This window comes from Microcoleus sp. T3_B1, from assembly GCF_036700445.1.
Lineage (GTDB): Bacteria > Cyanobacteriota > Cyanobacteriia > Cyanobacteriales > Microcoleaceae > Microcoleus.
Map to the genome: position 1 here is coordinate 1 of NZ_JAUBOX010000034.1, position 57671 is coordinate 57671.

General features: G+C 45.2%; 53 protein-coding genes and 1 pseudogene (1 of these 54 running past the window's edge). 18 read left to right on the forward strand and 36 right to left on the reverse strand.

The features are described from left to right. Both QT990_RS18935 and QT990_RS18940 read right to left on the reverse strand, forming a co-directional pair. Positions 1-1459, reverse strand: a pseudogene (locus tag QT990_RS18935) (IS5 family transposase); the annotation flags it as partial. Between the two features lie 257 nt (positions 1460-1716). Then, entirely contained in the window at positions 1717-2961 is a 1245-nt protein-coding gene (locus QT990_RS18940; protein ID WP_333142920.1) for an ATP-binding protein, read from the reverse strand. A 99-nt stretch (positions 2962-3060) separates the two neighbouring features. On the opposite strand from QT990_RS18940, the gene QT990_RS18945 reads away from it, so the two are divergent. Then, positions 3061-4605: a glycosyltransferase gene (locus QT990_RS18945; protein ID WP_333142921.1), complete on the forward strand. Its 1545-nt coding sequence runs from the start codon at positions 3061-3063 to the stop codon at positions 4603-4605. Positions 4606-4678: 73 nt separating this feature from the next. Here QT990_RS18945 and QT990_RS18950 read toward each other — a convergent pair whose 3' ends face one another. The 5 genes from QT990_RS18950 to QT990_RS18970 all read right to left on the reverse strand — a co-directional run bounded on the left by QT990_RS18950 (position 4679) and on the right by QT990_RS18970 (position 9471). Beyond that, a complete protein-coding gene (locus QT990_RS18950) occupies positions 4679-6655 on the reverse strand; it encodes a TerD family protein (protein WP_333300564.1) in 1977 nt (658 codons plus the stop codon). 173 nt (positions 6656-6828) lie between these two features. Then, positions 6829-7032, reverse strand: a complete 204-nt coding sequence (locus QT990_RS18955; RefSeq protein WP_333142923.1) for a hypothetical protein — start codon at positions 7030-7032, stop codon at positions 6829-6831. Positions 7033-7065: 33 nt separating this feature from the next. After that, positions 7066-7626 (reverse strand): TerD family protein, encoded by a 561-nt coding sequence (locus QT990_RS18960; RefSeq protein WP_333300566.1) that lies wholly within the window; start codon positions 7624-7626, stop codon positions 7066-7068. A gap of 233 nt (positions 7627-7859) precedes the next feature. Further along, positions 7860-8285: a DUF4359 domain-containing protein gene (locus QT990_RS18965; protein WP_333142925.1), complete on the reverse strand. Its 426-nt coding sequence runs from the start codon at positions 8283-8285 to the stop codon at positions 7860-7862. A gap of 220 nt (positions 8286-8505) precedes the next feature. Then, positions 8506-9471, reverse strand: a complete 966-nt coding sequence (locus tag QT990_RS18970; RefSeq protein ID WP_333142926.1) for a M48 family metallopeptidase — start codon at positions 9469-9471, stop codon at positions 8506-8508. A 226-nt stretch (positions 9472-9697) separates the two neighbouring features. Here QT990_RS18970 and QT990_RS18975 point away from each other — a divergent pair, with 226 nt between their 5' ends. The 3 genes from QT990_RS18975 to QT990_RS18985 are packed head-to-tail and all read left to right on the forward strand — an operon-like array spanning position 9698 to position 10994. Then, positions 9698-10249: an acireductone dioxygenase gene (locus QT990_RS18975; protein ID WP_333142980.1), complete on the forward strand. Its 552-nt coding sequence runs from the start codon at positions 9698-9700 to the stop codon at positions 10247-10249. Positions 10250-10251: 2 nt separating this feature from the next. Next, entirely contained in the window at positions 10252-10668 is a 417-nt protein-coding gene (locus tag QT990_RS18980) for a XisH family protein (protein WP_333142927.1), read from the forward strand. Next, positions 10656-10994 carry a XisI protein gene (locus QT990_RS18985; RefSeq protein ID WP_333142928.1) on the forward strand — a complete coding sequence of 113 codons (339 nt, stop codon included), beginning with the start codon at positions 10656-10658 and terminating at the stop codon, positions 10992-10994. The genes QT990_RS18980 and QT990_RS18985 overlap by 13 nt, the downstream gene beginning before the upstream one ends. Before the next feature lie 7 nt (positions 10995-11001). Here QT990_RS18985 and QT990_RS18990 read toward each other — a convergent pair whose 3' ends face one another. Further along, a complete protein-coding gene (locus QT990_RS18990; RefSeq protein WP_333307781.1) occupies positions 11002-12621 on the reverse strand; it encodes an NAD(P)/FAD-dependent oxidoreductase in 1620 nt (539 codons plus the stop codon). A gap of 210 nt (positions 12622-12831) precedes the next feature. Between QT990_RS18990 and QT990_RS18995 the strand changes: the two genes are divergently transcribed. Further along, positions 12832-13437, forward strand: coding sequence for a chorismate lyase (locus QT990_RS18995; RefSeq protein WP_333142930.1), 606 nt, complete (start codon positions 12832-12834; stop codon positions 13435-13437). Positions 13438-13668: 231 nt separating this feature from the next. Here the strand turns inward: QT990_RS18995 and QT990_RS19000 are convergent, their stop codons facing one another. From QT990_RS19000 to QT990_RS19065, 14 genes are all read right to left on the reverse strand, one after another. Next, positions 13669-14967: a cytochrome P450 gene (locus tag QT990_RS19000; protein ID WP_333465628.1), complete on the reverse strand. Its 1299-nt coding sequence runs from the start codon at positions 14965-14967 to the stop codon at positions 13669-13671. Between the two features lie 201 nt (positions 14968-15168). Continuing rightward, a complete protein-coding gene (locus QT990_RS19005; protein ID WP_333412180.1) occupies positions 15169-19872 on the reverse strand; it encodes a PAS domain S-box protein in 4704 nt (1567 codons plus the stop codon). A 634-nt stretch (positions 19873-20506) separates the two neighbouring features. Next, positions 20507-22531, reverse strand: a complete 2025-nt coding sequence (locus QT990_RS19010; RefSeq protein ID WP_333465629.1) for an ABC transporter ATP-binding protein — start codon at positions 22529-22531, stop codon at positions 20507-20509. A 271-nt stretch (positions 22532-22802) separates the two neighbouring features. Next, positions 22803-23315, reverse strand: a complete 513-nt coding sequence (locus tag QT990_RS19015; protein ID WP_333142934.1) for a hypothetical protein — start codon at positions 23313-23315, stop codon at positions 22803-22805. A 330-nt stretch (positions 23316-23645) separates the two neighbouring features. Beyond that, positions 23646-23849: a hypothetical protein gene (locus QT990_RS19020; RefSeq protein WP_333142935.1), complete on the reverse strand. Its 204-nt coding sequence runs from the start codon at positions 23847-23849 to the stop codon at positions 23646-23648. Between the two features lie 162 nt (positions 23850-24011). Next, complete coding sequence (locus tag QT990_RS19025) at positions 24012-24449, reverse strand: DUF3574 domain-containing protein (RefSeq protein ID WP_333142936.1); 438 nt, start codon at positions 24447-24449, stop codon at positions 24012-24014. Positions 24450-25020: 571 nt separating this feature from the next. Continuing rightward, positions 25021-25371, reverse strand: a complete 351-nt coding sequence (locus QT990_RS19030; protein ID WP_333300568.1) for a hypothetical protein — start codon at positions 25369-25371, stop codon at positions 25021-25023. A 333-nt stretch (positions 25372-25704) separates the two neighbouring features. Then, positions 25705-26787: an ABC transporter ATP-binding protein gene (locus QT990_RS19035; RefSeq protein WP_333465630.1), complete on the reverse strand. Its 1083-nt coding sequence runs from the start codon at positions 26785-26787 to the stop codon at positions 25705-25707. Positions 26788-26998: 211 nt separating this feature from the next. Further along, positions 26999-27862 (reverse strand): carbohydrate ABC transporter permease, encoded by an 864-nt coding sequence (locus QT990_RS19040; protein WP_333465631.1) that lies wholly within the window; start codon positions 27860-27862, stop codon positions 26999-27001. A 239-nt stretch (positions 27863-28101) separates the two neighbouring features. Then, a complete protein-coding gene (locus QT990_RS19045; RefSeq protein ID WP_333142981.1) occupies positions 28102-29001 on the reverse strand; it encodes a sugar ABC transporter permease in 900 nt (299 codons plus the stop codon). A 226-nt stretch (positions 29002-29227) separates the two neighbouring features. Next, the gene (locus QT990_RS19050) at positions 29228-30544 is read right to left on the reverse strand and encodes an ABC transporter substrate-binding protein (RefSeq protein ID WP_333465632.1); all 1317 of its coding nucleotides are present in this window, start codon (positions 30542-30544) and stop codon (positions 29228-29230) included. Between the two features lie 323 nt (positions 30545-30867). Continuing rightward, positions 30868-30990: a hypothetical protein gene (locus QT990_RS19055; RefSeq protein WP_333142941.1), complete on the reverse strand. Its 123-nt coding sequence runs from the start codon at positions 30988-30990 to the stop codon at positions 30868-30870. A gap of 164 nt (positions 30991-31154) precedes the next feature. Further along, a complete protein-coding gene (locus QT990_RS19060) occupies positions 31155-32549 on the reverse strand; it encodes a DUF4912 domain-containing protein (protein ID WP_333465633.1) in 1395 nt (464 codons plus the stop codon). A gap of 32 nt (positions 32550-32581) precedes the next feature. After that, positions 32582-32851, reverse strand: coding sequence for a hypothetical protein (locus QT990_RS19065; protein ID WP_333142943.1), 270 nt, complete (start codon positions 32849-32851; stop codon positions 32582-32584). A 444-nt stretch (positions 32852-33295) separates the two neighbouring features. On the opposite strand from QT990_RS19065, the gene QT990_RS19070 reads away from it, so the two are divergent. After that, positions 33296-33505 carry a ribbon-helix-helix domain-containing protein gene (locus tag QT990_RS19070; RefSeq protein WP_333142945.1) on the forward strand — a complete coding sequence of 70 codons (210 nt, stop codon included), beginning with the start codon at positions 33296-33298 and terminating at the stop codon, positions 33503-33505. Further along, positions 33495-33683: a hypothetical protein gene (locus tag QT990_RS19075; RefSeq protein WP_333142946.1), complete on the forward strand. Its 189-nt coding sequence runs from the start codon at positions 33495-33497 to the stop codon at positions 33681-33683. Before QT990_RS19070 ends, QT990_RS19075 begins: the two co-directional genes overlap by 11 nt. 20 nt (positions 33684-33703) lie before the next feature. Here QT990_RS19075 and QT990_RS19080 read toward each other — a convergent pair whose 3' ends face one another. Beyond that, entirely contained in the window at positions 33704-34912 is a 1209-nt protein-coding gene (locus QT990_RS19080; RefSeq protein WP_333142947.1) for an ISL3 family transposase, read from the reverse strand. A 29-nt stretch (positions 34913-34941) separates the two neighbouring features. On the opposite strand from QT990_RS19080, the gene QT990_RS19085 reads away from it, so the two are divergent. After that, a complete protein-coding gene (locus tag QT990_RS19085; protein ID WP_333142948.1) occupies positions 34942-35319 on the forward strand; it encodes a hypothetical protein in 378 nt (125 codons plus the stop codon). 142 nt (positions 35320-35461) lie between these two features. After that, positions 35462-35830, forward strand: a complete 369-nt coding sequence (locus tag QT990_RS19090) for a hypothetical protein (protein ID WP_333142949.1) — start codon at positions 35462-35464, stop codon at positions 35828-35830. Here the strand turns inward: QT990_RS19090 and QT990_RS19095 are convergent. The 4 genes from QT990_RS19095 to QT990_RS19110 form a co-directional block, all read right to left on the reverse strand. Next, complete coding sequence (locus QT990_RS19095) at positions 35827-38988, reverse strand: CHAT domain-containing tetratricopeptide repeat protein (protein WP_333465634.1); 3162 nt, start codon at positions 38986-38988, stop codon at positions 35827-35829. The genes QT990_RS19090 and QT990_RS19095 overlap by 4 nt on opposite strands. A 170-nt stretch (positions 38989-39158) precedes the next feature. Further along, complete coding sequence (locus tag QT990_RS19100) at positions 39159-39602, reverse strand: Imm30 family immunity protein (RefSeq protein WP_333142951.1); 444 nt, start codon at positions 39600-39602, stop codon at positions 39159-39161. Further along, on the reverse strand, positions 39602-39940 hold the full coding sequence (locus QT990_RS19105) for a type II toxin-antitoxin system RelE/ParE family toxin (RefSeq protein ID WP_333142952.1): 339 nt from the start codon (positions 39938-39940) through the stop codon (positions 39602-39604). The genes QT990_RS19100 and QT990_RS19105 overlap by 1 nt, the downstream gene beginning before the upstream one ends. After that, positions 39937-40227 (reverse strand): type II toxin-antitoxin system Phd/YefM family antitoxin, encoded by a 291-nt coding sequence (locus QT990_RS19110; RefSeq protein ID WP_333142953.1) that lies wholly within the window; start codon positions 40225-40227, stop codon positions 39937-39939. Before QT990_RS19110 ends, QT990_RS19105 begins: the two co-directional genes overlap by 4 nt. Before the next feature lie 127 nt (positions 40228-40354). Here QT990_RS19110 and QT990_RS19115 point away from each other — a divergent pair, with 127 nt between their 5' ends. Both QT990_RS19115 and cysS read left to right on the forward strand, forming a co-directional pair. Continuing rightward, positions 40355-40930: a Uma2 family endonuclease gene (locus QT990_RS19115; RefSeq protein WP_333142954.1), complete on the forward strand. Its 576-nt coding sequence runs from the start codon at positions 40355-40357 to the stop codon at positions 40928-40930. A 71-nt stretch (positions 40931-41001) separates the two neighbouring features. After that, the gene (gene cysS / locus QT990_RS19120) at positions 41002-42651 is read left to right on the forward strand and encodes a cysteine--tRNA ligase (protein WP_333465635.1); all 1650 of its coding nucleotides are present in this window, start codon (positions 41002-41004) and stop codon (positions 42649-42651) included. A 50-nt stretch (positions 42652-42701) separates the two neighbouring features. On the opposite strand, the gene QT990_RS19125 is transcribed toward cysS, so the two are convergent. Beyond that, entirely contained in the window at positions 42702-42890 is a 189-nt protein-coding gene (locus QT990_RS19125; protein ID WP_333142956.1) for a DUF433 domain-containing protein, read from the reverse strand. A gap of 112 nt (positions 42891-43002) precedes the next feature. On the opposite strand from QT990_RS19125, the gene QT990_RS19130 reads away from it, so the two are divergent. Then, on the forward strand, positions 43003-43230 hold the full coding sequence (locus QT990_RS19130; protein ID WP_333307774.1) for a hypothetical protein: 228 nt from the start codon (positions 43003-43005) through the stop codon (positions 43228-43230). Between the two features lie 226 nt (positions 43231-43456). Then, the gene (locus QT990_RS19135; protein ID WP_333307772.1) at positions 43457-43639 is read left to right on the forward strand and encodes a plasmid stabilization protein; all 183 of its coding nucleotides are present in this window, start codon (positions 43457-43459) and stop codon (positions 43637-43639) included. Between the two features lie 40 nt (positions 43640-43679). Here QT990_RS19135 and QT990_RS19140 read toward each other — a convergent pair whose 3' ends face one another. Genes QT990_RS19140 through QT990_RS19150 form a run of 3 tightly spaced genes read right to left on the reverse strand, consistent with a single transcriptional unit; the run spans position 43680 to position 45330 of the window. Further along, positions 43680-44636 (reverse strand): alpha/beta hydrolase, encoded by a 957-nt coding sequence (locus QT990_RS19140; RefSeq protein ID WP_333465636.1) that lies wholly within the window; start codon positions 44634-44636, stop codon positions 43680-43682. A 33-nt stretch (positions 44637-44669) separates the two neighbouring features. After that, positions 44670-44999 carry a helix-turn-helix transcriptional regulator gene (locus tag QT990_RS19145; protein WP_333142960.1) on the reverse strand — a complete coding sequence of 110 codons (330 nt, stop codon included), beginning with the start codon at positions 44997-44999 and terminating at the stop codon, positions 44670-44672. After that, complete coding sequence (locus QT990_RS19150; RefSeq protein WP_445305444.1) at positions 44992-45330, reverse strand: type II toxin-antitoxin system RelE/ParE family toxin; 339 nt, start codon at positions 45328-45330, stop codon at positions 44992-44994. Before QT990_RS19150 ends, QT990_RS19145 begins: the two co-directional genes overlap by 8 nt. A gap of 147 nt (positions 45331-45477) precedes the next feature. Between QT990_RS19150 and QT990_RS19155 the strand changes: the two genes are divergently transcribed. Further along, positions 45478-46587 (forward strand): AI-2E family transporter, encoded by a 1110-nt coding sequence (locus QT990_RS19155; protein WP_333142962.1) that lies wholly within the window; start codon positions 45478-45480, stop codon positions 46585-46587. 393 nt (positions 46588-46980) lie between these two features. Here the strand turns inward: QT990_RS19155 and QT990_RS19160 are convergent, their stop codons facing one another. After that, positions 46981-47916: an OmpA family protein gene (locus QT990_RS19160; protein WP_333465637.1), complete on the reverse strand. Its 936-nt coding sequence runs from the start codon at positions 47914-47916 to the stop codon at positions 46981-46983. Between the two features lie 240 nt (positions 47917-48156). Here QT990_RS19160 and QT990_RS19165 point away from each other — a divergent pair, with 240 nt between their 5' ends. From QT990_RS19165 to QT990_RS19175, 3 genes are all read left to right on the forward strand, one after another. Then, positions 48157-48828: a hypothetical protein gene (locus QT990_RS19165; RefSeq protein WP_333108427.1), complete on the forward strand. Its 672-nt coding sequence runs from the start codon at positions 48157-48159 to the stop codon at positions 48826-48828. A gap of 44 nt (positions 48829-48872) precedes the next feature. After that, a complete protein-coding gene (locus QT990_RS19170) occupies positions 48873-50912 on the forward strand; it encodes an abortive infection protein (protein ID WP_333465638.1) in 2040 nt (679 codons plus the stop codon). 138 nt (positions 50913-51050) lie between these two features. After that, the gene (locus tag QT990_RS19175; protein WP_333465639.1) at positions 51051-51191 is read left to right on the forward strand and encodes a hypothetical protein; all 141 of its coding nucleotides are present in this window, start codon (positions 51051-51053) and stop codon (positions 51189-51191) included. 24 nt (positions 51192-51215) lie between these two features. Here QT990_RS19175 and QT990_RS19180 read toward each other — a convergent pair whose 3' ends face one another. The 4 genes from QT990_RS19180 to QT990_RS19195 all read right to left on the reverse strand — a co-directional run bounded on the left by QT990_RS19180 (position 51216) and on the right by QT990_RS19195 (position 56467). After that, positions 51216-52388 (reverse strand): DUF4335 domain-containing protein, encoded by a 1173-nt coding sequence (locus QT990_RS19180; RefSeq protein ID WP_333307767.1) that lies wholly within the window; start codon positions 52386-52388, stop codon positions 51216-51218. Between the two features lie 3 nt (positions 52389-52391). Next, complete coding sequence (locus tag QT990_RS19185; RefSeq protein WP_333142966.1) at positions 52392-53018, reverse strand: DUF3038 domain-containing protein; 627 nt, start codon at positions 53016-53018, stop codon at positions 52392-52394. A 421-nt stretch (positions 53019-53439) separates the two neighbouring features. Beyond that, entirely contained in the window at positions 53440-54102 is a 663-nt protein-coding gene (locus QT990_RS19190; RefSeq protein WP_333142967.1) for a hypothetical protein, read from the reverse strand. Positions 54103-54262: 160 nt separating this feature from the next. Next, positions 54263-56467: a cation:proton antiporter domain-containing protein gene (locus tag QT990_RS19195; RefSeq protein ID WP_333307765.1), complete on the reverse strand. Its 2205-nt coding sequence runs from the start codon at positions 56465-56467 to the stop codon at positions 54263-54265. A gap of 560 nt (positions 56468-57027) precedes the next feature. Here QT990_RS19195 and rpsB point away from each other — a divergent pair. Further along, on the forward strand, positions 57028-57671 hold the 5' portion of the coding sequence (rpsB, locus tag QT990_RS19200) for a 30S ribosomal protein S2 (protein ID WP_333307763.1). 187 nt of this gene lie beyond the right edge of the window; the window shows 644 of its 831 coding nt (coding positions 1-644); it begins with the start codon at positions 57028-57030; the stop codon falls past the right edge of the window.

A 57671-nucleotide genomic window follows, 5' to 3' on the forward strand; every position in this document is an offset into this window, starting at 1 on the left:
ACCCCAATGATAATTGTAGATTATCTTCAACCAAAAAACAGGCCTTCTTTTTCCAAATAGACATAAAAACACACAAAAAACCCGGCGCCACCAGGTAGCAAGGTTCATAACTAGAAAAGTAATTGCAATAACTGTACCAGATGTATTATCGAGTTTAGCCATCACTCGATTCAGACCGAATCTTCGTTTACCTTGCCCGAACTTGCCCTCAATCGCATTGCGAATTCTCTCATCTTCCAACGCTTGCTTTTTTTTTGATTTACTGACGTTTGCTGGCGGTCTTCCTAGAGGCGGCCCACTAATTCTAATTCCTCTTTCTTTGCACCAAGCTCGGTTCTAAGAGTGTACGGTAAATTCGATCGGCATGAACCGACTCTGGATAGTATCCCGTGAATCTATAATAAGCTTCTAAAGAGTGCTTTTAAGTCCCCTGATTCGTTAAAATTATCCCAGCTCATCCGGTCTAAAAACACATATCCTTCAAAACAACTGGCTGATAGTTTGGCTCCAAACTCTACGCTTTTCCCTGCTTTCCCTCGCGACGTTGGGACGGATGTGGGGTTGACTTAAACTTACTATTCTATCCTGAATACTCTGTTTATCGTTGTCAAACAACCACTGTTGGAAAGCGAGCGACTTCTGTGAGGACTAGCAAGGTTTTATATTGCTTTTTATTCAAACCTTCTAGGGTGGCACCTAAATCAATTAGCTGTTCAATATGACCTAGGTTTCTTTTGATATATTGGAGTTGTTTTTTAATTGCCTGTCTTCTTTTGTTGCGTGTGGGTCGTCTTTGTTTCGCTACTGCTAAGTAGTCTTTTCTAGCCTTATTACGGTAGGTTCTTGGTTTTTTAGGGGTTTTTTCTTTGATTTGTTTATACAGGATGTCTAGGATTTTTTCTGTATGAACTCTGGCTCTGTTTAATAGTCCTAAGTCTGTCGGATAACTAATGTCGGCTGGGGCGCAGGTTGCATCTATGATTAGTTTACCGCGATTGGGGGACTCATTTTTGCCGTCCGAATCCTTTTTTTTTTCGGGTGTGACTGCCGTGATTTCTCGCATTTTTTCAACCATCCGTTCGTTCACTTTATTAATTAGGTTCGGACTAATTCTTTGCCGAAAGTGTACTAATAGGGATGGATCAAATGCGACTTCATTGCTGTAGTTTGATTGACCGATAAAGTATTGTAGATAGGGGTTTTCACGGATTTGTTCTACCGTTTCGCGATCGCTAATTCCCAGCTTTTCTTTAATAATTAACGCCCCCAATGCCATCCGAAAGGATTTGGCTGGTGCGCCCTTTTCTGTGGGGAAGTTTTCAGCATATTCTGATTCAAATTCTGACCACGGGATTAGTTCGGCCATTTTCACCCAACGGTTGTCTGATGACAACCTTCCTCCAAAGGGTAGTTCAAACTCGGATGGGGGACTTGGAGCAAGCTCAGCTTTTCTGTACACAATCGCAGGTGGTGATGCACGACTTTTGATCTATTTTAGCCGTTTTTCTTGCACACTTCTCTCGATCGCCCGCTCGAATAATCCAGGTCCGTCAGCTTTTGGCGCTTATTCAGCAAGCCCTAATTACATTTGTGTCTACCGGGAAACTTCTAAAATAGTCGGGTTCTGTTTTCTCACCTTCGCACACGATTAAAAACCATCTTCTACTTTTATCTTTTCGATTGTAGTAATCAATCTTGCTTCTAGACGAACTTTTTTTACTCATGAAGTTCACCTATTAGTTCTTTAAAATTACCAATAAAAGGGATAGCGCCATACTTGCCGATAATGTAATCGCGCTCGAATGAGGCATCTTTTCCGACTTTATACTCTACCAAAGAGTACAAATCAGTAGCGCCCTTGTTATCTTTTTCGGTAAACCATATTTGATCTTTGCGAAAACTTTTACTACTGAGCAAGTTTGTGTCGTGTGTAGTGAATATAAGCTGTGCGTTGTGCGGATTAGTCTCGTTAGAATTGAATAAGCAGATTAATTCGCGAGTAATCAGCGGATGCAGTCTGGCATCAAGTTCATCAATTAATAAAATTTTTCCTGTTCTTAAAGTATCCAGGAGAATGCCTGCTAATGCAAATAGTTTGTTGGTTCCCTCGGATTCGTGCGTTTCGATATCAAATAATTCTATAGCAGCCTGTTTCCCATCAGCATCATATTTCCGGTGAACTGTTTTCACGCCTACTTCATATATACCGAACATAGCGGTTTTCTGGGAAATATACTTGTTGATTTGAATATCAGCAATCCCTAAGTCTAATTTCTTGATAAATTCAATAATATCATGTCTGTGGCGATCGTTCTCAAAAGACTCTAAAGTTGCCTCGCGGTATTGTGTATCTTGCAAGCCTGATATCAATTGCAAAGTTTTACTGAACCACAGCAATATTTTGCCAGAAATTTTACCATTAAATTGTGCGACTACAGAAAGAAATAAAGCATTAATTCGGGTTTTATCGCTAATGCCTTGTCCCTCTGGGAAATCATCTAATATATAATTATCAAAATCCCGTTCAAAAATCATTTTTTCTTCACTGTCATCGGCTTGAAATAGCCACTCAGAAACAACTTCCCGCGCGTTCACCTCAAAACCGTACCTAAAAGTTTTGTCTTCTAGTAGAAAAACGATTTCAAAGAAAGACGGCTCTTTTTCTGTCTCCGTACTTAGCCTGAATGCTTCAATATCGATCGCGTCTGAAACTTGCGTTTCTTTGGATGAGTTGAGGACAAACCATTTCATAAAGTAAATTGCAGCAACAATGTTGCTCTTACCACTGGCGTTAGCTCCATAAATAGCAGCACTTTTGAGTAAGCTTAACTTATCATTAATGGGGAATACATTATTTTCGTCCAGCTCTTTCTCTTCCTCAGTAATTGACGAAGCTACCATGCTGAGGGTGACAGTTTCTTTAAAAGATTTGTAGTTGCCGACGCTGAATCCAATCAGCATAACTTGCCTCCGATCGCCTAAATTAGTATAACGTGCAAATTTTGCAATTCTTTCTATAATAACACAACCAGCTACCTCAGCTAACACCAAGTGCTAACCATGCGAATTCTCCAAATTATCCCCTCAATTTCCCTCGTCTACGGCGGGCCGAGTCAAATGGTACTCGGACTGTCTGCGGCCCTCGCGGCAAAAAACATTGATGTGACGATTATCACCACAGATTCTAACGGAGATATCGGTCAACTTCCCTTAGATGTTCCTCTAAATCAACCAATACAACAAAACGGCTATCAGATTATTTATTTCCGCTGTTCTCCGTTTCGTAGATATAAGTTTTCTCTCTCGTTATTGCAGTGGTTGAATCAAAATGCGCGACAATTTGACCTCGCTCACATTCACGCTCTTTTCTCGCCAGTAACTACCCTCGCTGCTACAATTGCTAGATATCACAAGTTGCCATATATTATGCGTCCCTGCGGTATGCTTGACCCCGCCGACTTGCAGAAAAAAAAGCGCTTGAAACAGATTTATGCCACGCTTTTAGAACGCCCTAATTTAGCAGGGGCAGCAGCAATTCACTTCACAAGTAAAGAAGAGGCTAAAATCTCAGAAAGATTTGGTTTGGGTAGCACAGGCAAGATGCCTGTGCCACGGGATTTGGACTTCACAGGCAAGATGCCTGTGCCACGGGCTTTGGACTTCACAGGCAAGATGCCTGTGCCACGGGATTTGGACTTCACAGGCAAGATGCCTGTGCCACTGGATTTGGACTCCACAGGCAAGATGCCTGTGCCACGGGATTTGGACTGCACAGGCATCTTGCCTGTGCCACTGGATTTGGACTCCACAGGCAAGATGCCTGTGCCACGGGATTTGGACTCCACAGGCAAGATGCCTGTGCCACTGGATTTGGACTCCACAGGCAAGATGCCTGTGCCACGGGATTTGGACTTCACAGGCAAGATGCCTGTGCCACTGGATTTGGTGATTCCATTGGGGGTGACAGCAGGTTTGTTTCCTAAGAGATTGCGGGAATCTGAAGTGCCAATCATCTTATTTATGTCGCGAATTGAACCGAAAAAAGGGCTGGATTTGTTAATTCCAGCATTAGAAAGTATTTTGGCATCGGGCATGGAGTTTCACTTTATTTTAGCTGGTTCAAATCCCCAAGATGCTGATTATGAAACACAAATTAAAGTACAAATTCATAATTCACGCTTAGCAAAATACACAACAATAACTGGCTTTGTGAGCGGTGATTTAAAAGTTGAACTATTGACAAAAGCCGACTTATTTGTATTGCCTTCTTATTACGAAAACTTTGGCATTGCTGTAGCAGAAGCGATGGCAGCCGGTGTACCTGTCGCGATTTCCGATCGCATACATATTGCGGAAGACATACAGCAAGCAGAAGCTGGTTGGGTGGGGCCTTTGGAAGTAGGGGCGATCGCCAATTCAATCAAATCAGCACTTCTCAATCCACAGGAATGCCAACGCCGGGGATTGAACGGCCAAGAGTATGCCAAAAAGCATTATAACTGGGAGGCGATCGCCCAACAAACCATCGATGCTTACCAGCAGATTTTGTCATCTATAGCAGAAGGAAGAAGCAAGAAGGAAAAAGCAAGAAGGAAGAAGCAATAAAATCCATCATTTCAGCCATTAACAACGTCCTAACCGTCTTGGCGGTTCCTATATTGACTAATGCAACAGCCATTTACCTTTTACTTCTTCTCCTGCTGCGAGTTCTTGTGCTGCTGCTATCAGAATATGCAGGCAATATTTTTTCAACGCTGCTATTGCTTTTAACATCAGTAGACTCAGAGTTTGAGGTAGCAGTCGGGGATTTTCTTCTAATTATAATCGGAACATTAACAGAGCGACCGCAGGGTCTGCCGAAGGAGTCTATGTTCCTTCGATAATCGCATATTGCAGACTCTGCACTCGGTTCTTGACAATCATTAATAAAGCTTTGCGCTAATTTGTAATTATTTCCGTCTCCCTGCTTTAAGAAAAGTTCTCCCGCTTGTTGAAAATCTGATACGGCTGGCGATTTTGTTCCCAACATACAGCGAATAGCACCTCGTTCCAAATAAGCCAAAGCATAATTAGGATTAACGCGAATAGCTTGTTCGTAATCCCCGAGCGCCTGTTGCTTGTTTCCCAATTCATAGTATGCTTGAGCGCGACCGAAATAAGCTTCTGCCAAGTTAGGATTAAATTGCAGCGCTCGCTCGTAATTGTAAATTGCCTGCTGCTTGTTTCCCTGTTTTGACGTAGCAATCCCCAATCCGAGGTAAGCTTGAGGTATGTTGGGATTCAGCGTTAAAGCTTGAGTAAAATTTGCGATCGCCCCCGGAACATCTCCCTTTTGAACTTTCAAAGAACCTTGGTTGCTAAAATTTGCAGCTTTTTGAGAGATCGCAACTCTTTGACTGATCACAGCGTGATTGGCTCGGTAATTAGATAACTTATTTTGAGCTAGATTATAAACAGGTGTACGTGAATCTATCGCTTCTAAAAGTGCGATCGCCTGTTGCCATTTACTTTGCGACTGCTGCCAAACTTCGATCGGATGAGGCGGTTTTTGCACAACCACAGCAGCTTCCATCGCCAATTTTTGAGCCGTTGCTAGACTTTCTGCCGCCTGTAAGTTTTGCTGTACAGGAACCAAACTCGGGCGCAGTTTAAGCAAATCAGCTCTAGCTTGTTGATATCCAAAGCCGGGAAAGTTAGGAATTTTCTCTAAATTCGCGATCGTTTCTTTAAGTCGTTTATCGAAACTTCTGAGCAGATTTACATCGGTGGCTTTCCCTGCATTCTGCGTTTCCACTGCCAGTATTTTCGCTTGCTTCAGCGTTTCATTTCCCGATCGCATAAACGCGATCGTCCCTACACTTGTTCCCAACACCAAAACCCCTAAACCTGCTAATAAAGCTGCGGGTATTTTGCGACTTCGCGAATTATTATTAACTTGATTGTTAATTCGTGATGGCTGTACCCTTCGAGTCTGACGAGAGTGTTCCGCTTCCGGTTCTGAATCCACCTCCAAATCCCAAGCCGGCAACTGCAAATCATCTGCTGCTGTTCCCGCTGTCAACTCGCTACTCATGGGAGAAATATTATTGCTATTTCCGCTGTAATACTTGTCCACCAAACTCTGCAATCCTGCCTGATATCCTTCTCCTACCGCCTGAAATCTCCACTGTCCATTCTTTTTATACAAACGACCAAACTCTACAGCACTCTCTCGCGAAAAATTCTCTTTTAATTCATACCGAACCAGTTCGCTTCCCGTATCCAAATTGGTAATTTTGATAAAAGCATTTTTGATCTCGCTAAAATTGGCTTTAATTTTATCTGCTTCATGAATAGTGACCGCAAAAGTTATTTCCTCAATTTCAGGATTAATTTTCTCTAAAATAATGCCGTAAATAGTCTTCTTTTCTTGACCTCGGTTATTTTTGTCAGGAATCGATTGCAGCACCGAACCGTCACAGGATTGCAGATTATTGTAAAAGATAAAATATTTATCGTTAGGTATTTTGCCGTCAGCACCTAGCATAAAAGCAGAGACATCAATCTCGTAGCTTTGTCCTGCCTCTGTCACCTGCCAACCGAGGGCGATCGCCATTTTTTTTAAACCGGGCGCTTCTTTAGAGATATTAAATCTCTCACCCTTACTTAATTGCATTGCCATCTGCTTATTTGTTTAAGATAAAAATTTATACTACTCATCTTAAGGTTAAGTGGCATAAGAAGTTCTTTAATTAATGAAATTTAACAGAGTTTCTCTAATCGCAGGCTTGATTAAAAATATCTGGTGTCTGTATCTGAATTTATTGAGATTTACTTAGAGAGAATTACCTAAGTGAAAACCGGGCTTTCTTCCCAAGCGGTTTCTACAATTGAACTTAATTTGACATTGGTTTGGAGCATTTTCAAAACAAGGTAGCAAGTTAACAAAGTTACCAAATGCTCCAGACGAGACTGTTCCGCTTCCGGTTCTGGCTTCACCTCCAACTCCCCAGCCGGGAACTGCAAATCATCTGCTGCTGTGACCGCTGCCAACTCGTGATTAATTGGAGCAATATTATTACTACTTTAGCTGCAATACTTGTCAACAAAACTCTGCAATCCTGCCTGATATCCTGCTCCTACCGCCTGAAATCTCCACTCTCCATTCTTTCTATACAAACGACCAAATTCTACAGCAGTCTCTCGCGAAAAATTCTCTTTTAATTCATACCGAACCAGTTCGCTTCCCGTATCCAAATTGATAATTTTGATAAAAGCATTTTTGATATTGCTAAAATTTGCCTGGATTTTCTCTGCTTCGTGAATAGTGACAACAAAAGTTATTTCCTCAATTTCAGGATTAACTCTTTCTAAGATAACGCCGTAAATAGTCTTATTCTCTTGACTTCGGTTGTTTTTCTCAGGAATCGATTGCAGTACCGAACTGTCAAAGGATTGCAGATTATTGTAAAAGATAAAATATTTATCGTTAGGTATTTTGCCGTCAGCACCTAGCATAAAGGCAGAGACATCTATCTCGTAGCTTTGTCCTGCCTCTGTCACCTGCCAACCGAGGGCGATCGCCATTTTTTTTATACCGGGCGCTTCTTTAGAAATATTAAATCTCTCACCCTTACTTAATTGCATTGCCATCTGCTTATTTGTTAAACATCAAACTTTATAGCGTTAATGTTAATATTAAGTGGGACAATAAGTTTTCTTCTTTAAGAAAACTTAATATTTTGTCTCTAATAGTTGGCATAATTAAAAATATGTGCTATTGCTCTCCGAATTTATTGAGATTTACTGAGAGAGAATTACGTAAGCAAAAACCGGGCTTTCTAAAAAACCCGGTTTCGGCAATTGAACTTAATTTGACTCTAATTTTGAGCATTTTCAGAACTAGGTGGCAGCGTCACAAAATTACCAAAAGCTCCAACCGTTTGATAGCTTTTTTTGCCCAGTTCAGTTGTATAAATGCTGACAACGCCTAAATTCTGACGCTGCGTTGTATTGTCGAGCAAGCTTTCGATCGTGCCCCGCTGCGAAGTCAGCAAATTCTTGCAACTGCCGATCAAAGTATCTGTAATGCCGCCCAAAGCTTTCGGCACGCGAGAATCTTTGCACACAGTGTTTTCCAACTCGGTTTGGAGTACGCCGGAAGCATAAGTTAGGTATTGATCTCTCCCAGGATTTGTAAATGCCATGCCGGCAGCCAGAAGAGTCAGGGCGATCGCGACTTTTCCCACATTGCCGAAAAAATTAGAAGTTGGCTTCTTAGTATTCATTGCGTTATCAATAATCATTTTTTTTAGCCCCGTTGATTTATAAGCTTCTCTTGATTTAAACTACACCTCCCCAGATACAGATTTCCGAAAGGAGGGGACAGTTTTTAGATTGGAGGCGAGTTGCGAGTAAGTCTCTCACTGGTTTACCTTCCTTTTACGTTTCCCCCTCCCTCAAATCCGGTAAATTTTCAACAAAACATTTAGCTGGTTCCCAAGCAGAGCCTGGGGACGACGAAACTTAGTTTCGCTTTGATTTTTGCCGATCGATCTCCCGCTGCAACTCTTCAATCTGACGGCGCAAAGCCTCCGTCTCACTGTTAGGCGTTTGGGACTTCACATCAACCGCACCCTCAGCTACAGCCCGCTTGTAGTTCCCCAGCTTAATTTGGCGGTATTCTTCGGAACTTGCCCAGTCTCGCAAATACCGCAGGCGTTCCACGGGGAAAGGGTGACTCAGCATCACACCTTGACCGCCGTTGTAAAGTAAAAACTTATACACTTGGTTGAGATTGTCTCGATCGAGCTCTTGATAGTTGTCAGACTGGCGGATAAATTCTTGCAAACTGCATTGGTCAGCATATTTACTGCTAACTCCCGCAAGTTGCATCATCGTCTTCATCACACTGTTCAAGTCATCCGTCACCAACAAAGCCGCCCGATCCGCCGACAATTCTGCCTTGCGCCGCCACTCGTAAAAAGCGAAAATTAAACCGCTACCGACCATATTTCCCAGCCCGAAAGTCATCTCGCCAATTGTCGATGCCACGCTCATCGCCCACATCGCCATTTGATTTAAAGTTGGATGACCGCATTTAATGTGTCCCAACTCGTGAGCCAATACTACCCTAATTTCTGACTCTTCTAATAAGTCTAAAAGACCAGTGTTTAATACTACATAAGGTTGGTTTTTTCCCAGGGCATAGCTGTTAACTGAGGGATTCTGAGAAACAAACAAACCTGGTTCTGGAAAAACATCTAAAGCCTGCACGCACTCGCGAAATATATGATAAATGCTGGCATATTGGCGTGGGCCGACTTGAATGCTATTTCCCATTAGGTAAACGAATTGCGGTCGTTCGTAGATAAATTCTACAAATTTGCTGGCAATTAAGTCAAATCCAGGCACGCTTCGCAGCGCTTCCTCAGCTTGGCGATCGAGGGGATGCTGAAATGCTTCGCTAGAAATTCCCGTATAAGTAGGCATAGTTGTTGCAAAAGTTACATTTAAGATATCAGTAATGCCATCGCTGCGGGTGCTAGCTGGCGCCTGACTTATCAATCTTATCTTGACAAATATTCAACTGTTGTGGAACAGGGTGGAAAGCCTGTTCAAATTAGCGTTAAAATTGTGGTTCTGGTACAGGCGCGATCGACAAACATCTTTCACAGTGCCTGTGTATCGCCTCACCCCAAAATTGGAACGTGCAAAAATGGCTATCCTGCAACTCGAAAACGGTACAACCTACACTCAACAAAGCGACATTACCCGAGAACTCGCTTCCTTAAACATTCAACTCAACCGCTGGCCCGTGGGTGACAGCGCTGAAATTCAAAATTTGTTAGCTAAAGATGCTCTTGACGACAATCAAAAAGAGCAAGTGCTGCAAGGCCTCGACGGCTACTTTCAACAACTCAAGGAAACGGCAGGCTATCAATCGCGAGACTTAATTGTACTGCACCCAGACATTCCCAACCTCGACACCTTGCTGTCCAAATTCAACAAGTGCCACATCCACGCCGATGATGAAGTCCGCTATATCGTAGCAGGCGAGGGCATTTTCGGCTTCGTGCGGCCCGACGGTAGCCAAGTCGAACTCACTGTGCAGCCGGAAGAATTTATCAACGTGCCGGCGAATACAGAACACTGGTTTTATTTGACAGCAGCCCGGAAAATTAAAGCGGTGCGCTATTTTACCACGCAAGAAGGCTGGACGCCGGAGTATACCGATACGGAAATTCGATCGGGCTTAGCCATCGTTTAAATATGCCAGCTAAAGATAAGTTTCATGAACTCGTCAAGACTGCCCTCCAAAATCAGGATTGGACAATTACTCATGATCCTTATCATATCGATCTGGGATTTGTTGATTTTTATATCGATCTGGGTGCAGAACAGTTATTAGCAGCGACAAAGGATAATGAAAAAATTGCGGTTGAAATCAAAACGTTTTTGGCACCCTCGACGATTTCAGAATTTCATACCGCAGTGGGACAATTTATTAACTATCGGATTGCATTAGAAGATGACGATCCCGATAGAACTCTTTACTTGGCAATTCCATTAGATATTTACAAAAGATTTTTCAAATACTCATTTATTCAAAGGGTGATTGAACGCAATCAAATTCCGCTTTTAGTTTACGATACCGAAAAAGAGGAGATTTCTCAATGGATAAAGTAAGTTTGTATCGTCAATATATTCAGGAGTTGCTAACTGAGCGATCCCAGCGACGATCGCCTAGCGATCCAGTTTCCAGCGAGACGATTTTCGATCTGGTAAAGGATCGCTATCAACTTGTAAATGTGGGTTGGAAAAACGGTAGCACTCGGATTTATGGCTGTGTGATTCATGTAGATATTAAAGATGGGAAAATTTGGGTGCAGCATGACGGGACTGAAGAAGCGATCGCCGATCAGTTAGTAGCACGAGGTGTCCCATCCCAGGAAATTGTGCTAGCCTATCATGCACCTCATGTCCGACAATACACCGAATTTGCAGTTGGTTGATCCAGCCTCAAACTTTGTGATTTACAGATCGCAATATGCTCAAAGCAACCGCCTCCGCCACCTTAATCCCATCAATCCCCGCCGACAGGATTCCACCCGCATATCCTGCACCTTCCCCAGCAGGATAAAGGCCTTCTGTATTCAAACTCTGATAATCTTCCTTGCGTTTAATCCGAATTGGTGAAGAAGTGCGCGTTTCCACCCCAGTCAAAACCGCATCATCCATCGCAAATCCTTTAATCTGTTTGTCAAAAGCCGGAAGTGCTTCGCGGATAGCTGCGATCGCATAATCTGGCAAACTTTCGCTCAAATCAGTCATCACAACTCCCGGCGTATAAGACGGCTGCACACTGCCTAGCGCCGTGGAAGGGCGATTCGCCAAAAAATCACCCACAAGCTGCCCAGGGGCGTTGTAAGTGCCACCTCCTAACTCAAATGCCCGTTCTTCTAGGCGACGCTGAAACTCAATTCCTGCTAAGGGATGACCGGGATAATCCTCCGGCGTGATACCCACCACAATCCCGCTGTTAGCATTGCGTTCATTGCGAGAATATTGACTCATCCCATTAGTAACAAGTCGCCCCGGTTCTGACGCAGCCGCCACTACCAAACCACCGGGACACATACAGAAACTATACACAGAACGATTGTTTTGGCAATGGTGAACCAGTTTGTAATCGGCGGCACCCAAAAGCTTATGGCCCGCGCGATCGCCAAAACGACAGCGATCGATCGTAGTCTGCGGATGTTCCACCCGAAAACCAATGGAAAAAGGTTTAGCCTCGATGTAAACCCCGCGCGAAAACAACATTTCAAAAGTATCGCGGGCGCTGTGCCCCACCGCCAGAACTATATAATTACTAGCAATATATTCTCCACTGGCGAGGGTAAGTCCCTGCACTTTTCCATTTTCGATGTGGATATCTTCTACACGAGTTTGAAACCGAATTTCTCCGCCTAATGATTCAATTTGGGCGCGAATGCTTTGGACAATTCCCACCAGTTTGAACGTGCCAATATGCGGTTTGTTAATATATAAAATTTCCGGTGAAGCTCCCGCATTCACAAGTTCCGTCAGCACCTTGCGTCCATAATGCTGAGGATCTTTAACTTGGCTGTAGAGTTTGCCATCGGAAAAAGTACCCGCACCACCTTCGCCAAACTGGGCGTTAGATTCTGGGTTGAATTCTGCTTTTTTCTTCCAAAATCCAAACGTGTCAACCGTGCGATCGCGGACTGCTTTTCCGCGTTCTAAAAGGATAGGGCGAAACCCCATTTGTGCCAGCATCAGACCTGCAAACATACCGCACGGCCCTGTACCAATCACAATGGGGCGAATCGTCAAATTGCTGGGGGCTTTGGCTACCAAGCGATAACTCGTATCTGGCGTCACCATCACATGAGGATCTTTTTTGAAGCGTTGGAGAAGTTGCTTTTCCTGTGTCGTCTCTACATCCACAATATAGACAAGGAGGATTTCTGCTTTTTTACGAGCATCGTAGCTGCGCTTGAAGATGGAATAGCCGAGTAATTCTTCGGGGGGAATTTGCAGCTTTTTGAGAAGGGCACTGGCGATCGCATCTTGAGGATGATCTAAGGGGAGTTTTATTTCAGTTATTCTTAACATATAGTGGAAGGAAGAAGGAAGAAGGAAGAAGGAAGAAGGAAAGAGGAAGAAGGAAGGAAGAAAGAAGAATAAAAATCCCGAACAGAAGTATTATAACTATTTAACCGGAGATCCTACGGGCGATCGTCCTCGGTCGAGCAATTTTTGATTTTTGAGTGGATAATTGCAGAAGCGTTATAATAAATAAAAAATTAAGTTTTGTAAAGACCCTTGACTGCAACATTTACACCCAAAAACAGCCGCACCTGGCACGCTCTCAACCCCCTGTGGCAAGGAGCCGAAGACGCAGTACAGAAGGGTTTGCCCCACACCAAGCTCGCACCGGCGTGGCAAATACTGCTCCTGGGCGACGGTTCTCCCACCCGTCACCTGCAACTGCTGACAGGGGAACCCACAGAAGTAGATGTGATCGATATGTCTTTAGTGGGTGAAGACGCAGACGGCGCACCAGAGCAAATTGTCGCGGTTCCGGGGCCGCGCCTGCGGCGACAAGTGTGGCTGCGGACTGCTTCGGGACAGCGCTTGGCCTATGCTACTTCTTGGTGGGAAGCGAGCCACGTAGACGAATATTTACAAAATAAATCTTTGCCAATTTGGGCTAGTTTAGCGAGGCTGCGGACAGAATTGTATCGCGATGTGCAGGGCATTTATTGCGGTAATTCCGTGGCTTTGGAGTCAGCTTTTGAACAGTCGGGGCCTTTTTGGGGGCGACACTATTTGTTTTGGCATCATGGTAAGCCCTTGACGCTGATTTATGAGGTGTTTTCTCCTTATTTAACTAAGTATTTGGGGCCGATGCAATTGGATGTTGATTGAGACTGAGATATTGCACCATTATCAAGAACAGGCAAGATGCCTGTTCCACAAGAAAATTCACTCTTTGTGGAACAGGCATCTTGCCTGTTCATAAAAAGCTTATTGAGAATGGTGCAAGATTTCAGTCTCAACTGAGATATTGCACCATTCTCAATAAGGCTTTCAGGGCGGGCTAGAAGCAACGGCCCACAAGAAAATTTACCGATTGTGGAACAGGCATCTTGCCTGTTCTTAAGAATTGTTCCGCCGAAATTTCACTCGCAAACCGTCGCGGGGATGCGGAGTCGGTACTCGGATTAAATTCAAATCTTGATCCGGTAAAAGCTCCCATTCAAACTCCCGAACAATCTTTGCCGCAAACAACTTCATCTCTAACCGGGCAAATTCTTTGCCCAAACATTCTCGCAAACCGCCACCAAATGGCACGTAACTGAACGGTTTAGCCGATCGATCCGAGCTAAATCGATCGGGGTCGAATCGATCGGGTTCGGGATAAACGGCGCTATCCTGATGCGTCTGATTGATTTGATAAAGTACCATCCAACCCTTGGGAATTTCGTAGCCGCCGAACTCGCAAGCATTAATTACCTGCCGAAAGCCGCCTCCCACTGGCGGAACCAACCGCAGCACTTCTCGCATAACCTGCTCTAAATAAGTCATTTCTTTGAGCTGTTCCAATGTTAGCGGTTCCGTAGCGGGGAACTGCTGCTGTTCGGCGCGGACTTTTGCCATCACATCGGGATGTTGAGCTAGGAGAAGACAAAAAGAGGCGATCGCCGAAGTTAAAGTTTCGTGTCCCGCAAACAACAGCAACAGCACTTGATCTTTCAACTCCTCCAAACTCAAACTATTTCCCTCGTCATCGCGAGCCGAAATCAGCAAACTCAAAGCATCCTTGTCGCTAGGGGTTCCTTGCTGGCGATCTATAATAATCTTTTCAAGTTCTGCCAACAGCAGCTTTCGGCACTTTTTCGCCTTGCCAAACTGACTCCAAGGCACATCTAAAGGAATCGAAAATAAACCATTGCACCACGTTTCAAAATAATGTCCTAGCGCCGTTTCCGAACCATTATCAATCCCTACTAACAACTTACCCGCAACATCAAAAGTATAATTCCTCAGTTCGGGATACCAAGTCATGGTTTCCATTCTGGCCCATTTTTCAAAATAGCGCTGAGTGATATCTTCCATCTCGCCGATGTAGCCTGCCAGAGCTCGCGGCTGAAACGCTTGGTACAACAACTTGCGGCGATTTTGGTGGTTAGCACCCGTTTGCAACGCCAAGGAAAGTGGCCCTAAAAGCGCTTTCGTGCTGGCAGGCCAAGTCACAGCAAAATATTGGTTTTCATTGCTTAAAACAAACAAATTAGCCTCTTGGCCACACACAAACACGGTAGGCTGTCCGAAAATGCTGGTTTTGAAAAGGGGCCCGTACTGCTGGTGGCGTTTTTTGGCAAATTGGGAATCTTGCAAAAAGTTGATAGTATCGCCAATTAGGGGTAAACCAAAACTGCCGGGAGGTAATGCCATTTTAGATTTTAGATTTTAGATTTTAGATTTTTAATATCATATCAATTTTAGTTGGAGGGTGGGCAATACGCAGCAGACAAATTTCTGGTAAAATAACTTTTCTCTGTGTGTAGCCTGTAGGGTGCGTCAGTCTTAAGGTTACTACAAAAATTTGTGGTTTTTCCAATTGACGCAACTTAGTAAGTTTGCCGATAAACCCATTTAAGTTTCTGTCCTTTTAATCGGAATTTCGATTGTAAATTCAGTGCCTTTTCCCACCACCGAGAAACACTTAATTTCACCTTTATGTTTTTCGACAATAATTGAATGGGAAATCGCTAAACCCATCCCCGTTCCCGAACCGACCCGTTTTGTAGTATAGAACGGGTCAAATATCCGCTGCTTGACTTGAGCGGTCATACCTGCACCGTTATCAGAAATCCTAATCACAGCGAGACTACCTTTTACCTCTGTACGAATGCGGATAATTCCCGGATTTTCAAGCGATTCTTGTAAAACGTCAATAGCGTTAGCGATAATATTCATAAACACCTGATTCAACAGTCCAGCGTAGCACTCCACCAGTGGCAATTGTCCGTATTCTTTAACGAGTTGAATTGCGGGGCGATCTGGCTGAACTTTCAGACGGTGTTCTAAAATCATCAATGTGCTGTCGATGCCTTCGTGAATGTTAACCTTTTTCATGTCAGATTCATCAAGGCGAGAGAAATTCCGCAAACTCCGCACGATATCCCGGATGCGAGTAGCTCCCACCTGCATAGAAGACAGCATTTTGGGCAAGTCCTCTAGCACAAAATCCAGCTCTAAAACTTCTATTTCTTCCTGAATCGCTGGAGAAGGTTCCGGGTATTCATCTCGATACATTTGCAGCAGTTTCATCAGGCTCCTGGTGTATTCTTCTGTGTAGGTAAGATTGCCGAAGATAAAGCTGACCGGGTTATTGATTTCGTGGGCAATTCCTGCTACCATCTGACCGAGACTCGACATTTTTTCGGCCTGCACGAGCTGAGTTTGAGCAAGCTTAAGTTCGCACAGAGTTACTTCGAGTTTGGCTGCTTGTTCTTGCGCTATCCGGGCTGAATCAACGCTTTTAGTGTAGAGTTCCGCTTGACTGATGGCGATCGACAATTGATCGCAAATTGCCGATAGCAACTCCACTTCGTCTTTGGTCCACCTGTGCACCTCGCGGCAAGAAGTGCAGCCAACAACTCCAGTTAAACCCCCTGCACTCTTAACCGGAAAATCCAAGACAGACTTGTAACCCACCTGCAAAAAGAATTCCCTTTCTACTGGATCGCTGAAAGTTGCCACATCATCTATTTGATACATTTCCAAATTAGCTATCTTTTGCGCCAGCGTCCCCGTTACCTCAGCAGGGTAATAACCCAAAAGCGAGAGCAAGTCATCATTTTTAGCTTCATGGACGATATCCCAAGCGGGCGTCTCGGCATCGGGCGTATACCACATAAACAGGCAGCGATCGAGTTGCAGCAAGTCGCGAATTTGCCGCACAGTTGTTGCCAAGATAGTATCTAAATCTAGAGAAGCGCGGATTTGACTGCCTAGCTGGTTGAGCAATTTTTGCTGCATTGCTGCTGCTTTTGATTCGGCGGCGGCGAGGCGAGATTTTTCGTAAAGTTCGGCTTGATTAATGGCGATCGCCAATTGAGTTCCTACTGCCATTAACAGTTCCACTTCTTCGTCTCTCCACAGCCGCACCCCGCTGCAAGCACCGCAGAGGATCGCGCCAATTTGACCCGACTGTGTTTGAAGGGGAATGTCCAGCAGAGAATTGAGCCCTACAGACATTAAAAATTCCCGTTCGGCTGGATCGGTTAATGCCTCAACATCGTCGATCTGAATTATTTCTAAATTGCTAATCCGCTCAGCGATAGAAGCAGTTGGCTCGACAGGATATAAACCCAAACGCGAGGGCAAATCGGCATTCTTTGCCTCGTATCTCACATTCCAAACCGGCGGCGAAGCGTCGGGTAAATACCAGATAAACTGACAGCGATCGAGCAGGAGCAAGTCGCGAATTTGCTGCACAGTTGTCGCCAAAATAGTATCTAAATCCAGAGATTGGCGGATATTGCTAGCTAGCTGGTTCAGCAGCGCTTCCTGCTCAGCTAATTTGCGGAATCTCGCTTCCGACTTTTGCAACTGTCTTTGAGCTTCTTTTTGTTTTGTAACGTCCAAACCCAAACCGATTAAGCCGATCGCGTTACCACAATCATCTTTGACCTTAGTTTTAATTGTCTCCAAATAATGTTCTTTACCATCAGCAAGCTGTATCACTTCTTCAGTATAACATGGAATATTTTGGCTCCACGCTTGCACGTCAGATTTCATGCACTTAGCCGATGCTTCTAATCCCAAAACTTCGGAATAGTGAGACGCTGCTAAAAATCTTGATTCAGGTATAGCCACATCTTCGCAGAAAGTTTTGTTAATTAATAACATCCGCCCGCTAGCATTGGTCAGCCATACCCAGATCGGAGCGTTGTCAATAATTGCCCTCAAAGTTTGCTTTTGTGTGGCGAGAGCTTCTTCTGTTTGTTTGCGCTTAATCCCCAGGGCGATCGCATCGGCACTTGAGGCCAAAGCAATCAGCGTTGATTCGTTCAACTCCTGGCGAGCAAACATCGCGATTACTCCCAGCAACTGATTGTCAACAATTAGCGGATATCCAGCAAAAGCCACCATTCCTTCTCGGGCCGCCCATTTTTTGTCCTTAATGCGAGGATCTTCTTGCACAGAATTAGTGATGTGAGGTTGTCGCTCCAGGGCGATTAAACCAATCTTGAACTCGCCGACAGGAATGCGGCTGTGAGCGCCGTCAATGTGAGTATATATCCCCGCGCTTGCTTGCAGTTGCAATACATTTTCCTCTTCATTCAACGTCCAAATCCGAGCAAAGGCAACATCCAAATGGCGCACAACTGCATCGGCGCAATATTGCAAAGTTGCAAGCAAAGTCTGGTTTTGAGTTAGACCAATTCCCACATCTGCTGTGAATAAAGAAAGTTTTAATTGTTCTGCTAAAGCTTGTTCTGCTATTTTGCGCTCTGTAATGTCGGTAGCAGCACCGAGACGCTGCTTAATTTTTCCCACCTCTGTTCTGCTAAACACAATTTCCCGGCTGACTAGCCAGCGCCAACAGCCATTTTTGTCGCGCACCCGGTATTCGTACTCACCAACTTCGCCGTCGGGAGCAGTTTCCAATTGCTGCAAATATTCGGGAAATTTAGCTAAATCATCAGGGTGGATAATGGTCGGCAACAGACTGCTGCCCATTTTTTGAACTTCTTCGACGGTATAGCCCAGCGCGACAGTGATTTCGCGGTTGTTGTACACATTTCGCTGCTCGATCTCGTCGTATAGATAGAGAATATTCGGAGTAGCATTGGCAATTTGTTCGATAAAACGCTGGCTTTCTTGCAGCGCTGCTTCTGCTTTTTTGCGATCGCTAATATCGCGAGCAACTCCCACTACACCCGTGATGTTTCCAGCTCGATCGCGCAAAGGACTTTTGGTAGAAAGAACTCTCAGGATGTTGCCCTCGCTATCTTTTACTACTTCCTCGCTCGTTTCCTCAATACCAGATTGCAATATCCGGCGGTCATTTTCCACCAGCATATCTGCAATCTCCGGCGGAAATAATTCTGCATCTTTTTTGCCAATAATTTCTGATTTTGGCAAGCCAATAATGCCCGCAGCCGTAGAATTGAGCAATAGGTACCGACTCTGAGTATCTTTGACAAAAATGCTGTCGCCTGTACTTTCGATTACGTTTTCAAACAGGATGTTGCTCTCTAGTACCGCTGCTTCTATTTCTTTGCGATCGCTGATGTCGCGAGATACGCCAACTACGCCGATAATATTTCCTTCGGCGTCTTTCCAAGGGCATTTTGTTGTTAGTAGCGTCCGATCTTTGCCATTTTTGGGTACAATTTCTTCATAATTTAAATATTCTCCCGCTGTCACGATCCTGCGGTCTGCTTCGATAATTTGCTGGGCTATTTCTGGGGGAAATAAATTTGTATCGTCGCTGCCGATCATTGCCTCCACCGATGTTGAGAGCCAGTCAGCAGCAACGGAGTTAGCGATCGTGTAGCGACCTTGAATGTCCTTGACAAAAATGACATCCGGCGTACTTTCAATCACCGATCGCAAAATAGAATTGCTTTGCTGGAGGGACTGTTGGGCGAGTTTGGGATCGGTAATTTCGCGGCCGATACCATACATCAATTCTTCCTCGCAGAAAGGGCTAACTGTCCAGGCTACCCACTTGTAAGACCCGTTTCGACACTGCCAGCGATTTTCAAACCCAACGGTATTATTCCCGGCAGCAATACTTTCAGCTTGTTTTATAGTAGCTTCGCGATCGTCTGGATGCACGAATTCAATGAAGAGTTGGCCAATCATTTCGGCTTCGGAATAGCCGAGGATTTTTTCTGCTGCTGGGTTGATGCGTTTTACATAACCATCAAAACCAATGACGCACAGCATATCTAGCGAGAGGCTAAAAAAGCGATCGCCCCCGTTGGGTTCGCTGGATGGACGATCGTTTTGGGCTGCGACAGCAGAAGCTTTTGAGCGCCCCGATACCCCCAAAAAGACAATATTGGCTATTCCCAAAAATCCCAGGGCGAGTGGGCTATCGTAGAAATTATCAGCGCTGCCAGCTACGAGCCACCCGTTTAAGACAAGCAGTACAATTATCAAAATTGAGAATACACTGCCAGGGGCGATCGTCGCTAGGCTAATTTTTTTTTCATACTCCTTGCTGCCTTCTGCCTTTTCTATTCTGGTGACTGCTGCCGTAATTTTTGTCCACAACACGTGCAGTAAGTTCGAGAATTTAGTGCTTTTTGATTCTTCGATACGAACAGAAGATTTCATTTTTTTACTTTTGATCCCGTTTTACGTGTGGTGAGCCAAAATTACAATAAAGCTGTTTAAATATTGTTAAACTTTCCTAGCTTGCGAAATCTAGCGTTTTAAAATTTGCGTAAATCTACGCAAACCGACCATATAATTAAGTGTATTTACGGAATTAGCGAGCAATCTCTTTTTAGCTGGGGTGGGCATTTTCTAATTTTTCCGACTCATAGAGAGAGTTTATCTATAATACTACGCTACATATTGCTGTTAGTCATTGGACATTTGGCCTAATCTAGCTAATCCTGGACGCAGAACCTAATTATGTAGGGTTCTGCTGAAGCAGCTTACCGCGTTAGAGTAGCGTGTTATACCACTTTTATCGTCCAGGAATGACCGGGTTTGATGTAGGAAAATACTGCGTGGAGCGCGCTGGCTGTGGGTTGAACAACCCGGAATATTAGTCAAGTTCAAGCAGGTTGAATTTGACAATAAATTATGAAGTTAAAATAAAGATAAACTGCGGATTTCTGAAGATAAAATGACAAAAATATTGGTAGCATTTTTTCGTTGCACTCCTATTTTCGCGCGTAAGGGCTAATTAGTAATTGGTAACGGCCAATTGGTAATTGATACGAGTTTAAAACACTAGATATCAATTTTGTTGTGATTCATCAGCAGGCGATGGGGGCCAAGGCGCCACAGCACCCAAAGCAGATTTGCGGCCTAATTGCTGTTGCCGAATTCGCTCCAAATTCCCCGCAGGAATAGAAGCTATGAGTTGCCGCGTGTAAGCTTGCTGGGGTTGGCGGTAAATGCGCTCAGCAGTGCCAATTTCCTCGATTTTACCTTTGTTCATGACGATCGCGCGATCGCTCATAAACTTGACCACGCTCAAATCGTGAGAAATAAAAATATAAGTCAGTCCAAACTCTGTTTGCAACTCCTTCAGCAAATTTAAAACTTGCGCCTGCACCGACACATCTAATGCCGAAACCGACTCATCGCAAATAATAAACTTAGGATTCAAAGCCAAAGCTCTAGCAATACAAATTCGCTGCCGCTGTCCGCCCGAAAACTCGTGAGGGTAGCGCCGCATAAAATCGGGATTTAAACCCACTCTCTCCAACAAATAAGCCGCGCGATCGCGCTGTTCTTTGTGGTTCTTACCAAAGCGGTGAATTACCATCGGTTCCATCACCGCATCCCCAACATTTAGGCGCGGATCGAGAGAACTAAAAGGGTCTTGAAAAATAATTTGCAGATCCCGCCGCAGCCACCGCAATTTGCGATCGTACTCTTTTTTCATCCGATAATTAGCCATCCACTGCGATGCCGAGCTACTTCTCGCAGGAGGCGTAATTTCTTGACCTTCAAAAAACACTTTACCACTGGCCACCGGAATTAATTGCAGCAAAGCCCTAGCCAAAGTTGATTTGCCGCAGCCAGACTCGCCCACCAAACCCAAAGTCTCGCCCGGGTAAACCTCAAAAGAAATATCGTTTACCGCCATAAACAAGCGTTTAGTTTCGCCAAACATTCCCTGCACGGGAAAACCGACGCGCAAGTTATTAACAGCTAGCAAAGGGCCCGAAATATGCGGCAACCGAGGCGGTTTTCCTGTTGCAAAAGCGGAATTTCCCCCGCTGTTGTCGCCGTCTAAATCGGCATTTTTTTCGACAATTACTAATTCGCCGCTAGCATTTGTGGTGACATCCATAAAATCGGAAACTGTCGGCAAGCGGCGCCTTTGCCGATCGAGAGTTGGGCGGCAAGCTAACAGACCTTTTGTGTAAGGATGTTGGGGATTGCTGAAAATTTGTTCGATCGCACCGCACTCAACAATCTTGCCTCGGTACATCACCGCCACCGTATCGCCAATTTCAGCAATGACGCCCAAATCGTGGGTAATAAAAATCATTGCCATGCCTCTAGAGTCGCGCAACTCCCGCAGCAAAGCTAAGATTGTTGCCTGCACGGTTACGTCCAAAGCCGTGGTAGGTTCATCAGCAATTAATAAAGTTGGATTGCAAGAAATGGCCATTGCAATCATCACGCGCTGGATTTGACCGCCTGAGAGTTCGTGGGGATAGCGATCGAGCATAGCTTGTTTTTGGCCGTTGACGAGCTGCATCAAATCGCGATCGTCCTCCCGAACCGCTTCTTGCCGCAAAGCCAAACACCGCTGCCTGAGCTCATCGTCGCCCGGTAGCAGCTTCACCTCTTGCAGCAGAGAAGCAGCTTGGCGCCGCGCTTCTGTCTGCGACACCTGTTGGTGCAAACAAATGGCTTCTGTGAGTTGAAATCCGATCGTATAAACGGGATTTAGCGAACTCATCGGCTCTTGAAAAATCGTCGCAATCTGGCTGCCCCGGTATGTTTGTTTTTCCCTGTCCGGCATTTCCAGCAGATTCACAGGCCCATTGCTAGCGCCGTCTTTTGTCGGAGAAAACCAAATTTCGCCATCGATTTTGGTTGACGAACTCGACAGCAAACCCATAACAGCCAGGGATGTTACCGATTTTCCCGATCCCGACTCTCCCACGATGCCCAGAGTTTGCCCTCGCTTGACCTCAAAGGAAATGCCGTCAACCGCTTTGACGGTTGCAGACGCATCGCCTGCGTCTGTAGATTGAAATTGAACCCGCAGGTTGCGAACTTCTAGGACGGTTTCACTCATGGAGGTCTATGGCAGTTAAATGGAGATTAAGTGGATTGTAGCAGGGCCTGTGGAAGGCAGAAGGCCCGGGGAAAGTTTTAAGATTGCTTCGATCCTCGCGAAGCGTGGCAATCTGAAAACTCAGGGCTAGTTATAGCGGCTCTCAATCAGGTGAGGTACTCGCCGGCTTTCTTACCAATTCCCCAATCGAAAATCGAAAATCGAAAATCCCAATCAGTACCTGACTCAATAATTGACAATTGCGATAAGTGCCTTCTGCCTGCAATTTTCCTCAAAAACCGATGATTTGAGTGTCAGCAGGCAGTGCAGTGGCCTCGGAGACCTTTTTAAACACGGTTGCCTGCTCGTTTAAGGAATTAGGTCTGGCCTGTCCGGGATTAGTGCCTTGCAACTGAAGCCGCATTTGACCTTCGGGAGTCAATTCAAAAACAGTCTGAACGGTTTCTGTGCTGCTGAGGCCGACATCAATGTGCATCGGTTTTTCACCGAGATTAACTTTGTACCTCATTTCTTTGGCGCGGGCGGCTCCGTCGGGGCCTTTCGCCATGAGAAACAATTTGCCTTCTGGGGCAAAGACGAAGGTGAAAGACTGACCGGAGGCGACTGTGCCTTGCCATTGGCCTAGGAGTTGCTGGTCGATGCTGCTAGCGGCCGGGGCTGCTGTTTCTTGGGCAATTATTGGTGCTGCTGCGGATGCGGGGCCGTGTGAAGCGGTGAAGCTGGCGAGGATGCCGAAGCAAAGGCCACCTGCGATCGCTTTACCAATCATTTTTGAATTAGACATGAGACCGATCTAAAAATTGGTTATTTGTTTTGTACACTGTAGCGGTAAAACCGTACTTTATTTAGTTTAAATCCCTTTTAAGGATAGATATAGGTTGCGGTTCCAACCTGCAACGCAGTTGTCATCCCCCGACTAAAGCTTTTCCTGAGCTTGTTGAAGCGTCACGGGGCTTTCAGTTTTTTTTATTGTAAAATCCAATACAAATTCGGCTTAAGCTGCACAGTTCGCTGTTCTGAGTAGATTGTTCTTCACTCAAAACAGCTAATTGACTATTGCGTTCGATCGCACTCCCAGATAGTTTGGCAAATCGATCGCATTAATAGTCTTTCATTAATTTTTTTCAGTATCGGGTTCGACTTGTTCTGTCGGAGATTCCGGCGCGGCTTCCTGTGGATTTCGCGATCGTTTCATTCGCTCCAATGCCTCTGCGTAAGACCAAGCCATGCTCACAATAAAAGCTTTCGCCATGCCGGACAAATTTTGTGCATCCTCGCTTTCAGGCGCTTCAGCTTTTTGGTTGCCGTCGTTCATCATGTTTTTGTTTTCTCCCGGGCAGGTTTTTCTAGCGATTTTTTGCAGTGTGCGATCGATACCCAAAAATTATGATTTTGCTTGCACCCGCACCCTACTTATCTTTGAGGGTATGACCTTGATTACCACAAATAATATCATAAATACGCTGATTCGATGACCGGATCAGAAAGAAACCTTAACTTCGCTGGTTGCCCGCAGCACTGACTCTTGCTGGAAAGTGCGCTTGTAAATTTCGATAATTTCATGAATAGCTTGATTCTTGGCCGGACTACTTTCATAAATTAAAATAACTATTTTAGAGTTTTCTCTAATCAGAATTCCAGAACTGTTGAGAAACTGCCCGGAGCCCTCTAATACGGTTAGCCCTTCCCGAAAGCGAGGGGTAATAACCGCCTTGACAAACTCCTGCCATTCGGATTCAGAAATGGTCTCGCCTCCAGGTTTTGTTAAGCCAAAATACAGTTCATCTTTGAGGAGATTTGTTTGCTTGGCATTAGTATCCGAAGTTTCGGGAATTTGAGCGTGGGCAATTGTGGCCGGACAAACAGGCAGGATGAACAGCAGGCCGGTCAAGCAAAGACTGTTAAGATGTTTATTCATCAGGAATTACGCGGAACTTCTATATTGTGGGCCGTTGTTTCTAGCGTGCCCTTGAAATGCTGATAGAGAATAAGCTGTTGGGCATCTAAATTGTATTTTTTGGGCGGGCGAGACGCCCACCCCACAAGACTTTTCTTAAATTTGACTCTACAATTTAAATGCACTTCAGCTTACTGCAATATCTCAGTTTTAACCACCGAGTCTGATCAACGGGTTTTTAACGCAAATTTGATTTAATTTAACATAAAAGACTTCCAACTCAAAAACCCAGTTTCACCTGAGAAACTGGGTTTTTGAGCGTCTGTTCTAGTTTATTTATGATCGCCTACTTGATTGCGTCTGTCGTATTAAGCTGCTACGCATCTAAATTGAATACAGAGACGGGCAGGATGCCCGTCCCACAATAATTGTAGAAAAATTGACTGTCAAATTAGATGCACAGCAGCTTAACTAGCTCAACCTATTTTAAACGTCAAACTTTTCAGGTGTTCAGAAACCCGGAAGGGCGAGAACTCTTGGCTGCGCCCTTAAAGCAATCAGGTTTCTCAGTGTTATATTTTTTTAGGTGGAGCTAGTTATCCTTTAATTCGCGGACACTTCTCTTAGCAGTGTCTTGGTACATCTCCCCCATTTCTTTCACGGCTGCTCCTGCCTCTTGCCCAATCTTCTGAACTCGTTCGCCCGGAGAGTCTGAGGTTTCGCGAGCTTCTTGCCTCCATTCCCGTGTTGTTTGGGGTCTTTCAGGATTGTTTAGATCAGCCTTTGAGCTGGCTTGCGCGCCAAAACCTTTGTTACTGCTTCCGGAATCAACATTTGTTGTTAGCAGCAGAAAACCGACTAGGACAACACTCAAAAAACTCTTGATTTGAAAGCCCTTAAGCAGGGAACTGATGCGAGCAATGGCTGTGGAAATCAAATTCATCTGGGTCATACTCCCTAAGTTTATTGGTGATATTTTTGAACATTTTTTCATCTAATAGACTGGCTCCAAAATCAGCAGCTAACGCGAGGGGAAGCCAATTTAGCTTCAACTTGCTATTAACCAGATAAATAGAGTTATAGGTTAGCGATTAAATCTGGTAAACACGCCACCTATGTGTCAGCCAATTAGTTTTTTCACACATGATTATCACGTTAACAGCAGCCAAAGAGTTCTACCTCTAACTAAAGTCATAACTTAGTTAGAAGTAAAAACAATATTTTTCAGCACAGGGTTAGAGAATTTTTAATCAATCATGCTCTGCAGCGCAAATTCTTATTGCAAGCGATCGCCCGTTTTCACGTCAAACCAGTGCAGCAACTGAGGCGGAAAAACCAGCTCTACAATTTCAGAATTCCAGTGGCGGTCATTTGGCAGCAAAGCCCGCACCGTTACTGACTCCACACCTTTAACTCGGACGCTAACTAAATTTTGCATCCCCAAGTTTTCCACTAAAAAAACCTCACCTTTAATTGCCTCTGGGGCCGACATCTTGCCGGCCTCTACATCTGCAAAGCCGACGTGTTCCGGGCGAATTCCTAAGACAATTTCTGGCGGCACAGTCGGCATATCTGGTAGTCGAACTCGAAAATCGCCCAACTGAGCAAAATTTCCCTGGCATTTAAGCACTAGCAAATTCATTTGCGGACTGCCCACAAAACCCGCTACAAACTGATTTGCAGGACGGGTATAAATTAAGTGTGGCGGATCTAGCTGCTGCACGTTGCCGCTGTTGAGAACTGCGACTTTTGTTGAAAGCGTCATTGCTTCGGTTTGGTCGTGAGTGACGTAAACTACAGGAGCTTTTTGAGAGGAAAACAATTGTTTGAGTTCAGCCCTAACTTTTTCTCGTAATAATGCGTCGAGATTGCTCAAAGGTTCGTCGAGCAAAAATACTTCCGGTTGGCGCACTAATGCGCGGCCAAGGGCGACTCGCTGCCGCTGTCCGCCTGATAGTTTTCCGGGTTTGCGATCGATTAATTCCGTCAATCCTAGGGATGTTGCAACTTCTGTCACTAACCGGTTGATTTCGCTGGAGGAGATTTTGCGAAGTTTGAGGCTCGATGCCATATTCTCGTATACTGTCATGTGCGGATAAAGGGCGTAACTTTGAAAAACCATTGCAATATCGCGATCGCCCGGTCTGAGATAAGTGACATCGCGATCGCCAATTCTAATCTCGCCCCTAGTTGGCTGTTCCAACCCTGCAATTAATCGCAGCGTCGTAGATTTGCCACACCCCGACGGCCCCAGCAAAGTCAGAAATTCTCCTTCGCTGACATCCAAACTAATGTCTTTCACGGGAACTACTTTAGGGCTGTAGGTTTTATTGAGGTTTTTGAGTTGCAATTTTGCCATGATTTTTAAAGTGTTGACTGTTGACTGTTGACTGTTGATTGTTGACTGTTGACTGTTGACTGTTGATTGTTGACTGTTGATTGTTTACTCGTTACCAGGCTCTGCTTGGTCACGCATATCCGGAGGCTCTGCCTCCAATTTTCCTGTTTAAAAAGCGAGGCAGAGCCTCTAGATATCGGTTCCCAGGCAGAGCCTAGGAACGAGTTCTAAACTATCCTTTTACCGCCCCGGCTGTTAAACCCTGAACAATGCGCCGCTGGAACACCAAAACCAGCAAAACCAAGGGCAAAGTTCCCAAAACGGTAGCTGCGGCGATCGGTCCGTAAGGAATCTCAAAGACTGACGCGCCGCTGAGTTGAGCCGTGGCAACGGGGATTGTTTTTAGAGATTCGCGAGTCATAAATGTTAGTGCAAATATAAACTCGTTCCAAGCTGAAATAAATGTCAAAATTCCCGTTGTGACTAAAGCTGGAAATGTCATCGGTAGCACGATTTGCCACAGCATTTGAAAAGTGTTGTATCCGTCAACTTTAGCCGCATCTTCCAAATCTTTTGGCAACTGTTGAAAGAAACTCCGCATCACCAAAATTGTCAGCGGCAGATTTATCGCAGTGTAAGGAATAATTAATGCTAAATAATTATTCCCTAAATTCAAAGCTTTGACAATTTCCAGCAGTCCCAAAAATAGCAGCACCGCCGGAAATAGCGTTACAATCGTCACCGTTGCCAGGATGATTCTCTCGCCCCACAGCCGCAACCGGGCTAAAGCGTAAGCTGCGGGAGCGCCTACTGCTAAACACAGCAATGTTGAAGTAATGGAAACAAAAGCGCTATTTAATATGTAAAGTGCAAACGGGCGACGCTGGAACAGCGACAGGTAATGCTCGAAAGTAATTCGTTTGGGAATGTAGACGTTGGGAATTGCAGAAATATCTGCATTTACTTTGAAAGAAGTTAGCACCTGCCAGATAATAGGTGCGAGGAAATATGCGACGACTAATATCGCTGAGATTGGCAAGATTAATTTCCGGATATCAAAGGTTTTTTTGGTGGGTTGTTCGCGGGCGCTCGACATAATTTATACCAATTAAAGGAACGTGCTAAGTTGTTCTGCATTTAGATTTAACTTTCTGGGCGGGCTTTCCTGGACACCCCACAAGAGTTTCAAGAAATAGGATTGTGCGGCGAGAAACCGGGTTTCTATGAGTTTTGTGAACAGTCACGAGAAATTTACGAATAAACCCGGTTTCTGGGCTCTGTGTGCGATCGCAAACTAACTTAACCAGTACCAATCTAAAATCTAAAATCCCAAATCTAAAATTGACTGGCGCGGGCTCTCGATAACAGGTAAGCGGCGATCGCAACTGCTGCCACTAACAGCAAAAAAGTACACACCACCAAAGCAGCCCCATACCCAAAGTCTAAATACCTCATTACCGTGCTGTAAATGTAGATAGAAACCGTCTCAGTTGCCCCCGCCGGCCCCCCTCCCGTCATCACCTGAATCAAGTCAAAAATGCCGAAAGCTTGGGCAAATCGAAACAGCATAGCAATCACAATTTGGGGCATCAACAGGGGCACAGTAACTTGACGGAAACTCTGCCAGCTACTAGCGCCGTCAATCGCGTGTGCTTCGTATAAATCACCGGGAATCGATTGCAATCCCGCTAGCAAAAGCAAGCTGACAAAGGGCGTAGTTTTCCACACATCCGCTGTAATCACTGCCATCATTGCCAAAGTCGGATCTCCCAGCCAGCTAATGCTATTTTGAATCAATCCCAAACGCATCAAAACATCGTTAATTACGCCGTATTGATCGTTAAAAATCCACGCCCAAGCTACTCCCATCAATGCAGTCGGCAGCGCCCAAGGTAGCAGGGAGATTGTGCGAACAATGCCGCGCCCTGCGAAGGATTGATTTAAGACTAAGGCAATGCCCATACCGAGAATTAATTCCAGCACAACAGAGGCGACAGTAAATACTGTGGTGTTGCCTAAAGTTTGCCAGAAACGCCCGTCACCTAACATTCGACTGTAGTTAGCAAAACCGGAAAAAACCAGTTTTAATTCTGTACCGAGGTTTTGGGTGAATAAACTCAGCCAAAAAGCGCGCAATATTGGGTAAGCAAATACTAGCATCAGAATTATCAAAGCTGGTGCTACTAATATCCACCCGGTTTTTTGTTCGCGCTGTCGCATCTTGTCTAATTGCATATTGTTCACCTTTAATTTATTTTTGGGCGGGCTAGAAGCCCAACCCCTACTCCCCACAATAAAAAAATTAACTCTTTGTGGAACAGGCATCTTGCCTGTTTCTAACTCTTTGTGGAACAGGCATCTTGCCTGTTTCTAACTCTTTGTGGAACAGGCATCTTGCCTGTTTCTAACTCTTTGTGGAACAGGCATCTTGCCTGTTTCTAACAGAGGCAAGATGTCAAATTTACGAAGCTTGGGGTTGTTTCAAACCGCCTAATAAATTACGAGTTTCGCTAGCTGCTGCTTTCATTGCTTGTTCTGCACTCATTCTCCCGGTAAAAGCTGAGCTCAAATAACGCTGCAAAATATCAGAAGCTTGAGCGTATTGTGCCAGGGGCGGGCGCAAAGCTGATCGTTCCACTACTTTTAGCAGTTGCGGGTAGTGGGGATATTTGGCGACTATTTCTTTGTTGGTAAATAGGGATTTGTAACTGGGAACTAAACCGGTTTGTATAATAAATTTGCGCTGGGTTTCCTCGCTGGTAAGGTATTTAATTGCTTTCCACGCTTGTTCTGGATGTTTTGAGGTTTTGGCAATTCCCCAGCCCCAGCCGCCCAAGCAGGAACCGCCTGTTTTACCGGTACTGCTGAGCATTGGCTCGATCGCAATTTTGCCTCTAACATTCGATCCTTCGGCATTTGCCAGCTTCCAAACATACGGCCAGTTTCGCAAAAACAGCGCTTTACCGTTTTGGAACAAAAGCCGGGTTTCTTCTTCGCCGTAGGTGGTGACACCCGGAGGAGAAATGCCAGAGGCGATCGTATTTTTGAGAAATTCCACTGCTTTAATTGCCTCCGGTTTATCTAGCCCAACTTCAAAAGTTTGCGGGTTTGCCCAAAAGCCGCCGAAACCGGAGAGCACTTCGACAAACATCGCAGATACTCCCTCGTATTGTTTACCTTGCCACAAATAACCCCAAGTTGCTTTTCCCTGTTTCTGCAAGTTTTGAGAGATTTTTACCATCTCTTCAAAGGTTTTCGGGGCTGGAATTTTCGCTTGTTCTAAAATGTCTTTGCGGTAATAAAGCATTCCGGCATCGGAAGCGTGGGGAATTCGGTAAAGTTTGCCCCGATACCGCCCGCCTTCGACGTTACCTTGGATGAATTTTGATAGTTGTTCGGGGGGAATTCTGTCTGTCAAATCGCTTACCCAACCTGCGGCTGCAAATTTGGGAACCCAGACAATATCCATGTTGATGATGTCGTAGGGCGATTCGCCTAAAAGAAAGGCAGATGTGTAAAGATTTTCTATGAGGTTGCTGTCAAAAGGTCCTTCTATGAGGTTGATGCGAATGTCGGGGTTTTTCTGTTCAAATTCTTTGACAAAGGGTTTCCAGTTAACAAGGTCTTGACCTTGCATTAACATGGTAATCACGACTGGCTGTTGAGTCAGTGCCGGCAGAATAAATAAAAGCAAGACGGCGGCTAATGTGGCAGCGAATAAGGCTAAAAGACGGGGACGCTTCTGGCTTCGTTGCAGCAGGGAATTTATTTTTTGCATTTGCTTTTGAGAAATGGCGGTGCGATCGCCTTCTTTCTCTCATAACTCGCTTTCTTTTGTTTCGCTGGATTTACCGAGTTTGTGCAATAAAAGTTTAAGTAAACTTTAGCTTACTTAATAATCCTTGAGTGAAGAGTACAAATTTTGATTAAACTGATTAGATGGCGAGTTAAATCAACATCTATCTACAGATAGATATTAAACCTATTACAAAAATCATCAACTATCTTGAGATTATCTGCGTTTATCTGTGTTTATCTGCCTGTAATCTGCGGTTAATCCTTCTATCAAAGATTTATGCAATTCAAGTCTATTGAGAACATTTAAATAAATAATTCTTCCTTCTTCCTTCTTCCTTCTTCCTTCTTCCTTCTATCCTTTACATCCGTTACATCCGTTACATCCGTTACACAATCCGTTGCCGAACTTCTTCCTTCTAAATACAAAAAACACCGCTCCTCAAAACAGGAGAACGGTGTATAGGGGGTGTTATGGGTTGTTGTCTGGGATTAACCTTAACAAATCAGGGTCGGCTGAGGCTATGCCTTGTGATGGTTAAAAAATTGGCACAAACCTGCATTATCACCCATTGATCGATCGACCTTTGCAATTAGCCCAACCATTCAACAACAGCATCCTGCTTGGTATTGGTGCGCCGTTCTGGGGTTTCGCGGTTGAATTTCAAGTGGATGGCGCGGTTTTGTTCGCCGTCTGCAGCTACTGCAAAAATCGGATAGTCGATTAAGCCGTCTTGGAAGGACATCTGGAAGCGGAAAGTGCCGTCAGCATTGAGTTTAATCGGCTGTCCGCCTACGTAGACGGTAGCGTCGGGCTCGGTGGCGCCGTAGACGATCAGTTCGGCATCAGCAACTAACCAGAACTGGCGGGGGCGCATCGGGGCGGCGAAGCCAACTCCCGACATACCGACACCGGACATACCGAAACCTGACATGGTGAGACCGGACATACCGACACCCGACATGGTGAGACCGGACATACCGACACCCGACATGGTGAGGCCGGACATACCGACACCCGACGCGGTGAGGCCGGACATACCGACACCCGACGTGGTGAGACCGGACATGGTGGGAGCAGCCCACATTCCGACGCCGGAGGGGAACACGTAGGAACTGAGAGCTTGTTCGTGGATGCCGACTTGCTGGACAGAACCGGCGACGTGCTGCATGGAACCGAAGACAGAACCCGCTACGCGCAGGGCTTCTGCAGATTCTGCCATGCCGAAGATTTGTTCGTAGATGGCGTTGCTGGTGCTGTAACCACCGCCATTGACTGCTTTTGCGAGTTTCTTGGCCGGAGGAACCAGTTCCGCGAAGGTTTTGCCCTGCAATTCTTCTTCCCAGTCGAGGGTGATGAATTGATCTTCAATCCAGTCGCTGGGATAGACGGGAGGAACCCGGACTTCGGCCGATCGAGCTAATACCAGCCAGCGGCCATCTGCACAGCGGTAGCCGATGTCGATCGCGTAGTCCCGATCGCTCACGGGGATTGGCACGTACCATTCCCGCGCCAGTTCGTCGCAGGGATATTCTTGAATGCTGTGCGGGCTTTGAATGTCGAGGTTAACATCTGTAACGTCGTAGATCCGCAGGGCGAGTTGCTGTCCTCCTTGGCGACGCAATTCTTCTTTGCGATCGTTAGGAATATCCCAGTAAGTGTATGCCCATTCTGGGTCGCGGGGCATTAAAACAACCCGGCTTTCGCCGTAGCCGTTGGGCAAATCTGCTAAACCTTCATCTACAGATGACAAAGAACCGCCGGTTCTATCTTCTTGACCGAGTTCAAACTTTGCTGCTTCCACTGCTTCTTGTGCCTCTAGTTTGCGAGATGGACTGTATGAAAATTTGGTGCGCTGAATTTCTTGAATTGATGCCAGAAGTTGCGATTTCCGCATCCGGCTGTAGCGAGAGACTCCACATTCGCTAGCAACTCTGCGGAGTTGTCGCAAAGTCATCTCTTCTAATGGTGGGCGTTCTTTTGCCATGAGTTTGTTCTCCACTAATTTAGGATGGCGGGTTAGATTTTTCGTTTCAACACAAATGTGTTGACTTTTTGAGTTAGAAACTCTTTTAAATGCAAATATGATCGAGCTTCCAAATCTCTCCAACCTTTGAAGCCTTGATTGTTTTTAGCTTGTCTTTTCCCCAATGCGATCGAGGGTTGTGACTTCTTGGCTTCTGCGCGCACCGTCCGATCTAAATAAAACTTTTCTGTCGATTCTTGATTGACAAGATCGATTTTGTGAGTGCGATCGGTGCTGCTAGCAACGCTGTGCTGGCAGCACACGCGCTATTCGACTCCCAGTGCTGCTTAATCGAAGCATTTCTTTGGGATCGGTTTGTCATGACTTAATGTTGCAGACAAGTTGCGATCGGGTCAAGGGGTCTTTTGCCTCAATCCTGGGTAGTTATACGCATTTTCGTGATTTTGGGGATCACTTTGTCAGGGAATCTTGACATATTAGAGGTTTGGGGGATCAGTGTTGAAGCGAATGTCAGGATTTGATGACAAATGGGGATAGGGGGCTTTTGATGGGTTTGGAGGGTGGGGGCGATCCGTATGCAATATCTATATCTTTAGGAATTCGATCGCACTTCCAGCCAACTATTCTCCCGATGCTTTTCTCTCCATCACTTCCTGTCACCAAGGGATTAAATTTTTGTTGGCGCGCTCATACTATATGCTACTATAGCATATAGTAGCAAAGTAAAATCCAAGATAGAAGATACAATGTCTATAGAATTAAAAGAAAAAGAACTCGTGGGTGGAAAACGCAAGCGGGAGTTGATAGCGGTATACATCCCCAAAGAAAAGAAAGTCGCTTTAGAGGCGTGGGCAGCCTCAGAAGAGCGATCGGTTTCTTGGATAGTCGCCAAGCTGATCGATCAAGCACTTTGCTCCCGTCAACAGCAGCAGGAAGGTTTGGACAATGACAACTAACCCACGGGGCTATCTCGAAGATCCTGAAGATGAAATCCAGCGTATGGGGAGTCCTCAAACCGAATCCGTTGTAGCAGGAACCAGAAAAAAAGCAGTTGAACGTTGCTTAGAAGAAGCAAAAGGACGGAAGTTACTCGCCGTTCAACACTTTCAGAAAAACATTTGGCGGCTCTCCTGAACTTGTGGTTATAATTTTATCTAATCAGAGAAGCAAGCTAATACGCGATTCCTGAAATTATTAAAATTAGAAAAGCCATATCCTTGGCGCATTATCAACTTAATTCGATTGTTGATTCCCTCCATAACTCCACTTGTTGTGCGATTAAGAAAGTAGTTGCAAATACCCTCAAAATGATTTTCACTCGTTGATGCAGATTCTCTAAAAAATACTTGTGCATGATTTAGCCATTCTTTAATTTTTGCCTGCCCTTCTTTGACGGTCAAATTAGTCTCATATATTTTTCTAAATTTTTCTTTCATCTCATACGCAATTCTCAAGCATTCTGATTTACCTAGTGCCATCTCTAATTTATCAATCTGAAGAGGATTCAAGTTTATTCGATTACTTAACAATAAATATTTACTTTTCCTATCTGTTATTCCGGCTGCTCTGCGTAATTTATTCAAATCTTTATTAACTACTTTCATCACATGAAAACGATCGATAATAATTTTGGCGTTGGGAAATACTTTTTTGATAACTTTAGGAAACCCTCCCCACATATCAACACTCACTTCCTCAACTTGCTCTCGAACCTCAATTGCTTGTTGCATAAGGACTTCAATGATTTCTTCACAGCGATGAGAATCAATCATCTCAATTAAATTACCTTCGGAAATGTCCCCAACAACAGTCACAAAATTTCCTTGACCTTTCCGCATACTTATTTCGTCGAGACAAATTCGTTTAACCTGTTCCCAATTCGGTTTTTTTTTCTGCTTATTTGTCTGCTCAAATATTCCTTTTATTTCGTCATAACTCAGTCCTTCTTCTCGTCCAATTTGCTCCATGCTCGATTGTTTGACACGCTCATAAATATTTTGTTCGTATCGTTGAGTATGCCGTCTTTTAATGTCCAAAAAATCTACTTTTTCTGTGGGATATCGTTGGCAATTAGGACAGTAAAACTGCCGTCGCGGGACTTTTAAATACACAGGACGACCAAACACTGGCAAATCTCTTACTAAGATTGGTCGATTCTGATGCAATTGTTCGGTATAATTTTGACAGTGATGACAAACCATACTTTCTCCTACAATTCTCAGTCCTAATAAAATTTTTCCATCAATTTGAGTACAACTTTCAACCTTCACTCCAGGCAAGTCTAATATATAATCCAAATAAAAGTCCATGAGAATAAATGTATTGTTTGTTACATTATACACCATAAAGTCAGGAGAGCCCATTTGGCAGTGTATTTTCCCAGGAGGCGAAGATGAAGACTAAAGATACAATTGTTTGGGACTATAAACAGGGTTGGACTTCTCCAGAACTAGAAGTTCCGGCAACAGGTAAAATTGCTATTTTTGTCGATTACCCAGATGACGACTTAAGTATGCCCATCATTGAACCCGAAGTAGAAGAACTTTTGTCAAGTTTAGGCTATGTTGGTGAGGGTCGCTACATTGGAGAAAACGATCGCCTCAAACCCTGCGATACAAAAACTGTCACTTATGTAGAAACATTCTCTATTGAAGAGTTGAGCCATCATCTCAGAATACTGAATCAAACTATCATTCCGAGGGAATGGTTTTATATCTTAAATTCCGAGGGAAATATTATCCATCTTCAAGAGGCGATCGTTCCAGCATAACCGCTCGATTTAAAAATTAGCGATCGCTTGAGAATAGATATATTTGTCTTTGGGAATATGACAAACTGGAAAACTTCCGGCAGTAGCTGGTGGAGGAGTGAAGGTAAAAAGCATTAATCACATTTTACGGAGTCAGCCTCAAATGACCATACTTACATCAGAACAAATTGCACAATATCGCTCTGAATTGGCGAGCGATCCAGAGGCATTAGCTGCACTTGACGAAGTTGAAGCTTGTGATAACAGTTTAGAAGATGCAGCAGAAGTGTTAGCAATTGAGTCGGGATACACAAAATCCACTCTGGCAGAGTCAGACCAAAGTTATTTAGACAAGTTAACCGAGAAAGCACGAAAAGTTATCTGTAGCAAATACACAGGTGATTTACTAGAATTATTCAAGGATTTGAGAGATTTTATGCCGTTTCCTGCTAATTTAGCAACCTTAGTTGCTATCAACGTGACTAAAATAGGTGTTAATAAGTTTTGCGAGTCGTCAGAGTCTGAAGCTTAGATTCCTGTAGCTGTAAAGGCTGCCCAATCGGAAGGGTGAGCAAAGGGATATGCTTGAGATAGGCGATATGTTATTGAGGCCTCAGCTTTCCTACGCTCTACTTTTGGCAGTTTACTAAGGATTTCATCAATTAGAGGCTTGTATTTAATCAGGCTTTTTTTAAATTCGTCCACAGTTAAATCCCGTAGCCGTTTCTGTGCTAGGTTGAGGGCGATCGCAATATCTCCCTCTTCTAACTGTTTATATTTTCTCAGGTTTTCATAAAACTCAATCATCAGAAAAGCAGCAGACAGTTGATCAACCTCCCAAAGGGTACTGACGACGCTAGGACTACCTGCAAACAGAAAACCACTTGGTAAACCGATATACTCATCGCTGATGCTGTTAAAATCTGTCATGCCAGTTTCACAAGCTGAGAGGATAACCAGGCGACATTGATTTAAGTCTAGAGCAAAGATTTCTCCCAGCGTCAGGTGTCCATCCGCCAAAATTAGAGCTGATTTTTCAAAGTTAAATGTAGCATGACCGAAGAAGTGGAAGCAGTGGGCAGAGCGTAGTTGTTCTGATTGAATGAGGCTAGCTTTTATTGCTTTGTCTCCAGGGAGAACATAGTCATTCGGCTGAAAATAAGGACGGATAGCTTCAACTCCAAAATCAACATAGGGACGGTCTTTAGTAGGATTTTGAACAGCAAATAGGTGGGTAAAGTCGGGGCGTTGTCGTTTTTGTGCTTGTAGTAATAGCTGACAACTCGGTGCATAGCTGACACCTTTGGGGAAAATATCGAGGAGGCACAATTCACCGACTGGTAAAGCATGAAGGGGGAAAAGATGTAAGGCCAGATGGGGGATGAGGATTAGCTGCTGACAATCTTTGGGAAGATGGGAAAGAATCTCATCCAAGTGCAATATCTTTGCTAATTCCTTGAGTCGCGGAGTTAGCTGAGTCATCCAGTTGTCTTTTTGCTCGTAGTAATCATCTATATAAGCATTAGCCCAATATACCAAAGCATTTCGGTCATCGATGGTGGCAGACAAAACGAAGGGTTGCGGGCTGTGGTGGGTAAAGATAAATGTATGGAAGCTTTCACGAGTGATATACCACTCGATAATTGCAGTGTGGTCATCTAAAGTTGCCTGAAAGTGGTCAAAGTTGAAGCCAGAACCGATGGGTAGATAGCGGTTTTGTAAGTCGTTGCGCTGCTGTCGTAACTGCACAAGATGTAGCGCTATAGTTTCTGGGTTATCGGTTTTACCAGTCTGGATTTTGTTCTGATTAGTAGCAATTTCGTCTCGAAGTTGTTCTAGTTCTGTGACAGCTTCTGGGGGGAAAATGTTATGTAAATCACGGGTGAGGATTTGTTCAACTAGGTTACGATTTTTGCTGCGTTCGGCATATTCAATCGCTGCGGTGTAATTGCCCATCTCTAGGCACACTTCCACCAGAGATTGATAGCTTTTGTTCCATTCCTCAGCTAGTTTTTGCTTAGATTCATCTCCAGAGACTATCTCGCTACGCAGAAATTCCACTGTTTCAATAGCAGTGGCAAAGGCATCATAGGCAAGAGGCTGCTGGTTTATTTGTTGGTAGGCAAGTCCAAGGTTAAATAAGGTTTCGGTATAATCTTGGGGCAAAGCATCACGGGTGTAAACTTCAAGTGCTGCTTGGTAATAGCGAATTGCCACTTCTAAATTTTCTGCCTTGTCTCCTGTGATTCTGTTAAAGTAAGCAGCAGCCAGATTATGTTGAGTCATTGCCCAATCTAGGGGAAATACTTCGCGATTGAAAACTGATAGTACGGCTTGGCAATAGCCAATAGCCACTTCTAAGTTTCCTGCCTTATCTCCTGTAATTCTGTATAAGTAGGCAATACCCAGGTTGTTGTGAGTCAATGCCCAATTTTGAGGAAAAGCATCGCGGTTGTAAACAGAAAGTGCTGCTTGGCAATAGCCAATTGTGGCTTCTAAATTCTCTGCCTTGTCTCCTATGATTCTATCACGGTAGGCATTAGCCAGATTATGTTGAATCAATGCCCATTTGTTGGGAAAAGCCTCACAAGTGTAAACCGAAAGTGCGGCTTGATAATAGCCAATTGCGAGTTCTAAATTCTCAGACTTGTCTCCTTTAATTCTCTCATAGTAGGCATTAGCAAGATTATTTTGAGTCGCTGCCCAACTTTGAGTAAAAGCTTCGCCTGCGTAAACAGAAAGTGCAGCTTGGCAATGATTAATTGCAACTTCTAAATTCTCAGACTTGTCTCCTTTAATTCTCTCATAGTAGGCATAGCCAAGATTATTTTGAGTCATTGCCCAATATTGGGGAAAGCCATCGCAGGTGTGAACCTCAAGTGCAGCTTGATAATAGCCAATTGCGACTTCTAAATTCTCTGCCCTGTTTTCTTTGATTCTGTATGAGTAGGCATTGCCAAGATTATGTTGAGTCATTGCCCAATCTTCGGGAAGGGCTTCGCGGGTGTGAACCTCAAGTGTGAATTGATAATAGCTAATTGCCACTTCTAAATTCTCTGCCCTGTCTCCTTTGATTCGGTCTGAGTAGGCATTAGCCAGATTATTTTGAGTTGCTGCCCAACCTTGAGGAGAGGCTTCGCGAGTAAAGACAATAGCCACAACTTCATGACCTGCGATCGCAATCTCCAAATTGTTAGCTACACTCCCCAGAGGGAACTCATAAATCCAGTTGCTAAAAGTACCAATAATCGCCGCAATGTATTGTGCTTCTTCTGATTTCACCTCTGACAGTTTCGCTGTTGTCCAATCTCGCAATGCAGAGGCAAAGTCATCATCCAATTTATCTAGGTTATCTTGCAGCAGTTGGTACACCACCTGCTGGTTTCCCTTGCTATCTTGAGTTGCCTGCAATACCTCCATCAAGAAATCAAAATACACCTCTAGGGATGTTGCCGCTGAAGAGTTGGCAATCATCTCACCCAAATGAGAAGCCCAATTTCGCAACCAAGTAGCGTTATTCTCATCCCCCTGCTGTGCCAGATAGTCAGCAACTTGTAGCATCATTTGCACTAACCCATCATCAACCAACTCTGAGTTAGCATTCAAAATCTCTGTTGCTTCATCTTCAGTCGGACAATTTAATAACAAATAGATCAGATGCAGATAGGCTTGACGGTGGCTTTCATCCATTGTGGGCGATATTCGGAGTAGTGATGTTATTTTCTACATCAGGATTTGCACTTTTTCGGGATGCAAAATAATATTCCCTACAGGGGGCCTTAGTTGCTGCTACTACGCATCCAAAAACCCGAATTCTGGCAAAAGTCGGGTTTCTCAGAAATCCTGTATAATAATCGATCTTACCTAGCTAACTCTAATTTTGCCGCCCGCTTGTTTAAATGGTAACTAGCGCTTTCTTCGAGCAATTGACGAGCAAAACTAGGTTGTTGGGAGTTCAATAAATGCAAAATATCTCGATACAAACGACAAGCCTCATCATCATTTAAAATGCGGCTGTGGAGGATTCTAGTCCATTCCGAAGCAACGAGCATTAATTGCGGTACAACTGTAACAAACGCTTGAATCTGTGCTGACACATCAAAAGATTCTAGAAAATGAATCAAACCAAACATGACTTCTGGCTGTTCGCAGCGATCGTCTAAAATCAGATGTAAATCTGGCAAATCTTTATCTTGAGGACGCTCGGCAAGTGAGGCTAAAGCATTTTCAAAAGCTATAACTTCATCAGCCGAGCGCATCAATTTCTTCGCTTCTAAAATACTAATCCAGATTTTTTTTTTCATCAACTATTACCTTCCTCGTCTGATTCACCTATTATCGGTTTTTGAGCAGCGTGTCGCACAAAAATAATCTGAACGCTATCATCAACAATCGTAAACAGAATCCGATAGGCATTTCGTCCCTTGCCGTAAACCAGTTGTCTGATTTCTTCGTCAAAAAAACTATTCTCAAATGCTAATGAACAACGAGAAGGCATATTTTCTAGCGATAAAGTAGCTTTATACAATCCTTCTAACCAAGTTCTAGCCTTCAGAGAAGAATGATTACTTAACCAAAAATAGGCTTCCTCAATGGCTTTTTGCGCTGCGGGTTGGATAATGACTTGATATTTCTGATTCATGGGGAACTGTCTAACTTATCAAGCAGTTGATTAAAGAAATCTTCGGCTTTTTTCCCTTCGCCTCGCGAGCTTTGTTCCAACCCCAGTTTAATTCCCTTTAAAGTTTCCAATAACTCAAACGCATCTAAAAGCTTCTGATAGGATTCAGCATCCTGAACAACTAACTCAGCTTTCCCGTTGACAGTTAGAACCACAGGATGTTTGGTTTGCTTGATCCGCTGCACAAACTCAGTGGTATTGCGTTTAAAATCCGTGAGAGAATGTATGTCTTTTGAAAGGTTTATCATAAATAACATTAAATTAGCATCTAATTTAATGTTAAACTATACCTTCGGAGTTTGTCAATCTAATTTTGAAAGTAAAAAAGACTGTGACACGATAGAATAGATAATAGCCATCGCGAGGCCGCACAATATGTTCAACAACACCATTACCATTCCCCAAACCTTCAAAGTAACTCACGAACAGTTCCAGCAAATTGCTGCCGTCAACCGTGAGTTAAGACTAGAGAGAACAGCTACAGGAGAATTAATTGTTATGCCCCCCACAGGAAGCGAGACAGGCAATCGAAACCTAGATATTGAAGGACAACTCTGGCTGTGGAATCGCCAAACCAAGCTGGGAGTAGCATTTAACTCTTCTAGCGGTTTTCAACTGCCCAATGGTGCCGATCGCTCCCCTGATGCTTCCTGGGTTAAATTAGAACGGTGGCAAACTCTCACACCCAAAGAACAAGAAGGTTTCGCTCCCCTTTGTCCAGACTTTGTTGTAGAATTGCGCTCTAAATCGGACAACATGGAACCATTGCGAGAAAAAATGCGGGAATACATCGCGAATGGAGCTCGTTTGGGGTGGTTAATCGATCGCAAAAATCAGAAAGTCGAAATATACAGACAAAATCGGGATGTGGAAATATTAGATAATCCCACAACTTTGTCCGGGGAAGATGTATTGCCGGGATTTGTCTTAGATTTAACAGATGTTTGGTAGCGACAGCGAAAGATTCACCAACCGCAATATAATAAATTAGAGCAGTACCTCAATCCCAAATCTCAAATCCCATGCCCCTAACGCTTTACAACAGCTTGACCCGTCGCGAATCACCTTTTGAACCCCTCGAACCAGGAAAGGTGCGGATGTATTGCTGCGGCGTTACGGTGTACGATTACTGCCACGTCGGCCACGCCCGCGCTTACATTGTTTGGGACATGGTGCGCCGCTATCTGATGTGGCGAGGATACGATGTGCGCTACGTGCAGAATTTTACAGATATTGACGACAAAATTCTCAACCGCGCCCGCGAAACAAATTCCACAATGGAAGCCGTGGCGCAACGCTTCATCGATGAATATTTCGTAGATATGGACAAGCTGAATATTCTCAGGGCCGATGAATATCCCCGCGCCACCCATACAATCGACGGCATTAAACGGCTGATTCACGAATTAGAAAATAAAGGTTATGCCTATGCTTCCGGTGGCGACGTTTACTACAAGGTGAGGCAGTTTGCCGATTACGGAAAACTTTCCGGCCGCAAGTTGGAAGAAATGCAAGCCGGGGCTAGCGGTAGATTGGAAACCGCAGAAATAGAAGCTCAAAAAAAGCAAGATTCATCTGATTTTGCCCTGTGGAAAAGCGCTAAACCCGGAGAACCTGCTTGGGATTCATCTTGGGGAAAAGGTCGCCCCGGATGGCACATCGAATGTTCGGCGATGGTGCGCGATTGCTTGGGCGAAACAATTGACATTCACTGCGGCGGTTCCGATTTAACTTTTCCGCACCATGAAAACGAAATTGCTCAATCTGAAGCCGCGACTGGCAAGTCACTTGCTAATTATTGGATGCACAATGCTTTTGTGACTGTCAATGGCAAAAAGATGTCGAAATCTTTGCACAATTTTATTACAATTCGCGATTTGTTGGATGGGAATTGGTCGGGCGATTTGGAATCTAACCCCCCCGCAGGCGGGCACGGGGGCACCGCCCCTACGCAGGAGGGGAGTCAGAATGAATCTAACCCCCCCCAGCCCCCCCTTGGTAAGGGGGGGAGTAAGAATGAATCTAACCCCCCCCAGCCCCCCCTTGGTAAGGGGGGGAGTAAGAATGAAGGAAGCGAGAAGTCAAAAGCGGTGGAACCGATGGCGGTGAGGCTGTTTGTGTTGATGGCGCAGTACCGCAGTCAAATTGATTTTACCGAAGAGGCGATCGCTAGCGCTAGAAATGGCTGGAATACCATCAATGAAGGTTTGCTGTTTGGGCTGCGCTACGGTTCTCAACTGAATTGGGACGTTGAGAAAACTGGACAGGATAGCAAAGCTGTGCAGGAATTCCAATCAGCGATGGACAATGATTTCAATACTCCCGGCGCTGTGACGATTTTGTTTGAATTGGCTAAGGAATTGGCCAAAGAAGGCAATATTTTAGTGCATCATGGAAAAACAGAAACTTCGCCGGATTTGTTGCAGCAAAAATGGCTGACATTGGTGAGTTTGGCGGGGGTTTTGGGTTTAGAAGTTCAGCCGGAAAGTGATAGCAATGATGCTGTTGATGGTTTGAGTGATGGGGAGATTGAAGTGATGATTCAGCAGCGGAAAGATGCCCGAAAAGCTAAGAATTTCGCTGAGGGCGATCGCATTCGCAACGAACTTAAGGATCGGGGCATTACTCTGATCGATCAAAAGGATGGTACAACCATCTGGCACCGGAGTTGAAACTAAATTCATAGTCTGCGGAGGCAGACTTTGTTTGACAAGAAGCGGTTTCAACCGCCGAATTCTAAACACGCTCTAATGTCTTCCTCCGTCAACTCTGGAAAGTCGTCCATAATCTGTGCATGAGACATTCCCGCAGCCAGCCAACCCAACACATCATAAACGGTAATTCGCATTCGCCTGATGCAAGGCTTTCCACTGCGTTTACCTGCTTCAATTGTAATGATGTTGTCGCTCATGACAAAACCGAGTTTAGTACATTTTTTTTTAGTGTAGCCTAGTCTTTGAATAAGCGATACAATTTACTCAACTTCGCAATTTGTTCAACATTAGAGCTAATAGCCTAACTCTATGAATACCCTCGACCAAGTGCTAGAAACTGCTTTACAACTGTCCTACGAACAGCAGGAAATGCTGATCAAAATCCTGCAAAACCGTCACCGCGAGAGTGTCCGCGCGGAAATAGCTGCTGATGCTCAACAAACCTTAGCTGATTTCCGTACAGGCAAATTTCGACACCAGTCAGCCGAGGATGTTATTGCAACATTACGCCAGTCTTTGGACGAGCCGGAAGCATGAGACAACTGGTTCTGACTCCCAAATTCAAACGAGCATTTCGCAAGTTTGTCGAACTGAGATGTTGCACCATTATCAATAAGCTTTTTAGGAACAGGCAAGATGCCTGTTCCACAAGAAAATCTACTCTTTGTGGAACAGGCATCTTGCCTGTTCTTGAGAATGGTGCAAGATGTGAGTCAAACGAAATCCTGAGATCCAGCAACGTATTGAAGAATCTCTTCAACAAATGGAAGCAGATGTATTTTTTCCAAACCTAAATACTCACAAACTAGGCGGCAAACTCGACGGTCTTCAGTCCTGCTCTTGCGGCTATGATTGCCGTATCGTTTTCTCGATTGAAGAGGATACGGAAACAAATAGTGAAGTCATTGTTTTACTCGACATCGGGACACATGATGAGGTCTATTAACTGTGTCAGTTATTATTAGACGACAACTTCATAAAAAAAATTAATTTGTATTTAACTTATTCACAAAATCCGCAACAGCCGCGACAAATTCTGCGGTTGATTCGTAGGGCAAAACATTGCGCCCCGGCATTAATAAACCTTCCGCATTGGGAAATTTAGCCAAATATTGCGCTAATCTTTCATCGGGTTTCTCTTCCTTACCTGCTTGACTGATGCTTGAGGCTTTTTCTCCCATGACAATGAGTGCAGGTCGATCGAACTTTTGAATCGTACCGCTATAATCCTGGCGCCAAAACCCCGCTAAAAACGAGAAAACCGCGTGACGGCTGTCAGGATTTGCCGCCCCAGCCTGCAAAGCATCCAACCATTCGCTGTCAACTTTTGCCGCATCGCCAAACAGTTGTTTCACAGAAAAAGAACGCAAAAATTCAGCGCGTCTGGCGTAGCGGTAAAAAGCGTTTCCCAAGGGAGAATTTAACAAATTCCAGACAATCCTTTGCTGTCTTTCTGTCGAATGTTTGTTCATTACCGCCCAAGCGGGAGGCCCGGCGAGGACTAAGCCGCGAATTAAATTTGAGCCGCTTTCCTGCTGCATTTTTGCTAAAGCCAAGCCTACAGAGAGTAAAGCACCTTGTACGAGGACGATCGCAGGTTTTTTGACTACAGTTTCCAAGAAATACTGCAACTGTGCCGCCCAATCGTCAGGATAGCAAGCCACAGCCGGCATTTCGCAATCGCCGCAGCCCAAAAGGTCGGGATTATAAATCGGATTACTGTTCCCTGCTTTGTACCAACTCTCACAAAATCTATGCCAAAAGATTCTTGACAAACCAACTCCTATCGGATGAATTAATAACAAAGGGATGCTATCTTCTGTCGCAGTAGTTGGTTGATAAACATCATAAGCACAACGGTAATTTTGCCATTCGTAAAACAGCGTTGGTGATTTTATAGAAGAAATGGTTGACAAATCTTTATTTGAAGGTGGTGATTGCATATTAATCTTTTAATTTTTTACTTGTTTGTTTACTTATGATGCTACGACAATGTGAGTTTTAGCTTGAACATTTGGTGGCGAGTGGGCAATCCTAATCTCTACGTTGCTGCCGAGTGCGTTGAGAAAACGAAATAGGCGTTCCGTAGAGAAATCTAATAATTTACCGCGCATCAATGCTGAGAGTGTAGGTTGATCGATTCCTAATAGCTTGGCTGCTTGGTTCTGGGTTAGTTGGCGTTCCGAAATTAATTCACTAATCTGATGAGCTAGTTCTGCCTTAATCAGTAATTCCTCTGGATTGGGTAGCCCTAAATCAGCAAAAACATTTCCACTACTGGAATGCACTTTTATTTCTTCAGTCATTTTGTTCCTCCAATTCTTGCTGTTCTAAATATTTTTTGTAGTGTTCTTTGGCACGCTTAAGCCGAGATTCAATCAAATCTATATCTTGCTTGGGGGTAGCAATTCCCTGCTTTGATTTTTTTTGAAAAGAATGAAGAACATAGACTATTCCTTCAAATTTTACGGTATATATCGCTCGGTAAGTGTCGCCATCAAAATTCTCAACAATTTCTAGAACGCCAGCACCTTTAAATCCTTTAAGCGGTTTAGCATCAGGATGCTTTTTACCCAGTTGAGCGCGGTACAAAGCAAAACCCATAATTTGCTGAACATCTTCAGGAAAGTCGCGCAAGTCGTCACGGGAACTGCCGATCCATTCAACGGGTTTTAATAGCGACTTGATAATCTTAATTATATTATTTATATCATATCGTTTATCATAAAATAGAGAGTGACACGATCGACAACAATATCATTACTCAATTTTGTCAGAATAATCATGTCAGAACAGCGGATTACCATTTCTTTACCTAACTTGCTGCTAATTGTAGCATCGTCCTTGCTGCTAGTGCTGCTGTGGCAATTGCGGAGCCTGCTAGTAATTCTGATGATATCAGTTGTGCTGGCTGCTTCGATCGTCCCGATCGTGAATTGGGCCCAAACGATGCGGGTTCCCCGCTGGCTGGCGGTGATTATGGTTTATTTAACTCTCATCGGCGGATTTAGCGGGACGGTAGTGTTAATCGGGCCCACGGTCATCGAACAAATAGAGTTACTGCTGCGGCAGTTACCAGTTTATGTCGAAAGTTTGCGAACTGTGGCAACTAATGTATTGAGTCGCTTGAGCGACGATGCCCCAACCTTGGTGGGTCTGGTGGACACTCAATCGCTGACTAATTGGCTGATTCGATCGAGTCAACAACTGGTTTTGCGATCGTACAGTTTAACGAGAGGCATTCTCGGCGGTTTCTTCAGCTTAGTTTTAGCATTATTTATTTCAGGTTACATGGTTGCGGACAGCGACACATTAATTAAAAGTTTGGTGCAGTTTTTCCCGAAACCTTGGGACGGAAGATTAGCCGCACAAGTGGCGCCAATTGGTCAAAGAATGGGGAGCTATATTCGCGGGCGAGTGTTAGTTTCGGGTATTTTAGGGATATTTATTACCACTGGTTTGAGCATTTTGGGAATGCCGGAATTTGCTTTAGGCTTGGGTGCGATCGCAGGTGTTACCAACTTGATTCCCTTCATCGGCCCAGTATTGGGAGCAGTACCAGCATTAATCGTAGCATTAGCTAAAGGTGGCTGGGTACTTTTGTGGGTATTACTGTTATTTGTAATCATCCAGAACTTGGAAACTTACGTCCTCGATCCTTTGCTGGTTGGTTCCTCAGTTGGTGTGCATCCTTTATATCAATTGCTGTCTGTCTTGGGAGGCGTTCAAGTATTAGGAATTATTGGAGCAGTCATTGTGCCGCCTTGGTTTGCGGGAGTAGCAGCTTTGATTGAGAACTTGTATTTAAAACCGAAACTTAGGAGTGAACATCGAGAGGCAATAGATCGGGCTAAAAATAATTCTGACTTGCCACCTCTTACACCTTCGGCGTGACAGCAGGGGAGAAAAGGAGAAGGGGAGTAGGGAATTGAAACATACAATTTATATCGTTTCTGTTGGCATCGGAATAATAATTTTCGGAGTTCAGCGCTTACGTGACCGATCGCGGGGACACTCGTACTTGGGTATAATTCCGTAGTTGCCAGGTTTGATCTTAAATTCACAACAGCAATTTTAACATCCCAGAAGCCGTTTGATATCAAATCCGTTGGCATAGGAATTATTCATCTCTCTCTTCTCTTCCTCTGCGTCCTCTGTGTCCTCTGCGGTTAAATCATTCCGGTTCAACCGGATGTGATATGACTCCAATTATTCGATCGCTACCATTGACACTTCAACAGTATCTACAAGTCTGCCGACTAATGACTGATGACTGATGACTAAAAACTAAGGATTAATTACCACTTCAATGCGGCGGTTGCGCTGCCGATTAGTATCCGAACTATTGTCTACCGAAGGGCGACTTTCCCCATAGCCGATCGCCACCCAATGATACTTCTGACCGAGTACACCCGACAAATACTGCACCACAGCCTGAGCCCGCGCAAACGACACATTGCGATTATCCGCCGCTTCCCCCGCGTCGTCAGTGTGGCCCGCAACCCGCACAGTTGCCCCCTCGTGATTGCCCAACTCCGCCACCAAATTGTCCAAAATCGCATTAGTACCCGCGCGCAAAGAAATGCTGCCAGTATCAAACAAAACATCGCTGGGCAGAGTCACCATCAGCCCATCCCCCCCAAACACCGGATTATTGGCATTCTGTGGGGCAGTATTCACCGTTTCAGGGTTCAGACTGGGGCTGCTGCCGATCGCGGGTAAAGCAGGAACAGGACTTGTCGCCGTTTCCGGCCCCGCCAATTCCCGCGACATCAACTGCAAACGCTTTTCCAAAGTTTCCGTCGGCCGGCTGCTGCCCAACTGACTCTCCAAAGCCGCCGTGCGGCCAATCAGCGCGTTGAGTTCGCCCTGCAACTGTCTCAAATCCGACTGCAATTTCTCTCTCTGGGCAGGACTGACTGTTGACTGGGGACTTGGTGTAGCGGTGGGTGGCGGAAGCGCCGGAATTGGCGTTGCTGGGGCGCGTTTCGGGCTGGAGGTCAAATTTTGAGTTACACGCAGCAATCTCTCTGCGATCGGCATTTCCGTCGCGCCTGACGGATAAATTTGAGCGATCGCCATCCCCAAAACCCACGCAAAACCGCTGCCCACCCCCAGCAGCAGCAGTCGAAAAATCAGCGACAGTAAAAGCAAACCTTTTCCCCGCGACTTGGAGACGCGAGTGGGGGGGATTGAAGGTTTTTGGTTAAAAGATCGCGTCATATTTCATCCCTCTCGGTGTACAGACCACATTAATTTCGATACTATCTTACCTATCCGATTGGAAATTTGAGATTTGAGATTTGAGATTTGGCCTCCAATCTAAAATCTAAAAAAGAAACCCGGTTTATATAAATCTGGGGTTTAGTGGCGAAGCATCGAGGCAGAAACCGGGTTTCTAGTCCGTTGCGTGCCAGCCTGAATCTGTTGGATAATTCAGTAAAACTTTTGGAAAAAAAACCGATGACTGACCCTTTAAATAGCCCTTATCCCGTTCCTTGGGAATGGATTAGTGCCACTCATGCTAAAGTGAGCTCCACTGCCGGCACAGGCCTCCGCTATTATCGCAGTCCATCCCTAGTATCAACTAACGGCCAATACGCAGCTTACAGTCGAATTGAGTTGCAAGTACAGCCGGAATTCTCCCGGTGTCGGGTTAGCAGCGTCATGTTTGTGGAAAATCTCAAAACCGGGGAACTGCAAACAGTGGCGGCTGCTTCGCCCCTGGCCGAAAGTGGGATGTATGCTAGCGATGATACAGATATGTCCGGGACGATCGCCATTTTAGTGCCTGTTTCTTGGAATCAAGACGGTTCCCGCATTCTCGCCCGCGAATTTGAAGCACTTTTCAACTCTTCGGATATGTCCGACTACGGTGTCATTTGGGACAAAAATGATAATTACACTTATACAGTTGCTCCCGCTCGCAGTCTTTACACTCATGCTGTATTGTTGGGTTGGAGTCAAGTTTGTCCCGGACAAGTTCTGTTCCGCGCAGGCAATTTGGGCGATCGATCTTGGCCTCTTTGTGCAGTGGATATGACAGGGCAAACCGTAGCAGTCACCGAGGACAAACCCCTAGTTTTCGGCAGTCAAGCCAGCACAGACTGGATCGAACCTAAAACTCGTTTTTAGATATTATGGCGGCATTTTCTTGGATATGGCCCACAATTTTTCTAGTGTCAGGTCAGTCTTTCAACCAATTCATTTTGACGCTGGCGCTGATAGTTATGGCTGTTATTTCCGGTCTAACAGCTTTTATTTTTATTCGGATTTTCATTAATTGGTTGCAAGCGAAATTGGAGGCAAACCGCCCTTTTTTTATACGCTCGTTTACCAGAAATACGGGCAATTCAACCGCTAATATTTCCGAACCAGAAAACTTGTTTTTAGAACCCCGATTCGTAGAAAGTGACGGGAATTTAACTGCTACTATTTTTGGAGGCAAAAGCGATATTTCAGCAGCGCTTCAGCCGGAGATAATTTGCGATAATTCAGCATCCGTTGCCTATCTATACAAGCCGATCGCTCTTTGGCACGGGCGCTTAATTTTGCCCTCACATGAACAGCGCCAGCCCTACGGTACCGTGTTTTTTGAAGTAATAAATGCACCCAAAAAATATAAAAACTTTATTGGCAAAACAGCATTTTTAAAATGGAGTACAAATCGCGAAGTACAGTTTTTTGTCCACGCAGTCAGTCAAGATATAAACTTTACACAAGAAACTAAAAAAAGTCAAAAATCTGGCAACATCCATCCAGATAGATTGAACGGTTGGCGAAATGTCGGCCCTTTAGAAACTCTAGCAGGCACCCGACTCGAAGACAGCGTGACTGTGATGCTGCGAAGACCGGTGATTGCGATTCATTATAGCAGCAGCGATCGCCAGGAACTCACGATCGATCGCGAACCAGTACAAATTATCGGACGTTTCTGCGCCTTAGTCACAATTTTACAGCGAAAAGAAGGCGACAGCGACAAATTCATTGTCCGGCATTTCAACAAAACATCTCAACAATTTGACGGCGCCGCCGAAATCATTCGGATTCCCCAAGTACAGCCAGACAAACATGGCGTAGCGAGGTCTACCAATCACCTGATCGAAAAATCGCCATTAAATCCAGACGGCTGGTACATTTACGGCGAAAGAGACGAAGACAGTATATTTGTAGTGGAGGCAATCGAACCCCGCAAAATTGCTCAATTAATCCCAGATGAAACACATTTCGGACTCAAAAAATCTCTCGATTATTTAAGCAGCAAAAATTGGGAAAATACACCAGCCCAAAAAGGGCAAGCAAAAAGAGTATTGTTAACCCCAAATGATGCTACAGAAAACGCTTCAATCTCTCCTTGGCAAGAAGGAGATATCGGGATAGTGATTCACAGTTTCGGGGGTATCGGCGGCAAAAAAGGCGAACGACCACCGCTGGGAATTGTCACCGGACATTTTGCTTTCGGAGTAGCAAAAGTAGTGCGCGATCGCTTTACCAGCGAACTGCGTTTTGACATAGAATACAAACAAGTTTACGCCCACAATCCTGACGGAATTGTCGCCGGTTCCAGCAAATGGCAAAGCTACATGGGAGACTTGCAGCGCGGCTGGTTGGGCGATCGCCCGGTTTGCGATATCATCTGTAAATTAGACTGCGTGTGTTGCGACTACGATTTTGACGGCATAACCTTGTCGCCTTTAACCGAATTAAACCAGCAACTAGATATCATGATGGCCCGCTACCGCAGCGGAGACGGCACCGGCGCAAGTTTAGTCACGCCAGCAACTTCTTGCGTCCAAGATTCAAGTCAGGCAATTTACGCGACAATTAAAAAAATCACTTCCGAAATAGAGTCAAATCCTCAGATTCAAGACTGGTTGAAAACACATCCCACCGACGCACAAACCCAAAGGTTTCACCAATTAGTAGCTTTAGGAGAGAGTTTAGAAAAAGTATTAATGCCCCTCGGCATTGTCCGTCCAGATTGGCGGAAAAATTCGAGATTAGCGGGGATTGATTCTGAACTAAAAAAAACCTTTTTTGCTGGTATAGCAACCCTGATAAAAGCTGCTATTAGTTACCGAACAATGCTGCCGAGGCGAACCCAAGATGAAATCGCCAAAGTTTTATTAAAACAAGGAGCTTTTTTGTGGATAATTCGCACAAATCAAGTCGGAGGATTTGACCCAGATATTGAGCCGATCGCACCAACAGGCCTTTGAATCAGCAATCGGTTTGTAGATGATTCGGCGATTTAAATCGCTACTAGAAAAACCAAGTCTGCCTCCCCAGACTAAGAGATTGATATCATGTCCGGTCAATTAGCCTGATTCCTGTAGGGGCGGGTTCACCAACAATATTTGCTAAAAACCGACAATCTCAAAAACCCGCCCCGGCAATTGTATTATGCGCGATCGATCGGACATGGTATGAGGCAGCATTTAAGCGGGATTTGGTATCAGTCAACAGTCAACAGTCAACCGTTAACAGTCAACACTTAACCGTTAACAGTCAACAATCAACCATTACCAAGGAGTGACTTGAACTTTACCACCCGGTGCCAAAACTACGCGGAAATCAGCCAGCGGTTCCGCAGGTGGCCTGGTGCCAACAGGTTTGTAAAGCAACTCCGACAAAGGCGTTTCGGATCGATCGACTGCTGCCGAATTTTCCGGCTTGTAACCGACAATCGCCCCGTCTTGGGCCGCACTCACCCGATAAACCAACTCCGCATCAACCGGAGGCTTATCCTTCACAACTCCGTCAATTTGCTGGGAAAGTTTGCCCCTCAACAGCTCAATTTGCCCTGGATCGGTAATTGGCACCGCGCCCACCTCTGGGCTTGCCAAACCTTCAGCAACAGGAGTGGGCGTGCTTTCCGGCGAAGTGCTCGACTGCGGTGTGGCCAACGGTGAAGCGTCCGGCTGCGGCGCGGGGCTCGGAGTCGGCGAAAGCGATTCAGCGTTTGGAGTTTGAGTCCCAGGCAGCAAACCGTCAGCAGGAGGCGTGGGATTGGGATTAGGCGAACCCGATCCACCCGGATTCGCCGTCCCCTGATTCTGGCCGGCTGGATTCGGCTGCCGCACCGGATCTCTCGGACGTTGGACTTCCGGCACCGGCACCAAGAAAAACGCCATCGCAGCCAAAGCCAAACTCGACACGCCCACGACAGCGGGCAAAGTCCGCTTCGCCAAAGGTTCGGCCGACTTGACGTAACGCTTGGAAATTGGGGTTAATTGCAGCGACAATTCCGGCAGCGTCTGCGTGTCGGCAAAAAACTGATCGATCGCCTCTACCAAGTCAAATAGCTGTACCGTCGTCAAATCTACTTTTGCCGACAGTTCTGTTTTTTGATCGATTTGGGTTGGGCTGCCTGTGGAGGCGGGTAGAACGGTCAATCGGTGCAAATTCCCGTCAATTCTGTGCAACTGCACCATACCCAAATTCGGGCCGTAGCGATCGGGATAATGCACTCCGCTCATAAATTCTTGAGCGTAGCTGCTGACGGCCCTCACCAAGCTTTCAAAAAAGTCTCGTCCCCCGCTTAGGGGCTCGCCGAGACCTGTCACATAGCATTCAGCGCTCATTAATATCGAAAGCACCGGCCTTATATCTAACTGGCTGGCTGCCGATCCATCGCTCAACCCTTCTAGAACCAGGGTGCAATTTGGCAGACTGTACTGACGCCTAATAGTCATTTTTTATTCAACTTCTCCATCAAACAGGCTAACCCAGAAGCGCTGCATTCCGGCTGTGCCTGTACAAAATAGCAGTTTGCTCAACAAGTTCAAAGCTAGTTCGTTGAGCTTGTCGTCGGAATCGTAAGCTGCAACTAGCGATCGCTTGGGGTTCATGCGCGATCGAAAGTGAGCTCGAAAGCGTTCTAAATACTCCGCCAGCGGCTGGTTCTGGTTGAGGGGGATATTTTTCGATCGCAACTGCTGGGAGTCTAGCAGCAACTGCCGAATTGTGGCGGTTAACTTACGCGCCATATTACAGGCGATCGCCACCAGCGCTTTTGCCTCCACAATGGTAAGGGAGCGGCGCTGGGTATAGCGTCTCAGCGGGTTAGTATTACGCATCAGCCAAAGGGCAACCCGATTTTTGATAATTGATCCCAATTCCAGGTCCTTTGACACAGCCAGCATTTCTTCCGCACCTCCGAGATACAAGGCTTCGATCGCCAGCAACATCAAGTCAATTTGCAATCTGGCTCGGCGGGGACATCCCCCATCGGAGGGCGACAAGTCTGGCAAACTGTCTAAAATTAACGGGTTTGACTGGGTAAGCGAAGTTTCTGACGGCATTAAGATCACGGCAACATCCATTCCAAACAAACTATACGGGCAGGGGGGGTCTTGAGCAAGACAAATTCTCAACCAAGAACTTCTCTGGGATACTTTATTTCGATCGTTGACTTTTATGTATATATATTCAATCTAGCAGCAACCGACCGTCGCGGGCGAGCTCCGGCGAGAGTTCGATCGCCCACTCTCCTACCCCCGCCGCCGCTTTGTGATTCCTTGCTTCGCGTGGGGTGAAGGGAAGAGTCAATCGATTTTAGATTTTAGATTTTAGATTTTAGATTGAAGCATTGACCCCACGGATGAATCCGGGGGGCAAGTTTCATCGGATACAGGTTTTTTATTTCTGGACGGATGAATCCGGCGGCTTGTATCCTGGATGCTTTCGGTCAGAAAGCGACAAAGAATTACCCATTTCCCCTTTCTTATTCTCTATTGGGATCAATCAATGTTCCTGCTTCTGGCGTTGCACCGCCGCTTCTCTTTGAGCCGTAAAATCAGTAGCCGCCGCCTTATCAGTTAGACTAATTTTTCCCTTGAGGGTTTCTTGCTCCACAATTCCGCGCATTTTAACAGAACTGTTTTGACCGGTTGCTGTGGAGTCGCTGCAACCCGCTAAATTAGGAACCGCACCCGACAAGTTCAATCCTTGAGTTTCCCACTTACCAAATAGAGAAGGTTTCTCCTCGCCTGTTTTTTCCCTGCCCTCCCTGCTGCCCGATCGCAAATTACCGCTCAAATAAACCCCCGATTGCTCGATTGTCAATTCCAAAACATCAGAATTCAGACATTCGGGCAAATTTTTAGGATCGAAGCGATAAGTTCCCGCAATTGCCGGGGCCGCCTTTAAATTTGTTTCGCCGTAAGCAGTTACTACTTTAAACAGCAGTGCAACTGAGCCGATCGCAATCCCGTAAAATGCCAGTGATTTGAGGCTTAAATGATTCATCATCTTGGTAATTAATAATTGGGCATTGGGCATTGGGCATTGGGCATTGGGCATTGGGCATTGGGCATTGGGGATTGGGCATTGGGGATTGGGCATTGGGCATTGGGCATTGGGCATTGGGCATTGGGCATTGGGCATTGGGCATTGGGCATTGGGCATTGATACTAACTCACAAATAACCAATAACCAATAACCAATAACTAATAACAACAGTCAACAGTCAACAGTCAACAGTCAACAGTCAACTGCCAACAGTCAACAGTCAACAGTCAACAGTCAACAGTCAACAGTCAACAGTCAACAGTCAACAGTCAACTGACTACCTTTGAGGAAGTACCGATGCCAAGTGCGATCGCACTTTAACGTAGCACCGCGCAATCAGTAGCGAAGAATGACACTGCACAGCCAATTCATCAGTATACTGTCCCAAAGTTTGGCGCTCAATTCCCCACTCCCGACTCGTACCCGCAATAGTTAAATCAGCATTAGCAGAAGCCGCCACCACTGCTTGAATTGGCTCAGCAGCCTCCACAATCGGAGTTTCAATTCGCGATCGCACCTCAACCGGTAACTGATCCATCACTCGCTGAAACTCGTAACTCAGATTGTTTTCAGCTTCCCCGCCAACCGCCACCCGCAGCACCGTCAAACGGCGTTCCTCGCTATTAACTAACAGTCTCAGCGCCAATTCTAACCCCAAATCATCGTGAATGTTTGCCGCGTAAGGTACTAACAAGTTATTCAACCTTTCTCGGCCTCTGTCAACAAAAATTGCTACATCCACCTTAGCGTTGCTGAGAATTTGGCCGACACGTCCTCCCAAACGGTTGCTGCTAAAAGTTGGCCTGTGCCATCCTACTAAAATCAAATCCGCGCGATCTATTTCCGCAATTTGTGCCGTTTCCCTGGCTACATCATTAGTAACCCGAATGATGGGATGTACGAATTTTCTCGCATCGGACACTTGCAAACTATCAATCAATTCTGATAATTTCGAGCGGCGCTCTTGAATAATGCGATCGGCTTCCGCAGGCGTACTTTCAAAGGCATAGTCATCATTTAATTCTATCAAACTCAGAGGATGAACCGCCGCCGACTGTAAATCCTCACCACCCATGCCAGCAGCCGGCTGCGCCAGCGCTACCGCTAGTCGCAGTAAACCTTTCTGCGTGCTGGGATTGGCAACCGGTACTAAAATTCGATAAGTTGGCAGCAATTTATTAGCAGTTTCTTCGCTGCTGTCAGCCATTTGTAAATCCTCTAATTCTGAATCCTCAGAGTTAACTTCTGAAATATCTAACCGAATTAACCGTTTTGGATAAGTCCACTCCAACAGAGGCGAAGTCATAAAAGTTGTCACTAAAGCCATGATGACTAACATCGTAAATAGCAGCGGCGAAACTACCCCCAAGGAAAGACCGATATTCAGCACAATTAGTTCAGTCAAACCGCGAGTATTCATCAGCCATCCCAGCGCTGAAGCTTCGCGGTTGCTGATGCCACAGACTCTGGCCGCAACGTAAGTGCCGACGTACTTGCCGATAATTGCCACTCCCAAAACTGCGGCGCACAGCAGCCACAATTCGGGACTGTTGAGCAAGCCGATTTGAGTCCGCAAGCCACTGTAAGCAAAAAATATTGGCAGCAGAAATATTAGTACAAAGTCTTCGGTTTTTTCTGCTAATTCTCTGGTTAATCCCGCATTTTTGGGCATGGCTGCACCCAGCAAAAATGCACCGAAAATTAAATGAATGCCGATCAATTCAGTAATTAAGGCAGAAGCTACAACTCCCATGTAAATTCCTGACAGCACTAACTGTGTTAATCTGCCAGTGCGGTTGTACTGTTTGGAAAGTCGCTGCAAGAACCAGCGGACTACAGTCAGCATGAAACCGATGTAAATTAAAGACTCAATAATTGTCGGCAAAGCACCGAGCATCGAATTAGTACGAGTAACTGCGATCGCCACCGCTAACAAACACCACGCCGTCACGTCGTCTACCGCAGCGCAAGTCAGGGCCAGCGTCCCCAATTTTGTATTCTGCAAGTTGTGTTCTGTAATAATTCTTGCCAGCACCGGAAAGGCAGTAATTGACATCGCAGCGCCCAAAAACAAAGCAAAGGCGGTAAACGAAACGCTATTATTTGAAACGATGGGATACAGCAGCAGTGCGAGCAAGCTTCCCAGGGAAAACGGCACTAGAATGCTGACGTGGGAAGTTAAAATCGCTATATCTAAATTGCTTTTGAGGTACTTGGGATTCAGTTCCAAACCAATCAAGAACATGAAAAATATCAGCCCCACCTCAGACAACACGTTGAGGAAGGGAACGGCTTCGGCTGGAAAAAGTGTTGTTGCTAAATCAGGTGCAACTAAGCCAAATAGAGAAGGCCCAAGCATAATTCCTGCTACAATTTCTCCAATGACTTGAGGTTGTTTGATCGCTCGAAATCCTAAACCTACAAGTCTCGAAAGTGCGATGACAATTAGAACTTCAAGCAGAACGAGAATGGGTATGGGCATGGCGTTTTTAGCTTTGGGATTTTTGCGGATGGAGAGGGCAGGGTACTAAAGCTGACTGAATTGCCGATCGAAAAAAATGGATACCAGCTCGATCGAAGGTAGAAGGCACCAGAGGCGCACCAACAAGGCCATTCTCTCACAAGCGAACAAAGGCTTTGGCAACATCCCACCAGGATTTTTCGTTTTTTACAAGCGCTTGCAAGTAACTTTAACCGCAGCCGGCGCACCCCGGACTCTATCTCACCTCCGGTTGCCCACCGCCCATTTAAACTCACATCTTGCACCATTCTCAATTACTTGTTTAGGAACAGGCTTTTCGGCCTGTTCCACAAGAAAACTCATTCTTTGTGGAACGGGGCGAAGAGCCCGTTCTTGATAATGGTGCAACATCTGAGTTTAAACCTAGTGATATAAAATTGTCAGAAAAAGTAGCGCGCGCTGTGATAAACTAGAAAAGTTGTTTAAATTCGCACATCCGGGTTTTCGGGTGTTTCTAGGGCGCAAACCTTCAGAAATACGACCGGGTGGAGGATTAACCCGAATTAGGAGTTAAAAATACAATGCCAGTAGTCAGTTTGGCTCAAATGTTAGAGTCAGGGGTTCACTTCGGACACCAAACCCGTCGGTGGAACCCGAAAATGTCTCCATACATTTTTACAGAGCGCAACGGGGTTCACATCATCGACCTCGTGCAAACCGCTCAGCTTATGGAAGACGCCTACGAGTACATGAGAGTTGCCTCAGAAAAAGGCAAAAAGTTTTTGTTCGTGGGTACGAAGCGCCAAGCTGCAGGGATTGTAGCCCAAGAAGCTCAACGCTGCGGTGCTTATTACGTCAACCAGCGCTGGCTGGGGGGAATGCTCACAAACTGGACGACGATTAAGTCCCGCGTGGAGCGCCTCAAGGATTTGGAGCGCCGCGAGGAAATCGGCGCCCTCGATTTGTTGCCGAAAAAAGAAGCTTCGGTACTGCGCCGAGAAATGGCAAAACTCCAGAAATATCTGGGCGGGATTAAATCTATGCGGAAGATTCCCGACGGAGTGGTGCTGGTAGACCAACGCCGCGAGTATAATGCGGTGTTGGAATGCCAAAAGTTGGGAATTCCGATCGTCTCTCTGTTGGATACCAACTGCGACCCGGATTTGGTTGACATTGCGATTCCGGCGAATGACGATGCTATTCGATCGATCAAGCTGATTGTCGG

What these genes read in the sequence shown, in the direction of transcription:
- QT990_RS19090 (WP_333142949.1), top strand. Translation starts at nt 35,462, where the DNA reads ATGACCATACTTACATCAGAACAAATTGCACAATATCGCTCTGAATTG.
- QT990_RS18945 (WP_333142921.1), top strand. Translation starts at nt 3,061, where the DNA reads ATGCGAATTCTCCAAATTATCCCCTCAATTTCCCTCGTCTACGGCGGG.
- QT990_RS19145 (WP_333142960.1), bottom strand. Translation starts at nt 44,999, where the DNA reads ATGACTGAAGAAATAAAAGTGCATTCCAGTAGTGGAAATGTTTTTGCT.
- QT990_RS19075 (WP_333142946.1), top strand. Translation starts at nt 33,495, where the DNA reads ATGACAACTAACCCACGGGGCTATCTCGAAGATCCTGAAGATGAAATC.
- QT990_RS19035 (WP_333465630.1), bottom strand. Translation starts at nt 26,787, where the DNA reads ATGGCAAAATTGCAACTCAAAAACCTCAATAAAACCTACAGCCCTAAA.
- QT990_RS19000 (WP_333465628.1), bottom strand. Translation starts at nt 14,967, where the DNA reads ATGGCATTACCTCCCGGCAGTTTTGGTTTACCCCTAATTGGCGATACT.
- QT990_RS19155 (WP_333142962.1), top strand. Translation starts at nt 45,478, where the DNA reads ATGTCAGAACAGCGGATTACCATTTCTTTACCTAACTTGCTGCTAATT.
- QT990_RS19020 (WP_333142935.1), bottom strand. Translation starts at nt 23,849, where the DNA reads ATGATGAACGACGGCAACCAAAAAGCTGAAGCGCCTGAAAGCGAGGAT.
- QT990_RS19030 (WP_333300568.1), bottom strand. Translation starts at nt 25,371, where the DNA reads ATGAATTTGATTTCCACAGCCATTGCTCGCATCAGTTCCCTGCTTAAG.
- QT990_RS18965 (WP_333142925.1), bottom strand. Translation starts at nt 8,285, where the DNA reads ATGATTATTGATAACGCAATGAATACTAAGAAGCCAACTTCTAATTTT.
- QT990_RS19015 (WP_333142934.1), bottom strand. Translation starts at nt 23,315, where the DNA reads ATGTCTAATTCAAAAATGATTGGTAAAGCGATCGCAGGTGGCCTTTGC.
- QT990_RS19040 (WP_333465631.1), bottom strand. Translation starts at nt 27,862, where the DNA reads ATGTCGAGCGCCCGCGAACAACCCACCAAAAAAACCTTTGATATCCGG.
- cysS (WP_333465635.1), top strand. Translation starts at nt 41,002, where the DNA reads ATGCCCCTAACGCTTTACAACAGCTTGACCCGTCGCGAATCACCTTTT.
- QT990_RS19070 (WP_333142945.1), top strand. Translation starts at nt 33,296, where the DNA reads ATGTCTATAGAATTAAAAGAAAAAGAACTCGTGGGTGGAAAACGCAAG.
- QT990_RS19190 (WP_333142967.1), bottom strand. Translation starts at nt 54,102, where the DNA reads ATGCCCAATGCCCAATGCCCAATGCCCAATGCCCAATGCCCAATGCCC.
- QT990_RS18975 (WP_333142980.1), top strand. Translation starts at nt 9,698, where the DNA reads ATGGCTATCCTGCAACTCGAAAACGGTACAACCTACACTCAACAAAGC.
- QT990_RS18950 (WP_333300564.1), bottom strand. Translation starts at nt 6,655, where the DNA reads ATGCAATTAAGTAAGGGTGAGAGATTTAATATCTCTAAAGAAGCGCCC.
- QT990_RS19185 (WP_333142966.1), bottom strand. Translation starts at nt 53,018, where the DNA reads ATGGATGTTGCCGTGATCTTAATGCCGTCAGAAACTTCGCTTACCCAG.
- QT990_RS19050 (WP_333465632.1), bottom strand. Translation starts at nt 30,544, where the DNA reads ATGCAAAAAATAAATTCCCTGCTGCAACGAAGCCAGAAGCGTCCCCGT.
- QT990_RS19105 (WP_333142952.1), bottom strand. Translation starts at nt 39,940, where the DNA reads ATGAATCAGAAATATCAAGTCATTATCCAACCCGCAGCGCAAAAAGCC.
- QT990_RS19095 (WP_333465634.1), bottom strand. Translation starts at nt 38,988, where the DNA reads ATGGATGAAAGCCACCGTCAAGCCTATCTGCATCTGATCTATTTGTTA.
- QT990_RS19060 (WP_333465633.1), bottom strand. Translation starts at nt 32,549, where the DNA reads ATGGCAAAAGAACGCCCACCATTAGAAGAGATGACTTTGCGACAACTC.
- QT990_RS19100 (WP_333142951.1), bottom strand. Translation starts at nt 39,602, where the DNA reads ATGAAAAAAAAAATCTGGATTAGTATTTTAGAAGCGAAGAAATTGATG.
- QT990_RS18970 (WP_333142926.1), bottom strand. Translation starts at nt 9,471, where the DNA reads ATGCCTACTTATACGGGAATTTCTAGCGAAGCATTTCAGCATCCCCTC.
- QT990_RS19025 (WP_333142936.1), bottom strand. Translation starts at nt 24,449, where the DNA reads ATGAATAAACATCTTAACAGTCTTTGCTTGACCGGCCTGCTGTTCATC.
- QT990_RS19125 (WP_333142956.1), bottom strand. Translation starts at nt 42,890, where the DNA reads ATGAGCGACAACATCATTACAATTGAAGCAGGTAAACGCAGTGGAAAG.
- QT990_RS19115 (WP_333142954.1), top strand. Translation starts at nt 40,355, where the DNA reads ATGTTCAACAACACCATTACCATTCCCCAAACCTTCAAAGTAACTCAC.
- QT990_RS19195 (WP_333307765.1), bottom strand. Translation starts at nt 56,467, where the DNA reads ATGCCCATACCCATTCTCGTTCTGCTTGAAGTTCTAATTGTCATCGCA.
- QT990_RS18980 (WP_333142927.1), top strand. Translation starts at nt 10,252, where the DNA reads ATGCCAGCTAAAGATAAGTTTCATGAACTCGTCAAGACTGCCCTCCAA.
- QT990_RS18985 (WP_333142928.1), top strand. Translation starts at nt 10,656, where the DNA reads ATGGATAAAGTAAGTTTGTATCGTCAATATATTCAGGAGTTGCTAACT.
- QT990_RS19110 (WP_333142953.1), bottom strand. Translation starts at nt 40,227, where the DNA reads ATGATAAACCTTTCAAAAGACATACATTCTCTCACGGATTTTAAACGC.
- QT990_RS19180 (WP_333307767.1), bottom strand. Translation starts at nt 52,388, where the DNA reads ATGACTATTAGGCGTCAGTACAGTCTGCCAAATTGCACCCTGGTTCTA.
- QT990_RS19160 (WP_333465637.1), bottom strand. Translation starts at nt 47,916, where the DNA reads ATGACGCGATCTTTTAACCAAAAACCTTCAATCCCCCCCACTCGCGTC.
- QT990_RS18960 (WP_333300566.1), bottom strand. Translation starts at nt 7,626, where the DNA reads ATGCAATTAAGTAAGGGTGAGAGATTTAATATTTCTAAAGAAGCGCCC.
- QT990_RS19005 (WP_333412180.1), bottom strand. Translation starts at nt 19,872, where the DNA reads ATGAAATCTTCTGTTCGTATCGAAGAATCAAAAAGCACTAAATTCTCG.
- QT990_RS19130 (WP_333307774.1), top strand. Translation starts at nt 43,003, where the DNA reads ATGAATACCCTCGACCAAGTGCTAGAAACTGCTTTACAACTGTCCTAC.
- QT990_RS19010 (WP_333465629.1), bottom strand. Translation starts at nt 22,531, where the DNA reads ATGAGTGAAACCGTCCTAGAAGTTCGCAACCTGCGGGTTCAATTTCAA.
- QT990_RS19080 (WP_333142947.1), bottom strand. Translation starts at nt 34,912, where the DNA reads ATGGGCTCTCCTGACTTTATGGTGTATAATGTAACAAACAATACATTT.
- QT990_RS18940 (WP_333142920.1), bottom strand. Translation starts at nt 2,961, where the DNA reads ATGCTGATTGGATTCAGCGTCGGCAACTACAAATCTTTTAAAGAAACT.
- QT990_RS18990 (WP_333307781.1), bottom strand. Translation starts at nt 12,621, where the DNA reads ATGTTAAGAATAACTGAAATAAAACTCCCCTTAGATCATCCTCAAGAT.
- QT990_RS19165 (WP_333108427.1), top strand. Translation starts at nt 48,157, where the DNA reads ATGACTGACCCTTTAAATAGCCCTTATCCCGTTCCTTGGGAATGGATT.
- QT990_RS19135 (WP_333307772.1), top strand. Translation starts at nt 43,457, where the DNA reads ATGGAAGCAGATGTATTTTTTCCAAACCTAAATACTCACAAACTAGGC.
- QT990_RS19085 (WP_333142948.1), top strand. Translation starts at nt 34,942, where the DNA reads ATGAAGACTAAAGATACAATTGTTTGGGACTATAAACAGGGTTGGACT.
- QT990_RS19140 (WP_333465636.1), bottom strand. Translation starts at nt 44,636, where the DNA reads ATGCAATCACCACCTTCAAATAAAGATTTGTCAACCATTTCTTCTATA.
- QT990_RS19045 (WP_333142981.1), bottom strand. Translation starts at nt 29,001, where the DNA reads ATGCAATTAGACAAGATGCGACAGCGCGAACAAAAAACCGGGTGGATA.